Origin of the sequence: Aeromonas sp. QDB39 (genome assembly GCF_027707585.1) — a bacterium.
Taxonomy (GTDB): Bacteria; Pseudomonadota; Gammaproteobacteria; order Enterobacterales; family Aeromonadaceae; genus Aeromonas; species Aeromonas hydrophila.
In genome coordinates this window covers 1-54592 of sequence record NZ_JAPCIV010000036.1, presented here as the reverse complement: position 1 = coordinate 54592, position 54592 = coordinate 1, and the positions used below count along the sequence as shown (strand labels likewise).

Genomic DNA, 54592 nt, shown 5'->3' with positions numbered 1-54592 from the left:
AAGACGGGAAGTTTCGGCCCTTACGGATGCCCGGAAAACCTTAGCGTACGATTTTTTCCGAATTCTGCGGGCTCCCCTTGAAAAGCCTTGAGCCTTGTCTAAGCTTAAGGCTATCCGAACACCAGTTAGCGCACGGCTCTGCAAGGAGCCAATTCCCCTATGCCAGGTACAAGGAATTCGTACCTGGCTTTTTTTATGTTCGCCGTTCGCATCTAGCAATTAGGCATCATGCCGCCGATGCGTTTACGCGAGCACCTCTGCCGGTTCTGGCACTTCGACATGCGGCGCGGTTTGCTTCTGTTCCAGCTCATGTTGATAAAGCAGATCGATGGCCTGCTCGATGAGAGAGGCCTGGCTGTCTTCGAGCTGCAACCCCAGCATGGCCAACCGTTCGGCGTGGCGATTGCTGATCCAGCATTGCAATCGGCTGTGAGTTTCCTGTTTGCGTTTCACGTGCTGGCGCTGGCGCTCGGCGTTGTCTTGCGCACTGCTCACTTTCATTTCCTGGCTCATATTACCTTGCAACTTTGATTCTTATCGCCTGTTATCTCTCATCGAGTCTTCACAATTCGCTGACGAACGTGAGGAGCCTGACTCTCCCCCTCTTGATGGGGGTGAGTTCAGTGCGCTGCAAATATATCATTGGATCAACAAGATATCATTTAACATAAAAATGTGAGTGACGCGGTTAGCTTACAGCAAGCCATCCAGGGCGTGATCCGAGAACTTGTGGGCATCGTCGAAATACTCCTGCAAGGTGCGGATGTCCTTGTGACGGGTGACCTCGATGATTTTGTTCATCGGTTTGCCGGCAGTGACCGCCGAGGTGATAAAACCTCGGCGCAGACTGTGGCCACTGACCTGGAGATCGTCGATGGCTTGACCGGTACGCCGCTTGATCATCAGATTGATACCCTGCGGACCGAGCGGCTCCTGCATGAGCTGACCCCAGCGATTCATGCGGCGAAACAGGGCACCCTCGCTGATCCTGCTCTGTTTGAGCCAGCGCGCCAGAGCCGATACCGGACAATATTGTTTACCTGGCACCAGGGCGATCTCCGTTTCATGCAGCTGATGCTTGCTGGGTTTGAGCCGAAGACGGATCCCCTGCCCTACAAAGTCGAGATCATCCACTTCAATTCTTGCGGCCTCCGAGCGTCGCAAGGCGCCGCTGAACATCAGCAACAACAGGGTGTAATCCCGCAGCCCCGCCAGATTGCCGGTGTCGATCTCGTCGAGCACACAGGCCAGCGGTTTCAGGGTCAGCGCCCCCGTTTTGCGTTTGCGGTTGTCACCGAGCCGCACTATGCCCCGCATCAGCTCCTTTATTTCCGCGTGCTCGGTCGGCATGGGATGGATCCCCTTCTGCTTGAAAGCATAACGAATGCCGGCGAGCCGTCTTACCAAGGTGGCCGGCTTGCGGGGTTCACCGTTGCGCAGTTCCCCCTTCCCCTCTTCTTTGTCCAGCCAGACCCAGTCGGCCAGGATGCCATCGGCCTGATCTGCCAGGAAGTTCATGATGTCATGATGGGTGATCTGCAATGGATCGAGCCCATGCAGCTGACACCAGAACACGAAGATGCGGGTATCGGCCTGATAGGCATTGAGGGTGGAGTCGGCTTTGGCGCTGCGCAGGAAGCGTCTGGCCCGGCTGTTCAACTGAGGATCGAAGACACTCTGCAAAGCCTGTTGCGTTTGGGCCTGGATGTGTGGGTAGTTCACTTAACTCTATGATTTAATGCGGAGTTTCGTTGGATCTTACAGGATCTTGCAGATCTATCAAGTATCGATAATGATTATTATCGATATCTATGAAGTGTGCTTTTAACACATTTATCCTCCTCATTTATTCCTCAAGCTCCCTCTGATCCCTGCTCCGTTTTATCAGGGTTGGGGATTTGATCTCATCAGCATCCACCACACCAAGTGAGAGATAACGACTATCCATGATTGTTTTTGGATAGGTCATGATAGTGCTGACTGTCATAGTAAAACGCCCCGCATAGCGGGGCGTTGTTTGTTATCGCTTTGCCAACTTGAACAACTCAAAGAAGTTGTGACTGGTCGCTTGCGCCAATTCGGCCAGCGGTATTTGCCGCAGATCCGCGATGAACTGGGCCACGTCGCGCACAAAGGCCGGCTCGTTCTCCCTGCCCCGGTGCGGAACTGGCGCCAGATAAGGTGAGTCGGTTTCAACCAGCAGCCGCTCCAGCGGCAGCGCCTTGACCACCGCCTGCAGAGCTGCCGCATTCTTGAAAGTGGCGATGCCGGAGATGGAGATATAAAAACCCATCGCCATGGCCGCCTCGGCCATCTCGAGCGACTCGGTGAAGCAGTGCAACACCCCGCCGACCTGCTCGGCCCCCTCTTCGCGCATGATCTGCAGGGTGTCCTGCTGGGCATCACGGGTATGGATGATGAGGGGTTTGTTCAGAGCGCGGGCCACCCGGATATGCTCGCGGAAGGAGGCCTGCTGTACTTCCTTGTTCTCCGGCGAATAGAAGTAGTCGAGCCCGGTCTCGCCGATGGCCACCACCCTTTCATCTGCCGCCTGGGTCAGCAACAAGGCGGCATCGACGCCAGGTTCCTGGTTGAGAGGGTGCACACCACAGGAGGCAAATACCTGAGGATAAGGGGCGATCGCTTCCAGCATGGTCGGGAACTGCACCTGGGTGACGCTCACGCACAGAAAATATCCCACGTCCTGCTCGGCGGCCTTGGCCAGCACATCGGCCATATTGGTCTGCTTGCGGCCATAGCTCAGGCGATCGAGATGACAATGGGAATCAACGAGTAACATATAAAACCTTTGTAGCGAGATCTATAACCAGCGAGTGAGCCAGTTCATCAGATGGATGGTGGGATTGGAGAGCTGCCCCGGCTGACAGGCCATCTTCAGCTCGACCAGCTGTTGCTCCGCCTCCAGCAGCTTCTCGCTGGAATGAAGCTCGGCCAGTTGCTGGCTGAGTGCCGTCAGATCCGGCATCGCCAGCTGATGATGACCACAACCGGCCTGCGTCTTGAGAGCATCGCACAAGAACAGCTGCAACCAGTGCAGCCTGACCTGGGTATCGCTCGCCAGCAGACCGCACACGTGGTTGGCCCGGGTCGGCGTCTGTGCCAGCGCGAGAAAACTCTCCAGCAGATCCCGGCGGGCACTGTCTTGCTGCTCTTCGATATAGCGCAGCACCCGCAGCGGCGCCCCCTGGCAGATCCGTACCTGGGCCAGCGTGGCCTGATGACCCTGCTCGGCCAGCCAGCGCACCGTCTCACCCTCGGCAGGCAACTGGCAGACATGTTTGTGACAGCGACTGAGAATGGTCGGCAACAGGCGGGAAACCTGGGAGGCGATCAGCAGCAGCAAGCTGTCGCCGGCAGGCTCTTCCAGGGTTTTGAGCAGGGCGTTGGCGGCCGACTCCGTCATGCGCTCCGCATCCGGGATGATCACCACCTTGCCGCGGCCAAGCTGGGCCGAATTCTGCAGGCGCGAACAGATCTCGCGGATGGCCTCGACCCCGATGGTCTTGCTCTCCGTCGTCAGGGTGCCCAGATCCGGATGATGGCCCTTCTCAAACAGCTGGCAGGAGTGACATTGCCCACAGGGCTCACCCCGCTCGGGCCGATGACAGAGGTGCAAGCGCGCCAATTGTTCCGCAAGCTGCTCCTTGCCAAGACCGGGATCACCGAGCAACAACCAGGCGTGACCGAGTCGGCCGGCCGCGGCGGTCTGGCTTAAGGCATGCCAGTCCGGGATCAACCAGGGATACATGAGGGCTCATCTTTCAGATAGTGGGCCAATGCAGCCTCGATGGCCGCCTTGACCTGCGCCGGCGCTTGGCCGGCATCGATCACCTTGATTGACTCATCAGCGGCGGCCAATTCCAGATAGCGCTGGCGGGTACGTTCGAAGAAGCTGAGTTGCTCGAGCTCGATCCGGTCCAGTTCACCGCGGTGGCGAGCCCGTTGCAGACCGATGGCGGGATCGATGTCGAGATAAAGCGTCAGATCCGGTTTGAAGTCGCCGAGCACGGCCCGTTTGATGGCGCCGATGAGGTTGGCATCGATGCCGCGGCCACCGCCCTGATAGGCCTGGGACGAGAGATCGTGGCGATCGCCCACCACCCAGATGCCGTCGGCCAGCGCCGGCTTGATGCGGGTCTCGACCAGCTGGACCCGGGAGGCGTACATCAGCAACAGTTCGGCTTCGATGGTGAGGCGCTCGTCGTGCACTTCCTTGACGATGGCCCGCATCCGCTCGGCCAGCGGGGTGCCGCCCGGCTCACGGGTACACTCGATCCGCGCCACGCCGTGGCCATGCAGATAGTCGGTCACATAACGCACCGCGGAGCTCTTCCCTGCTCCTTCCAGTCCTTCAATCACGATAAATTTAGACATTAGGGTTTCTTCAATATGTATTCGCGGACCGCCCGATTGTGTTCATCGAGGGTCTTGGAGAAGTAGTGGGCACCTCCCCCTTTGGCGACAAAATAGAGGTAGTCGGTCGATTTGGGGTTGAGCGCCGCTTCGATGGAAGCCTTGCCCGGCATGGCGATGGGCGTGGGCGGCAAGCCGTCGATCACATAGGTGTTGTAGGGGTTCACATCCGTCAGGTCGCTGCGGCGGATGTTGCCATCATACCTGTCCTTCACCCCGTAGATGACGGTGGGATCAGTCTGCAGCTTCATGCCAAGGCGCAGGCGATTGACGAACACCGAGGCAATCTGGGCCCGCTCTTCCGGCTGCCCGGTCTCTTTCTCGATGATCGAGGCCATGATCAGCGCCTCGTAAGGGGTCTTGTAAGGCAAATTGGCCTGGCGCTTGTCCCAGCTCTGCTGCAGGAAGGCCCGCATGTCCTGATAGGCCCGGCGCAGGATGGAAATATCGCTGGCATGGGTGGTATAGGCGTAAGTCTCCGGCAGGAACCACCCCTCCAGCTTGCCATTGTCGATGCCAAGCTCCTGGGCCAGATCCGCCTCGCTCTGCTCCACCGTCAAGCGCTCCAGATAAGGGGCGCTGGCCAGCTGCTTCAGCCAATCCTCGAAACGGGATCCTTCGACGAAGGTCAGGCTGAAGTGAAACTCCTTGCCGGAGGCGAACAGGGAGAGGGTCTCCTTGAGCGGCGCCCCTTCCTTGATTTCATAGGTGCCGGATTTGATGGCAACCAGCTCGGGGTGACCGCGCAGCCAGAGCCGCACCGCCCAGGGACTGGTTTCCCCCTCCCCCAGTTCGGCGATCAGGCGCGCCGCATGGGCCCCCTTCTCGACGGTAAAGAGGCGGGTCGGCCCCTTGTTGGTGAGCGTCTCCACCTGCTGCCATTTGTAATGTACATAGCCCCCGGCCACGGCGACTGTCAGCGCCGCGCCCGCGAGCAGGGTGTAAAGCCGATTAAACTTCAATGACCAAACGCTCCTGTAAGCGGCGGATCAATACCGGACTGGCATATTGGGTCTCCCCGATGCCGGTCACCGGCACTATGCCCATCAGGGTATTGGTCAGCCATACCTCTTCGGCCTGCCACAGTGACTCCAGCGGAGCCTCCACGACACGCAGTTCAATGCTCATCTGTTTTAGCATCGCCATCACATGGCGCCGCATGATGCCGTCTATGCCGCAGTGGGTAAGATCCGGCGTAAACACCGTTCTGCCACGGCGCCAAAACAGATTGGCACTGACCCCTTCTACCAGAAATCCCCGGCTGTTCAAGACTATACCTTCGACTCCCGAACGCGCCGCAAGTTCGCTTTTCAGCAGCACCTGCTCCAGCCGGTTGAGGGTCTTGAGGCCCGCCAGCATGGGGGCATCGCCCAGTCGTTGCTGGCACACCAGCAGTGGAATACCGGTTTGCTGCCACGCCGGGTAGTGAGCCGGGTAAGCAGCCAGCGACAGGATCCGGGTCGGTGCATGGCAGGCGGTGCCATCATACCCCCGACCACCGCTGCCTCGGGTCAGCATCACCTTGATCACCGCCAGCGTCTGGTCGCGAGCCATCCCGGCGACCTCGTCACCAAGTTGTTGCCAGTCCAGCTCGGCAAGGCCGAGTCTGGCGCTCGCTTGCTGCAGCCGTGCCAGGTGAGCCGGCCACCAGACGGGGTGACCATCCTTGACCAGCAAGGTGGTGAAATGGCCATCGCCATAAGCCAGGCCACGATCCATGGCGGAAACGCTGTCTGTCGGTATTCCATTGATCAGCAAAAGGATCCCTCCGATAAAAAAGGCCCGATACTGTCGTATCGGGCCCATACTATCCGCCCAGGGCGAATTATACGCGTTTGAAGATCAGTGAGCCATTGGTGCCACCAAAACCGAAGGAATTGGAGAGGGCGTATTCGAAGTTGCCAGCCTTGGCAACATGAGGCACCAGGTCCAGATCGCACTCATCATCCGGGTTGTCCAGGTTGATGGTGGGCGGCGCCATCTGATCGCGCAGCGCCAGTACCGTGATGATCGCCTCGATGGCGCCGGCGGCACCCAGCAGGTGACCGGTCATCGACTTGGTGGAGCTGATCATCAGGGATTTGGCATGCTCGCCAAACACCGCTTTCATGCCGCGCAGTTCGGCCACGTCACCCAGGGGGGTGGAAGTGCCGTGGGCGTTGATGTAACCCACCTGCTCGGGGGCGATGCCGGCATCCTTGATGGCATTTTGCATGGCGCGGGCGCCACCGTTGCCGTCAGCGGGAGGCGCCGTCATGTGGTAGGCATCGCCACTCATGCCAAAACCGACCAGCTCGGCGTAGATCTTGGCGCCGCGGGCCTTGGCATGTTCGTACTCTTCCAGCACCAGCACCCCGGCGCCATCACCCAGCACGAAACCGTCGCGATCTTTATCCCACGGACGGCTGGCCTTGGTGGGCTCGTCGTTGCGGTTGGAGAGCGCCTTGGCCGCCGCAAAACCCCCCATCCCCATCGGGGTGGAAGCTTTCTCGGCGCCGCCGGCCACCATCACGTCCGCATCACCGTAGGCGATCATCCGGCCGGCCATGCCGATGGCATGGGTACCTGTGGTACAGGCGGTGGTCACGGCGATGTTCGGCCCTTGCAGACCCTTCATGATGGAGAGATGACCGGACACCATATTGATGATGGTGGACGGCACGAAGAAGGGGCTCAGCTTGCGGGGGCCACCGTTGACCAAGCTGCTGTGGTTCTGTTCAATCAGACCCAGGCCGCCGATACCGGAACCGATCGCCACACCGACGCGCTCGGCATTTGCCTCGTTGATGACGAGACCGGCATCATCCAGCGCCTGTATGCCTGCGGCGATACCGTACTGGATGAAGAGATCCATCTTGCGAGCTTCTTTGCGGTTGATACCGTACTGCTCGGGATCGAAATCCTTGACCTGGCCTGCGAAACGGGTCGCAAACTCGCTGGCATCAAAGTGTTCGATGGGAGAAATGCCGCTCTGCCCGTTGAGCAGGGCTTGCCAGCTGGATTCGGCAGTGTTGCCTACCGGGGAAAGCATCCCCAAGCCGGTCACCACGACTCTGCGTTTTGACACTGAGGTAGTCTCCGAGAGGTGTTTTGAAAAGGGGTAAACATAAAAGAAGCGGCCCTTGGGCCGCTTCTTTCAGAACAGGAACTTATTCCTGATTAGCGGTGATGTAGTCGATAGCCGCTTGAACAGTGGTGATCTTCTCGGCTTCTTCATCAGGAATTTCGGTATCGAATTCTTCTTCCAGCGCCATTACCAGTTCAACGGTATCCAAAGAGTCAGCGCCCAGGTCGTCGACGAAGGAGGCAGCGTTCTTAACGTCTTCTTCTTTAACACCCAGTTGTTCGATGATGATTTTCTTTACGCGTTCTTCGATGTTGCTCATGACCTGAATTTTCCTTTAAAAATACGCTATTGCGTCTGGTTGGGGTAGTTTATTCAATTGACGTGAGTTTGCAAGTGGCTTGCCGCTGGTCAAACCACGAAATTCGCCAAACTTCGGCGTACTATCGCAAATTTGAACAGATCTCACGACAAATTGATTACACCATGTACATCCCGCCATTAACATGCAGGGTTTCGCCAGTGATGTAGGCGGCATCATCCGATGCCAAGAATACCACAGCAGCGGCAATTTCTTTTGGATCGCCCAGACGAGCGGCAGGCACCTGGCTCATGATGCCGGCACGCTGCTCTTCATTGAGCGCCTTGGTCATATCGGTCTCGATGAAACCGGGGGCAACCGCGTTCACGGTAATGCCGCGGGAGGCCACTTCACGGGCCAGCGACTTGGTAAAACCAACCAGCCCCGCCTTGGCGGCCGCATAGTTGACCTGACCGGCGTTGCCCATGGTGCCCACCACGGAGCCGATGCTGATGATGCGACCATTGCGCTTCTTCATCATGGCGCGCAGCACCGGTTTGCTCAGTCGATACAGGGAGGTGAGGTTGGTGTCGATGATCTCGTTCCACTCATCGTCCTTCATCCGCATCAGCAGGTTGTCACGGGTGATACCGGCGTTGTTGATCAGGATGTCGATGTCACCAAAACGCGCCTTGATGGCGGCGAAGACGGCTTCGATGGATTCCTGGCTGGTCACGTTCAGCGCCATGCCGCAACCCTGTTCACCCAGATAGGCGCTGATCGCCTCGGCGCCGCTCTCGCTGGTTGCCGTGCCGACTACCTTGGCGCCACGGGCCGCAAAAGTTTCGGCAATTGCACGGCCGATGCCACGACTGGCACCGGTCACCAACACAACCTTATCGGTAAAGCTCATTACTTGCTCCTGTTTACTTGATCTGGGCCAGCGCCTGCTCGAAAGAGGCGGCGTCGTTGGCATGAATACCTTCCACGCGCTTGTCGATGCGCTTGGCGAGCCCGGTCAATACCTTGCCCGGTCCCATCTCGATCTCGAGGGTAACCCCCTCATTGGCCATCCGCTCGACAGTCTCGGTCCAACGAACCGGACTGAACAGCTGACGCACCAGAGCCTGTTTGATGGCGGCCGGATCCTGTTCACAGGATACATCGACATTATTGATGACAGCGATGGCAGGAACCTTGATCTCGATCCCGTCCAGCGCAGCTGCCAATTTTTCTGCGGCAGGTTTCATCAGGGCGCAGTGAGAAGGCACGGAGACCGGCAGCGGCAGTGCACGCTTGGCGCCGGACTCTTTCATCAGCACGTTGGCACGCTCGACGGCCTCTTTGTGGCCGGCGATGACCACCTGGCCCGGAGAGTTGAAGTTGACCGGGGAGACCACCTGTCCTTGCGCCGCTTTTTCGCAGTTGGCGGCGATGGCGTCATTGTCCAGCCCGATGATGGCGGCCATGGCACCGGTGCCTTCCGGCACGGCTTCCTGCATGGCCAGACCACGCAGCTCGACCAGTTTGACCGCATCGGTAAAGGCCAGTGCACCGCTGCACACCAGGGCGGAGTACTCACCCAGGCTGTGGCCAGCCATCACGGCGGGGGTTGCCCCACCCTGTTGTTGCCACAGGCGCCACAGCGCGACAGAGGCTGTCAGCAAGGCGGGCTGGGTGCGCCAGGTCTTGTTCAGATCGTCGGCCGGACCATCCATCACCAGGGCAAACAGGTCATAACCCAGCACCTGGCTCGCCTCGGCGAAGGTCTCCTTGATCACGGCATGTTGTTCGGCCAGCTCGGCCAGCATGCCGACGGTTTGGGAGCCCTGTCCCGGGAAGGCAATGGCAAATTGGGTCATCATTGATTCCTTTAGATAAGACAAAAATGAGAGCAGCAGGATGAGCCAGATTGCTCATCCCGACCACGATCAGAGGCGAACCAGCGCCGAGCCCCAGGCAAAACCACCGCCGAAGGCCTCCAGCAGTACCAGCTGGCCCGGTTTGATCCGGCCGTCACGCACCCCTTCATCGAAGGCAATGGGCACGGAGGCGGCAGAGGTGTTGCCGTGCTTGTCGAGGGTCAGCACCACCTTGTCCAGCCCCATGCCAAGCTTCTTGGCGGTGGCGCTGATGATGCGGAAGTTGGCCTGATGAGGCACCAGCCAGTCCAGCTCGCTCGGCGCGATGCCGGCGGCGGCCAGGGTCTCGGTGACGATCTCGCTCAAACGAGTGACCGCCACCTTGAACACATCGTTGCCCTTCATGTACATGTAGGCTTCAAGCTCGGCCCCCGGCATACCGCGGCGCGGCTGCGGCAGCTTGAGTAGATCGCCGTAACGGCCATCGGCATGCAGATGGGTGGAGAGAATGCCCGGTGTTTCGCTGGCGCCGATCACCACGGCCCCTGCCCCGTCACCAAAGAGGATGATAGTGCCGCGATCTTCCGGATCGCACATGCGTGACAGCACATCGGCCCCGACCACCAGGACGTGGCGGGCAGCACCGGATTTGACGAACTGATCGGCGATGGAGAGCGCGTAGGTAAAGCCGGCGCAGGCGGCGGCCACATCAAAAGCCGGGATCCCTTGCACCCCGAGCAGCCCCTGCAATTCACAGGCTGCGGCCGGGAAGGCGTTCTCGGCACTGGTGGTGGCCAGCACTATCATGTCGAGATCGGCAGCGGTCAGGCCCGCCGCGTCCAGGGCGCGCAGAGCAGCCTGGTGAGACAGGGTGGCGACGGTTTCATCGGCACCGGCAATGCGACGTTCACGGATCCCGGTACGCTCCACAATCCACTCGTCGCTGGTTTCCACCATCTGTTCGAGATCGGCATTGGTACGTACCGAGTTCGGCAGATAACTGCCAGTACCCAAAATTTTGCTATGCATAGAGTTCTTATAGATCCCTGTCGGAAAAGACAGATTCAAGGCGATCTGCTATTTGCAATGGAAGTTGATGCTTGGCCTCTTGCGCGGCCAGCAGGATCGCGTTACATAGGGCGCGCCGTTCGGCCCGCCCGTGGCTTTTTACCACAATGCCGCGCAATCCTAACAGACTTGCACCGTTATACTGGTCGGGGTTCAGGTAAGAAAAACGCCGTTTGAACATAAATCCGGCGATACGACCAAGAAAACTGCTTTTTTTGCGGGGATATCCGGCCAGTTGGGCCATCATCCGCACGACCCCTTCCGCCGTCTTGAGGGCCACGTTGCCAACAAAACCGTCGCAGACGATCACGTCGCACTCACCGCTGAAGATCCGGTCCCCTTCGACAAAACCGACGAAGTTGAGCGCCTGGCACTGGCGCAGCAACTCGGCACTGTGGCGCACCAGATCGTTGCCCTTGATCTCCTCCTCCCCCACGTTGAGCAGGGCCACCCTGGGAGTGGCAATGCCCTCCACCTTTTCAGCCACCACGGCGCCCATCACCGCAAATTGCAGCAGGGTATCGGCATCACAGCTGACGTTGGCGCCAAGATCCAGCATCACGGTACGTTTGCCGGAAAGAGTGGGCAGCGCCTTGATGAGGGCGGGTCGGTCGACCCCGGGCAGGGATTTGAGCACGCACTTGGCCATCGCCATCAGCGCACCGGTATTACCGGCGCTGACGCAGGCATCGGCCTCGCCGGCCTTCACCAGATTGAGGACGACCCGCATGGAGGAGTCTTTCAGGGTGCGCAGCGCCACGATCGGTTTGTCGCCCATGCCAACCACCTGGGATGCATGCACGAAACGAACGCGGGGGTGATTCAGCAAGCCATGTTGCTGCAAAAGAGGGGTGGTCTGGTGTTGGTCACCAACCAGGATCAGTTTTAACTGGGGTAAAAGAGACAGTGCCTGCACGGCGGCAGGCACTGTTTCCGAGGGGCCAATATCTCCCCCCATGATGTCTAGCGCGACAGTTTGCGTAGACAAAGGCAATCCTTAAGCGATTACCTTTTTACCGCGGTAGAAACCATCGGCAGTCACGTGGTGACGACGATGAATTTCGCCACTGGTCTGATCAACAGTCAGGGCAGCGGTGGTCAGCGCATCGTGGGAACGACGCATGCCACGCTTGGCACGGGTTTTACGGTTCTGTTGTACGGCCATTGTAGGCTAACTCCTAAATTCACTTACGTTTAAGCTCTTCAAGAACTGCAAAGGGATTCGGCCGCTCATCAGCAGGTTCGATTTCACCCCAGGTCATCTCCATGTTACCGCGCGGGCAAGCATCCATGGGATGCATGGCCACCTGCGGCAACGAGAGGATGAGTTCATCCTCCAGGATTTGATGAAGATCCATCTCGCCGTTTTCGTCCAACTCAATGGGCTCATAAGCTTCCGGCAGTTCTTCCTCGTTTGTTCTCTCGAACAGCGGAGTGTAGATAAATTCAGCTTCACAGAGATGCTCGAATGTTTCTCCACAACGCTGGCAAACCAGGTCAACCTTGGCATGGGCAGTGCCTTTCATAACGGTCAACTTCTGGACATCTTTGCCAAAGTGCAGCGATACATCGATATCACTCTGCAAGCCTGCGGTTGATTCCTCCAGCCTGGGCATCTGCGACTTTTCCACTATCCCGACATAATCGAGCAGCTTCGAGGCACTACGGACTGGATCAACCTTTACGGGCAACTTCACCTTTTGCATAGGGCGCGAATATTATAGGTCCAACAACTGATAGTCAAAGGAAAAAGTCCTTACCGCCGATGATTTTAACCTCACAACCCCCGCACATGGCGGAACTTGCGCTCACCGGTGGCTGATTATGCCATAAACCCACGGATCCGACACCGGATCCTGGCCGCATTTGCGTTGACGGCGGGGATCCGGCGCACTCCTTGACAGCAGCATTTCACAGCGCAGGTGGCTCAACCACTCCCCTGCCCCCACAGGGTTCATGGATGGCTGCCGCACAGCCCGACTAGGCGCCCCTGCCGCATGCGGGCGCAAGGGCAAGGCTCGGGCGGGATGGCCTCCATCAGGCGACGGATGGCCCGAAAACTGTCCAGCGCCGCCTGGGCGGCGATGGGATTGATAAGCCAGCCAGGCAGGTTGTCACCCGGGTTGGTATAAGTTTCGAGGCGTATCAGGGTGGTGCCGTTGAGTTGCGGCACCGCCTCCCAGCGTCCTTCACTTGCGCGGATCCGCACCCGACCGGGGTAAGGCGGCAGTGCATCAGGGGCGGCCCATACCGTCAGCACCAGGGCGCAATTTGGCAGGCGTTGCAGGCGGGAGTGGGTGATAAGCTCCCGCTCCTGTACCGGCCAGGGCGCAGAGAGCCGGGTATAGACCAGATCTTCATCGGGTGCCGGCTTGGCCAGCACCCTTACCTCCAGGCTCTGAGGCAGCCACTCCTGATGGCGGGAAGTATCGCGCAGTACGGCCAGCAGTGCCGACGGCGGCGCGGCCACGTTCATCTCCAGGCGCAAAGCCTGAAAAGCGCCAGGGGGATGAGCCCGGCTCCACAGCAATATGCCCGCCTCCCCCGCCTGCAGGTGCCAGCCCTGTGCCCAGGCCGGTATACAGAGCAACCATAACAGCCATATCCCGACTCTCATCATCCATGACCCCGTTTTGCCCATTCCTATGCTTATAGCCGTTTTTATGACCCTGCGAGGTAGAGGCCAGGGTTAACCTGCGCCGGTTGCCCCGATATGCTGGTGGTAGAGCCGTTTGATCTCGTCGCGCAGCCACAGCACCTTGGTGTTGTGGTTGTTGCGCTTGTGCCAGAGCAGGATGAAGGCGATGTCGAGTTGCCGATAGAGGGCTTCATCCAGCGGCAGCGGCAAGGAGATCAGATTGTCGTGGTGCTGACGGGCATAGCTGGCGCAATAGGAGGGCACCACCGCGATCAGTTCGTGGTCAGACTGGGCTGCGATATGCAGCGCCTGCTCGAAGCTGGAGACCCGGATCGGCACCTGCCGGCTGAGCCCCTCATCATCCAGCAGGCTGTCGAGCGCCCAGGCATCGCTCGCCTCCCACACCACGCTGACATGGGGATAGGCGAGGAAGTTGTCGAGGTTCCAGGTGCGGGCCAGCAGCGGGTGATCCTTGCGCAAAAACACCATGGGCCTGTCTTCGAACAACACCTCGTGATCGATGTAATAGGGCAGCCGGTTGACCCTGGCCAGCGAGCTGGGGTGGGTTTCCCTCGCACAGAAGCCGAGATCGGCATCACCATTGATGATGTCGTTGAGGGAGTGATGGTCCCAGTTCATGATCCGGATGGTCGATTTGCGATAGGTTTCATAAATCACCATGGGCAGGTCATTGAGAAAGCTGATGTAAAAGGGCGACTCCAGCACCAGCCTGAACGCGGCCCCCGCCGGAATGGCATTGCCGCAGAGAGAGGCGATGTTGCCCGATAGCTGGAACCACTCCTTGAGCTCTTCCTCCAGGGTGAGCGACAGATTGGTGGGCTCCAACCCCCGCTGAGTGCGAAGGAACAGCGGGTCGTCGAACCAGTCGCGCAGCCGCGCCAGCGCCTTGCTGACGGTGGGCGCCGTGACATTAAGTTTCTTGGCCGCCTTGGTGACACTGCGCTCTTGCAGCAACAGCCGAAATACCACCAACAAATTGAGATCGAGGTCGATCAGGGGACGCATGCTCAGGGATTCTCCATGACCGGGGCGCCATGGGCGGGGCTGTCGAAGGCCGGCCCCAGGGCGCGAAAGAGCAGATAGAGTAACACGGCGCCGAGCAGGGCACAGGCAAGCAGCGTGCTGGGTGCAAAGCCAAGCCACCCCATCAGCCAGATATAGCCGGCGCTCACGGTTATCTGGGCAAGACAGAGGGTGGCGCTGGCGAGCGCTATCTGATGACGGCAACTGGCCAGCGCCTCGCCCATGGCGATGCCGAAGCTCGCAGAAAAACCGATGCAGGTGAAGGCAAAGCCCGCCAGCAGCAGCCACAGGCCCCAGGAGCTCTCAAGATGAGAGGCCAGGATCAGCAGCAGTGCCAACCCCAACCCACCGTGGGCCAGCTCGAGCAGGCTGTGCTTGTGGAGCCGACGCAGCAACAAGGGGGCGAAGAAGGAGGTGATCATGCTGATCATCGCCATGATCATCATGATGCGGGCATACTCTGCGGTTGCCAGCCCCCTCTGGGTCATCAGGATCATGGGTGAAGTGCTGACGTAGGTCAGAATGCAGGTCATGCCGGCACTGCTCAACGCGCACATCCAGAGGAACTGCGGCACTCGCAAGAAGGCAAAGCGGGCTACTGACGCACGCGAGGATGGCTCAGAGTGCAGCGGCAGACTCTCTTTCAGCCCCAGCAGGTTGATCAGCAGCACCACGCCACCGAGCAGCGCCATGGCCTGAAAGATGGCAGGCCATGGGAAGCCGGTCAGGATGAGATAGCCGAGCAGTGGCGCCAGCACGGGGATCACGCAGATGACCCCATTGATGGCCGACAGCACGGCCGCCAGCCGGGCCGGTGGCAACACGTCTCGCAGCACGGTAAAGGTCATGATGTAGAGTGCGCCGGCCCCTGCCCCCTGACCCACCCGTGCCAGCAGAAACTGCGCTGTGTCGTCGGCGCTGCCGGCCAGTAGCGACGCCAGCATAAACAAGCCGGCCCCGCTCAGGATCACCGGCCTGCGGCCGTGGCGATCCGCCAGCAAGCCGGCCAGCGGGACGGTCGCGGCCATGCCGAGCAGATAGAGGGAAAACGCGGTGTGCAGCTGAGCCTCGCTGGCCTGAAGGCTGGCGCCTATGTTGGGCAACGCCACCAGATAGAGATCGATCCCCACCGGGTAGAGCTTGATCATCAAAAAACAGCAGAGTATGTAACGGCCCATGGTGACTCCTCAGCGAATGGGTAGCATCGACGGGGCACTATAACGTCAGGCCGGATGAATAAGCCGATAGCGGTGTTTTCCAATCTCGACATGCTGGAAAAGAGAATGGCGGCGACATTTGCCCTCGCCGCACGGTGGCGATACCATCCACGCCTGCCCGTTTCTGAACCTGGATACCTGATTGCCATGTCACGTCCCCTGATCCTCGCTTCCACCTCCCGTTACCGCAAAGCCCTGCTGGAAAAGCTGGGCCTCCCCTTTGAGTGCGCCGCGCCAAATGTTGATGAATCTGTGCAGCCTGGTGAGGATGCACTGACGCTGGTGGCACGGCTGGCCCATGCCAAGGCCCGTGCCATCGCCGACCAGCATGATCAGGGGCTGATCATCGGCTCGGATCAGGTGTGCGTCTGCGATGGCCGGATCCTGGGCAAGCCGGGAACGGTCGAGCGAGCGGTGGCCCAGCTGATGGCGGCCCAGGGGCGCAGCGCCACCTTTTATACCGGCCTGTGCGTGCTGGACACCGCGTCTGGCCGCGCCGAACAGCTGATAGAACCCTTCACCGTTCACTTTCGCCAGCTGGGTGAGGCGGCCATTCGCCGCTATGTAGAAGCTGAACAGCCCCTCGACTGTGCCGGCAGCTTCAAGTGTGAAGGCATGGGGATCGTGCTGTTCAAGGCCTTGGAAGGCCGCGATCCCAATGCGCTGATCGGCCTGCCGCTGATCGGCCTGATCGAGCTGCTGGCCCGCCACGGTATTGCCCTGCCCTGATGGGAGCGGCATGCCAGCCACGAAAAACGGGAGCCAAGGCTCCCGTTTTTCGTTTATTCATCTGTCATATCGCAAGGCTAATCCAGCAACCGCTGGAGCTCCGCCATGGTATCGACCACCGCCAGCGGATGGTGGGCCAGCAAGCGCGCACGGTCGTGCACGCCCCAGCTAACCCCGATCCGCGGCATGGCCAGCGCCTCGGCCATCGCCATGTCGTGGATGGAATCGCCGATCATCACCGCCTGGTGCGGGGCAATGCCCAGCTCATCCAGAATTTGCGTCAGCATCAGGGGATCGGGCTTTGAGTTGGCCTCGTCCGCCCCGCGCGTGGCAACAAAGAGCGGCCGCAACCCGGTTTCATCCAGTACCCTGTCCAATCCACGCCGGGACTTGCCGGTGGCGACCGCCAGGGCCACGCCTTGTTCATGCCAATGCTGCAACAGCTCCCTTGTACCGGCAAACAACGGGCTGGGTGTGCTGTCATGCACGTAATGGTGGCGATAACGGGCGATCAGGGCGTTGGCTCGTTCACTCCCCTGCTCCAGGGAAAACAGCCGGGGGATACCGACCTCCAGACTGAGACCGATGATCTGGTGCGTCTCGACGGCGGTGGGCACGGGCTCACCACAGTCGCACGCCGCGTGCGCCACACAGGCAACAATCCGGCCCACCGAGTCCATCAGGGTACCGTCCCAGTCGAAGATGGCGAGCCGGATGGTCTGCATCAGCGGGCCAACTTGTTCAGGAAGTCGTCGAGTTCGGGGGCCAGCGGTGCTTCCACCTGCATCTCGCGACCATCGGCCGGATGGATGAAGCTCAGCTTCCAGGCATGCAAAAACAGTCGTTTCAGCCCCTGACTGCGCATTTTATCGTCAAATGCGGCTTCTCCATACTTGTCATCACAGGCGATGGGGTGACCCGCATGCTGGGTATGCACCCGGATCTGATGGGTACGACCGGTGATCGGGCTGCACTCCACCAGGGTGGCCTCGGCAAACTGACGGGCAATCCGGAAACGCGTTTCCGAGGGCTTGCCATCGCTACTGACCCGCACTACCCGCTCGCCGGATTGCAGGTCATTTTTACGCAGCGGTGCATTGACCACCTTGACGTGAGGCTGCCACTGGCCACGCACCAGCGCCAGGTACTGCTTGCGCATGGTTTTGACCCGCAGCTGTTCATGCAGGCTGCGCAGGGCGCTGCGCTTCTTGGCAACCAGCAGTACGCCGGAGGTGTCGCGATCGAGCCGATGCACCAGTTCGAGGAAACGGGCTTCCGGGCGCAGGGCGCGCAGCCCTTCAATCACGCCAAAGCTAAGGCCGCTGCCGCCGTGTACCGCCATGCCGGACGGCTTGTTCAGCACTATCATGGCGTCATCTTCAAACAGGATCTGGCTCTCCAGACGCTGGATGCTGCCAAGATTGGCCGAGGGCAGTTCGTTCTTTTCGGCAACCCGCACGGGGGGGACCCGTACCTCGTCGCCAGTGCAGAGTTTGTATTCCGGTTTGATGCGCTTTTTGTTGACGCGCACTTCCCCTTTGCGAAGGATGCGATAGATCAGGCTCTTGGGGACGCCCTTTAGCTGAGTCTTGAGAAAATTGTCGATGCGCTGCCCTTCATGCTCAGCTTCGATGGTGAGCAGCTGCACTTGTTGATGTATCTGTGTCATGGCGCGGATTTTAACACTGCCGGCGGCCCTTGGCTGCATGCTTTGTTGAAAAATGGCGCCTTGCTATAAAAGTGGTTTAAATGGGATAATAAACAAGGTTTTGTCATTGTGTTCAAGCCTTGTACTAAGTGGCCAAAATTTATGCCACCCAATCCCGAAACACCGTGTATACAAGAACATGACGGTTCCCGGGTGCGAGGTACAGCGCATGGAGAACGCAAACAGAACCGCTAATTTGTCTCCACACCGGTATCCTTTTCATGCCTTCTTGAGAAGGCTGGACCAGAGTGCCCTTAGTTTGCGCCTCATGCATACCCCAACCGGGAGGTTGCCCCAGTATGCTGAAGACCCGAGGCCGGCGCCGGCAGGATCCTGTGGAGGAAATCAAAATGACAAAATAACGAGAACTCAATGAAAAGAATGCTAATCAACGCGACTCAGGAAGAAGAGTTGCGCGTAGCGCTGGTTGACGGACAACAGCTCTACGATCTGGATATTGAAAGTCCGGGACACGAGCAGAAAAAAGCGAACATTTACAAGGGCAAAATCACCCGCGTAGAACCCAGTCTTGAAGCTGCTTTTGTCGACTATGGCGCCGAGCGCCACGGTTTCCTGCCGTTAAAGGAAATCGCCCGCAATTACTTCCCCTCCGGTTACTCCTATCAGGGTCGTCCCAACATCAAAGAAGTGGTCCGCGAAGGCCAGGAAGTGATCGTCCAGATCGACAAGGAAGAGCGTGGCACCAAGGGTGCAGCCCTCACTACCTTTATCAGTCTGGCCGGCAGCTACCTGGTACTGATGCCGAACAATCCTCGCGCCGGCGGTATCTCCCGCCGTATCGAAGGTGATGAACGGACTGAACTGAAAGAAGCCCTGAGCGGCCTGACCGTGCCGGACGGCATGGGTCTCATCGTGCGTACCGCCGGTGTGGGCAAATCCCCGGAAGAGCTGGAGTGGGATCTGAACGTTCTGCTCAACCACTGGGATTCCATCCACAAGGCGTCACAGAGCCGCTCTGCACCAGTGCTGATCCATCAGGAAAGCAACGTCATCGTGCGTGCAATCCGTGACTACCTGCGTCGCGATGTCGGCGAGATCCTGATCGACAACCCGGTCATCTTCGAGCGTGCCAAAGCGCATATCGAGCTGGTTCGTCCCGATTTCCTCAATCGCGTGAAGCTGTACAAGGGTGAAGTTGCCCTGTTCAACCACTTCCAGATCGAGAGCCAGATCGAGTCGGCCTTCCAGCGTGAAGTGCGTCTGCCCTCCGGCGGCAGCATCGTCATCGATCCGACCGAAGCACTGACCTCCATCGATATCAACTCCTCCCGCGCCACCAAGGGCGGCGATATCGAAGAGACTGCGCTGCAAACCAACCTGGAAGCGGCCGACGAAATTGCCCGTCAATTGCGCCTGCGCGACCTGGGTGGTCTGATCGTCATCGACTTCATCGACATGACCCCGGTTCGTCATCAGCGCGAAGTGGAAAACCGTCTGCGTGAAGCGGTGCATCAGGATCGTGCCCGCATCCAGCTGGGCCGGATCTCCCGTTTCGGTCTGCTGGAGATGTCTCGCCAGCGTCTGCGTCCCTCCCTCAACGAGTCCAGCAGCCATATCTGCCCTCGTTGCCAGGGCCAGGGGGTGATCCGTGACAACGAATCACTGGCGCTGTCCATCCTGCGTCTCATCGAAGAAGAGGCCATGAAGGACAACACCGAGCAGGTTCACGGTCAGGTGCCGGTCGATGTTGCCGCCTATCTGCTCAACGAGAAGCGTGCCTCCATCGCCAGCCTGGAACAGCGCAATGATGTGCGTGTCTACATCATTCCGAACCAGCATCTGGAAACCCCGCACTACGAAGTGACCCGCATCCGTCAGAACGAGATCCCGGAAGCGGCCAGCTACGAGCTGAAAACCGAGATTGCCAAGCCGGTCTACCAGCCGAAGCAGGCTCAGGTGATCGAGCGCGAACAACCGCTGCTGCAAGGTTTTGTCCAGGCGCCCCAGCCGGCTCCCGCCGCGCCGGCCCCGGTCGTGGCTCCTGCTGCACCGGCCGCGCCCGAAGCTGGTCTGTTTGGCAAACTGTTCAAGGCCATCTCCGGCTTATTCGGTTCCGACACCGCCCCTGCCGACGTGAAGGCTCCTGCCGACAAACCGGCAGCCCAGCGCGAAGCACGCAAGGATGAGGGTCATCGTCATCAACGCGATGAAACCCGCAGCCGTGGTCAGCGTGGTCGTCGTGATGACAACCGTGGTAACCGCAGCCCTGCCGATACCGCAGAGAAGCGGGAAGCGGGTGCCAACCGTGAAGGTGGTGAAAGCCGCAACCGTCGTCCCCGCAAAGAGCGTGAGCCGCGTCAGGAGCGTGAAGCCCGTGGCGAAGTGCGTGAACAGCGCATGGAACGTGAACCTCGCGAGGCTCGTGAGCCACGTCAGGAACGCGAACCCCGCGCACCGCGCCCGGCTCGTGAACCCCGCGCTCCGCGTGAACCTCGCGCCGAAGTGGTCGTTGACGCGGTAGAAACCGTCGATACCACCATGGTCAACGACGAGCCGCGTTTGGAAAAAGAGCAGAAAGTGGCTGAGCGTCGCGAACGTCGTCAACTGCGCAAGCAGATCCGGGTCGATGCCCCGGTCAGCGACGTTGCCGCCCTGCCCGCCGATGCTCCGGTTGTTGCCGAAGAGACCACCGACGCAGTAGAGCAACACGATGAGCAGGCCGAAGGCCAGCGTCGTTCCCGTCGTACGCCGCGCAATCAGCGTATCGAAGGCCAACGTCGCAAGCGCATCAATGAAGATGCCCGCAGCCAGCGTGAAGATGAAGAACAGTCTGCCGAAGGCGCTACCCCTACCCTGACTGCAGCTGCCCAGGCAGATGCCGCCCAGGTGAAAGTGGAAGAGCCGGCAGTTCCTGTCATCACCATCCCCAGTGCTGAAGCGGTTGCCGCCGCCCTGCAGGCCTCTGCTGCGCTGACTGAGCATGTCGTGCCTGAAGCAGTTGTGGCCGAGGCTCACGAGCAGGCTGAAGTCGTGGCCACAGAGCCAGTGGTAACCGAAGCGGTAGTTGCTGAAGAAGCCCAGGTAGCGGTTGTCAACGAGCCAGTGGTTGCAGAAGTTGCTGCCCCGGTCATTGCGGAAGCCGTTGCTGTCGAGGCTCCGGCCATCGAGACTGCCGTGGTTGAAGCGGCACCTGCTGCACCAGCAGTTGAAGAAGCGGCTCCGGCAGTGGTTGTAGCCGAGGTTGCCCCTCTGGTAGTTGAACAGCCAGCTCCGGTCGCTGAGCCTGTCATCGCTGACGAAGCTCCGGTAGCAGCTGCCGTAGCAGCCCCTGTGACCAAGCAAGTCAAACGTGGTGGTGGCCTGCTGGCCGGTGCCCGCAAGGCCTCTGCGCCAATGGCAACTCCGGCTGCTGCCCCTGCCCTGCCGGTACGCGAGCCGGTTGATCATGCGCCGCTGGTGCGCAGTGAAGTGGCAAGCTCAGGTCGCCATGGCGGCAGCACCGCTGCCGTGAACGTTGCAACCAGCCCGGCCGGTCGTCCTTGATGACTCGCTAGTCTGACAAAAAGAGCCACACATTGTGTGGCTCTTTTTTTATGTGCGTGCGGCATAGCACCGTCAGCTCGTCTCGGTTACCAGTCCTTTTACTACTCCGCTACCTACTAGCACTTAGAGCCACAAGCTTCTCCCATCATATTGAATAACCACAGCCATTGACTCGCTGCGGTTCAATCCACACTCCTTGTTTTGTCTTCCTGCTGCTGCGACTGTATAGCTCCTTGCTTTGGCAGAGTGGATAAGATAAGAGCCGGCACAGATACAAATATCGAGCTGTATAGACATCCTTCACGACACTGGCGCGCATGAACTGAATGGCCACAAGCCTGCCACCCATCTCGAAGTCAGCTTGGTGTGCGTATGCTTCTATCAATCGACACCGGTTGTCCATTCGACCATCCATCCTCTCGGCACTCCAGACGTACTGCTGACCAATGCAGGCAAAGACCTCTCCTCCACCGCCGCCAACACAGCTAATCCCATCTGCTAATTTAGGCCGTCATGTGCCATGAGATGACAGGCACCGACCTTAGCCGAACAACTCCATGGCCCTCGCATCTCCCTAGCAGGGGCAGAACCGCAAAAGACGCCCAATCGGCCACTGCCCTCTATTTTGAATACATGTGATGGGTGGGGATGATCTTAGTGGGTGAGAGAAGTAATTGATTGGATTGAAAAAATAGTTTGATGGCATATAGGAGATGGTCAAATTGGAAAAACGGCTGGCGGGAGCTTGGCATCACATATCCGTTTTGAGGCCATGAAAAAAGGGCCACAAGGGCCCTTTCTCAATATGCTTTGGTATCTGCTATTAGCTGAACAGATGATGGCTGATCAGGAACAGACCACCAGAGAGCAGCATGGTCAGCGGCAGGGTCAGCACCCAGGCCATCAGGATGGTCTTGATGGTCTGGCTCTGCAGGCCCGACTTGTTGGCCACCATGGTCCCCGCTACTGCAGAGGAGAGGATATGAGTGGTCGATACCGGCATCCCGGTCAAGCTGGCCACGCCGATGGAGGCGGCAGCGGTGATCTGGGCGGCAATCCCCTGGCTGTAGGTCATGCCGGAGGAGCCAATCTTCTCGCCTACGGTGTAGACGATACGACGCCAGCCCACCATGGTGCCACAGCCCAGCGCCAGCGCGATGGAGACGATGACCCAGGTCGGTGCATATTCGGCAGTGGCCGTCAGATCCTTGCGCCATTTGGCAAGGTCGGTCAGCTCTTTGGCCGGCAGCGGCAGCTTGGACACCTTGCGAGCGGTATCGTCGATACACAGCAGCAGACGGCGCACTTCACGGCGGTCGGTCAGGTCCATCTCTTCATAGGTCCGCACCTGGGCAAGACGATTGTCCAGCGTGGCCATGGCCTGCAGAGCACCATCGGCAGCACAGTGGGTCATCAACTCTTCCTGGGCCTGGGCAGGCACACTGAAGTTCACTACTTTGGAAACCTGCTCATGGTTGCGCTGATAGATCTCCATGATGCGCTGATTGGCATCTTGGGTGCGATCCAGATCATAGGAGCGGCTGTTCATGTCCAGTGCGAAATAGGCAGGAGCCATGCAGATCAGCACCAGCATCACCAGACCGATGCCCTTCTGGCCATCGTTGGAACCGTGCACAAAGCTCACGCCCATGGCAGATGCCACCAGAGTGAGACGCGCCCAGAACGGCGGATGCTTCTTGCCGTCCACCAGCAGACGCTCTTCCGGGGTCTTGTGGATCTTGCTGCCCTGCCATACGCGTTTCATGGCGAACAGCAGCAATGCGGCGATGATGAAACCGACGGTGGGAGAGATGATGAGGGAAAGCATGATGTCGATGGCTTTCGCGACGTTGATGCCTTCCTGCAGCGGTTGATGGCTGATCCAGGCATAGGCGCCGCCTACCCCCAGAATGGAGCCGATCAGCGTGTGTGAGCTGGAGGCCGGGATCCCGAAGAACCAGGTACCCAAATTCCACACGATAGCGGAGAACAGCAGGGAGAACACCATGATCAGACCCTGAGTGGAGTCCATCCCCAGCAGCAGATCGATGGGCAGCAGGTGGACAATGGCATAAGCCACCCCCAGACCACCCATCATGACCCCGGCAAAGTTGAACAGACCGGAGGCCACTACTGCCATGTGTGCCGGCATCGCCTTGGTATAGATAACCGTTGCTACCGCGTTGGCGGTATCGTGAAAGCCGTTGATGAATTCATAGGCCAACACAAAAAAAACGGCCAATACCAAACCGATTGACCACCACAAACCCAAACCACTAAACATTTCAAACATAAAAAACGAACCTGTTTATGAGTTGCGGCGGATTATGCCAGAAGGCTGGTAACGCCATACCCGTTGTTGAAATATTTCAGTAAGAAAAAAAAAGAGCATTCCGTCAGCAAATAGCTTAGAGCCAGTCACCATGCGGCTTGTCCTTGATTAATTAAACAGACCTTGCCTGACAAAAACAGTTCCCAAATGGGAACAATTCATCATCAGTATGCCGCAAAAATCACTCTCACCGACTTAGGCTCCGTCAATTTTCGACCGACCGCATCGCCCTGTTTGTACAAATGGCAGGCAAGATCACTCCCTCGCCCTGCCCTCTTCGCCACATCAATCTGCCGAAGCAAATGGAGAAGGGCGCCACCGGCGCCCTCTTTTAACACATTGCCGACGGCTCGACTGTCGATCCGATCTCAGTCCTGATTGATGCGACTGGCCACCGCACCCTGCTGGCTCTTGTACTTGGCGTTTTCCCGTTTGTTGTAGGGACGCGCCGCCACACCGGAGAGCATCTCGAAGTTCAGCGCACCGATCTTCATCTTGGGGCGCAGCGCCAACGGCAGCTTGCCGCCGTTGTAGAACTCCAGCACGATGCGGCCGGACCAGCCCGGATCGATGCGGTGCGCGGTCACGTGCACCATCAGCCCAAGGCGGGCCAGGGACGAGCGGCCATCCAGCCAGCCCACGATGTCGGCCGGCAGGGTGACCGATTCATAGGTCACCGCCAGGGCCAGCTGGCCAGGGTGCAGATAGAAGGCTTCGCCATCCGGCACATGGATTTCATCGCTCATCACCCGATCGATGGCGTCGGCCATTTCGCTGCTGGGGCCGCTCAGATCGATATAGGGGGCGGTGTGATCGCGAAACACCCGAAACTCGTTGCCCAGCAGCACGTCGACGCTGACGCCGCTGATCCGTTCAATACCGGGTCTGGGCTCAATGACGATCTTGCCTTCATCCAGATGACGTTCGATATCGGTATCACAAAGACGCATTGGGCGACTCTCCTGACAAATTGTTCATTTAAAAAAGCCGGGCATCACCCGGCTTGATATATCTCAACCAATCAACATGTGGCGAATACGCGCCTTGAGCATGTCAATGGCGATGCGGTTCTTGCCGCCACGGGGGACGATCACGTCCGCATACTGCTTGGAAGGCTCGATAAACTGCAGGAACATGGGACGCACCGTCTTCTGGTACTGCTTGAGCACGGAATCCATGGTCCGGCCACGCTCCTGCACGTCGCGCACCAGGCGGCGCAGCAGGCAGATGTCGAGCGGGGTATCCATGAAGATGGAGGCATCCATCAGATCCCGCAAGCGGCTGTCGGTCAGCAGCAAGATCCCTTCCAGAATGATCACCCGGCGCGGTGCGAACGGGGTCACTTCACTCATGCGGGTATGTTCGGTATAGGAGTATTGGGGAATATTGACCGCATCACCTTGCACCAGCTGGCTCAGATGCTGGACCAGCAGATCGTGATCCAGCGCGTTGGGGTGGTCATAGTTGGTTTTGACCCGCTCTTCCATGGTCAGGTGGGTCTGATCGCGGTAGTAGCAATCTTCGGTGATCACGCCAATCTGACCGGCTCCCAGCTCGGCCACCAGCTCTTCATAGATGGTTTGGGCTATAAGACTCTTGCCGGAAGCGGATGCACCAGCAATACCGATGATCACACACGAATGTTGAGTATCAGACATTGAAAATACCTAAAGAGAAGAGCAGTGGGGATGGTTTAAACCGATCCATTATATAAAAAAGGGTGAGCCATGCCCACCCTCAAATCCACCCCAGGCGGTCGACCGCCGATTATTCATCCAGCGCCATGGCATAGAGGGGGGTCGCAATCGGTTTACCGCTGAAATAGAGTTCAGCCCCCACCCGACGGGCCAGTTTCAGATAGGCCTCTGCCAGCTCCCCGGTCGGGGCGCCGAACACGGTCGGACAGCCATCGTCCATGTGCTGGCGGATGTCGATGTGCAGCGGCAGCTGGCCAAGCAGCGCCACTTGGTACTGCTCAGCCATCTTCTGGCCGCCACCAGTACCGAATAGCGGCTCATGATGACCACAGGCGCTGCAGACGTGGTAACTCATGTTCTCGATGATGCCGAGCACCGGTACGCTGACCTTGTTGAACATGGCCAGTCCCTTGCGGGCATCTGCCAGCGCCACGTCCTGCGGCGTGGTGACGATCACCGCCGCCGTGGTCGGCACCTGCTGGGCCAGGGTCAGCTGGATGTCGCCGGTACCCGGCGGCATGTCCACCACCAGATAGTCCACTTCACCCCAGCGGGTCTCGTGGAGGATCTGGGCCAGCGCCTTGCTCGCCATGGGCCCACGCCAGATGGTGGCATCCTGCTCGGCCACCAGATAGCCGATGCTGTTGCTCTTGAGGCCGCAGGCCATCACCGGCTCCATCAGCTTGCCGTCATGGCTGACGGGGCGCTCCTTCAAGGTCCCGGTCATGGTCGGAATGGAGGGGCCATAGATGTCCGCATCCAGAATGGCGACCCGCGCCCCCTCCTTTTGCAGCGCCAGCGCCAGGTTGACGGCAGTGGTGGACTTGCCCACCCCGCCCTTGCCGGAGGCGACCACGATGATGTTGCGAATGCCCTGCACCGCCGCCAGCCCTTGCGCTCGCGGCAGGCTGGCGACCTCGACTTCGCCCACCCAGTCGATACGGGTGGCGCCGGTGGCGCTGCACAGACGAGCATCGAACTCCTGCTTGATCTGCTCAAACAGGGAGTGGCCTGCAAAGGGCAGCACCAGCTTGATGGTCAGCGTCGAGCCCTGTTTGTCGATGCTGCGCACGAAGCCGGCAGCCACCAGATCCTTGCCCCAGCCAGTTGGCTTAAATTCGGCGAGGATCTGTTTTACTGAATCAATCACCATTAACTCCTCATTATCTTGTCTTTATCTTGAGGTGAACGGTTACCGCACACAAATCAGTGGCTTGCCTGCTGGTCGGCCAGCGTGCGCCGGCAGAGCGGACGAGCCACAACCCTAGGCAGGCTACCCCCAATTCGGGTAACATGCACGGCACTCTATCATCCCAACAAGCACATCAAGAACGACTATATGGCAACTGATCCTCGTACAATGCTGGTAACCTGCGCCCTTCCCTATGCCAATGGCTCCATCCATCTTGGCCACATGCTGGAACACATCCAGGCCGATATCTGGGTTCGTTATCAGCGAATGCGCGGTCACCAGGTGCACTTTGTCTGTGCCGACGATGCCCACGGCACCCCGATCATGCTCAAGGCCCAACAGCTGGGGATCACCCCGGAAGAGATGATCGCGGCCGTCTCCAAGGAGCACCAGGCCGACTTCGCCGGGTTCAACATCAGTTTTGACAACTATCACTCCACCCACAGCGACGAGAACCGCGAGCTGGCGGAGCTGATCTACGCCCGTCTGCAAGCCGGCGGCAAGATCAAGAGCCGCACCATCTCCCAGCTGTTCGATCCGGAAAAGTCCATGTTCCTGCCGGACCGCTTCGTCAAAGGCACCTGTCCCAAGTGCAAGTCCCCGGAGCAGTATGGCGACAACTGTGACAGCTGCGGCGCGACCTACAGCCCGACCGAGCTGATTGATCCGAAATCCGCCGTCTCCGGCGCCACCCCGGTGATGAAGGACTCCGAACACTTCTTCTTCGATCTGCCGCAGTTTGAAAAATGGCTGGCAGAGTGGGTACGCGGCTCCGGCGCCATCCAGGAAGAGATGGCCAACAAGATGCAGGAGTGGTTCGAAAGCGGCCTGCAGCAGTGGGACATCACCCGTGACGCCCCCTACTTCGGGTTCGAAATTCCCGGCGCCCCGGGCAAGTACTTCTACGTCTGGCTGGATGCCCCCATCGGCTACATGGCGTCGTTCAAGAACCTGTGCAACAAGCGCGGCGACATCGATTTCGACAGCTACTGGAAAGCGGACTCCGAGGCCGAGCTCTATCACTTCATCGGCAAGGACATCGCCTACTTCCACTGCCTGTTCTGGCCGTCCATGCTGGAAGGCGCCGGTTTCCGCAAGCCGACCAAGGTCAATGTGCACGGCTACGTGACCGTCAACGGTGCCAAGATGTCCAAGTCCAAGGGCACCTTCATCAAGGCTTCCACCTATCTCAATCACCTGGATCCGGAGTGCCTGCGTTACTACTACGCCGCCAAGCTCAACAGCCGCATCGACGATCTGGACTTGAACCTCGATGACTTCGTCGCCCGCGTCAACGCCGACGTGGTCAACAAGCTGGTCAACCTGGCGTCGCGCAACGCCGGTTTCATCGCCAAGCGTTTCGACGGCAAGCTGGCCGCCACCTGCGCCGAGCCCGAGCTCTACGCCGAGTTCGCCAACGCCCGCACAGCCATCGCCGAGGCCTACGAGAGCCGCGAGTTCAGCCGCGCCATCCGCGAGATAATGGCGCTGGCCGACAAGGCCAACCGCTACGTGGATGACAAGGCTCCCTGGGTCATCGCCAAGCAGGAAGGCGCTGATGCCGAGCTGCAGGCGGTCTGCTCCGTCGGCATCAACCTGTTCCGGGTGCTGATGGCCTACCTCAAGCCGGTGATGCCGCTCTTGGCCGAGCGCGCCGAAGCCTTCCTGGGGGAAACCCTCAGCTGGGACGGTGTCGCCCAGCCGCTAACCAACCATCAGCTGGCCCCGTTCAAGGCGCTGTTCTCCCGTATCGAACCGGCCAAAATCGAAGCCATGATCGACGCGTCCAAGGAAGATCTGGCCAAAGAGCAGGCACCGAAAGCGAGCGGCCCGCTGGTAGACGATCCCATCAGCGAAACCATCAGCTACGACGACTTCGCCAAGATTGACCTGCGCGTTGCGCTGATCAAGAAGGCCGAAGCAGTACCGGAAGCGGACAAACTGCTCAAGCTGCAGCTGGATATCGGCGGTGAGACCCGCCAGGTGTTTGCCGGCATCAAGTCCGCCTACAACCCGGAAGATCTGGAAGGCAAGCTGACCGTGATGGTGGCCAACCTGGCCCCGCGCAAGATGCGCTTCGGCATGTCCGAAGGCATGGTGCTGGCGGCAGGCCCGGGCGGCAAGGATCTCTGGATCCTGGAGCCGCAGGACGGCGCCCAGCCCGGCATGCGCGTCAAGTAAGCGCAGCCCGGTCATCAAGCAATCAAGGGAGGCCTGCGGCCTCCCTTTTATTTTTCCCTCTTCGCCCCCTTCCCTCTCTCCTCTCCCCACTAAACGCCCTGGGTTGTGGACGCGCTCCCCCTTTCGGTGCTTGTTGCACCTGGGTAATTTGCCTAGACTGGCGATTCACTTCGGGCCCATGGCCCCCTTCATCAGGCAAGGAGCAAGCATGATCACCTTATATGGCACCCCCGTCAGCCGGGCCCTGCGCGTATCCTGGTTACTGGAAGAGCTGGACGTGGCATGGCAGTTCCAGTTTCTCGACTTCGCCAAGGGCGAGAACCGCAGCGACTGGTTTCTGACCCTCAACCCGAGCGGCAAGATGCCGGTGCTCAAGGACGGGGAGTTCGTGCTGACCGAATCCGCCGCCATCATGCAGTACCTGGCCGAGGTGTATGGCCCGAACTGGCTGCCGGCCAGAGGGACCCAGGCCTCGGCGCTGCACGCCCAGTGGGTCAGTTTCATCACCTGCGAGCTGGAGCAGCCGCTGTGGACCATCGGCAAGCACCGCTTCGCTCTGCCCGAGGCCCAGCGCCTGCCGGCCATCTTCCCCACCGCCAAGTGGGAGTTCGACAAGGCGGCGGCCATCGCCGAATCCTGGGTACCCGAGCAGGGTTACCTACTGGGTGAGCAGGTAACCATCGCCGATCTGCTGCTGGCCCATACCCTGATGTGGGCCACCCGCTTCGAGCAGACCATTCCCCCCAAGCTGGCGGCCTATCGGGATCGTCTGGCCAAACGCCCCGCTCTGCAGGCGGTGCTGGCCAAGACCCAGGCCATCGCCGATGCCGCCCAGGCTGGCTGACTCAAGAGTGCCATCGATGCAAACGGGAGCCTGTGTGGCTCCCGTTTTTCATGGCTGTTCGGCGTCATTGGCGTGGCAAGGCGCTCAATTGGTATGAAAGCCGTTCCCCTTGGGCGGTGGCGCCGCTTCATACTCCATCCGGGTCACCTCGGCGGTGCGCGGCCCGCGCTCCAGCCAACCCAGCATCATTTGCACGCTCTGCTCCGGCCCGCAGATGAGGATCTCCACCGAGCCATCTTCCAGGTTGTAGGCGTGGCCCCGCAGCCCCAGTTGCAGCGCCCGCTCCCGGGTGAAGTAACGAAACCCCACCCCCTGAACCAGACCCCACACTCGCACGACAAACGATTGCTCTCCCATTTCTCACACCTTCCCCTTAAGAAATTTCCCCCCAAGGCGATAATGAGCGCGACACTCTCATCCCCTTGCAGGACGCAATACCATTATGAAAGAAGTAAAGTTTCGGTGGGTTGACCGTTATCTCATTCACCTCACGATCAGCGAAAAATTTCTCATCACCTTCTGGTGCCCGCTGCTGTTCATTGCCTTTCTCAGCTGGTATCTGCTGGCCGACGGCCATCAGCAACAGATGCAGCTGCGCCTGGATCAGCTCAAGCAGCGGGTCGAACTCAGCGCCCAGCTCTCAAGCCAGCACGCCGGTCTCACCCTGCCGGCAGAGCTCACCTTGAGTCCGACCGGCAGCACAGGGTTAACCCGGCAGGGCGACATCTATCGATACGGTGCCAGCGCCGGTCAGGCCGGGATCGTCACCGGCACCCTGGATGCCTCCCGCTACTCCATGTGGGATGGTCAGGGCACCACGCTCACCATCATCGCCGTGCTGGCTGCCCTGCTGGCCCTGGTCACCCACTACCTGATGACCTTTGTCTCCGGTGCGCTCTACTCCACCAACAAGGCATTGCAGACCGTGGCGGATGGCGATCTCACCTTCCGCCTCAACTTCTTCCCGGTACGGGACGAGTTCTCCATTCTGGCGGGCAGCATCGACAGGTTTACCGACCGCCAGCACAAGATAGTGCAACTGGTGGAAGAGTCCGCCGAGGCGCTCACCCTGGCCGCCGACGAGTTTCGCGATCACGCCAGCGAGGGTGAGAGCATGGCCCGCTCCCAGCGCCAGCACATGGACTCCCTGGCCGCCGCCATGGAGCAGATGTCTGCCGCCATCCGTGAAGTGGCCCGCAACGCCAACGACACCCTGCAGCAGACCCGCCAGTCGAGCGAAGAGGCGGCCAACGGCGCCGCCCGGGTATCTCGCACCATCGCCGCCATCCGCACCCTGGCCGACGAGATCGGCAACGCCTCCGGCGCGGTGGAACGGCTGACCCACAACGCCAATCGCATCAACGAAGTGGTCAACGTCATCAATGCCATCTCCCAGCAGACCAACCTGCTGGCCCTCAATGCCGCCATCGAGGCAGCCCGCGCCGGCGAGCAGGGCCGCGGCTTCGCGGTGGTGGCCGACGAGGTACGCACCCTCGCCAGCCGTACCCAGCAGGCCACGGTGGAGATCCAGCAGATGATCGAAGAGCTGCAGGCCGGCACCGGCGCGCTGAACGACATCATGGAGAAAACCGTAGGTCGCGCCGCCAGCAGCCAGGCCTTGATCAGCGAAGTGGGGCTTGATATCGACAAACTCAGCAACCACAGCGATGCGGTGCTGGAGATGAGCACCCAGATCGCCACCTCCAGCGAGCAGCAGAGTTCGGTGGCCGAGGAGATCACCCGCAATCTGGATCAGGTGCGCCACGAAGCGGGCCAGGTGGAAGAGTCCGCCAGCGCCTCGGTGGCCGGCACCGCCGGCCTCAAGGCCACCGCCACCGAGCTGGCGCAGGCATTGAAAGGGCTAAAAATCTAACGTACCGCCCAAACAGCAGAGGCCATCCATGGGACGGCCTCCGTTGTTTCAGCATCAATTCACAATCTGAATATCATGACTTCACAATCATCTGCCAAGGGAGAAATCCCTTTGTTGAACTCATGGCACTGCAGAGTGCCATGAGTTCAACTTGTTGCTCATGACTGCAGCAGACTAAGTGCCATATTGGGCCGACTATTGGCCTGACTTAATATGGATGAGCTAGCCTGCTGCAAGATCTGGGTACGAACCAGACGCGCCGACTCACTCGCCATATCGGCATCACGGATCCGTGAACGGGCAGCACTGAGGTTCTCATTGGCATTGGCAAGATTGCGCACCCGTGCATCCAGCGCATTGGCCTGCGCGCCCAGTCTCGCACGCTGCACTCCCAGCTGTTTCATTCCCACATCCAGCGTCTTGATCGCTCTGCTGGCATTGTCATTATTCAGAACATCAATGTTATCAACGGTGTATTTCTTCTTGTCCGCTTGATAGAAGCCCAGCGCATTCAAGCTAGCCCCTTGCATATCGATGTTAGAGTACTTGTCGCCTGATGAATGCAGCTCCATCTGACCGATATACGTCGTGGGGGTAACATCAGGCAACAGAGCGCTCAAAGAGGAGTTGCTGCTCACTGGAGGCGCCGGTGGAGCGGGCTGCGGTGGGGCTGTTGTGCCATTGGCCAGCGCCAGGCTGTTGCCCTGAGCGCTATGCATGGTCAAAGCATTGCTGGCGGGATTGCTGTTGTTGGAGGCACTCACATAAAAACCCAGACCTGCCGCTTGAGCAGTACTGTTGATGCGTTGAACCACGGTTGCCATGATGGCACTATTTTTCGCTGTCGGATTGACCGGATCCCATCCAGTCATGTCAATGCCGGTGGTCAAGTCCACAGAGTGGCCCGCCACATCGATATAGGATGGCAATGCGGATAAATCGACTGCAGAAGCGACTGAAAAAGGCAGTTGTTGTGCTTTTACCGGCCCCTCATTATTGGGGAAAGTGGTGCCATTGATATCTGCCACGAATGCTTCCAGGGTGGAATAATCTTTGTCAAAGGTCACGCCATTGAGAGTCACTGGTTGAGATGAAAGTTTGAGATCAGCAATGTCATATGCCCCCGGCTTGATGCCTGCCGGACTGCGCGCTTGCCACTCCATCTCTCCCAAATTTTTGGTCTGGGCATTGAGATCGGTAATGACGGTATTCTGTCCTGCATAAGCACCAACCGAAAAAATGCCTTTGTAGCTCCCCACCAGCAGATCCTGTCCGGCAAACCGGGTGCCTGTGGCAATCCGGTCCATCTCCAACTGCAGTTGCTTGAATTCAGCATTCAAGGCCGCGCGATCCTCTGCCGTATTGGCACCGCTTCCCGACTGAAGAGCCAAGGTGCGCATGCGCTGCATCAGGTTTACCGACTCATCGAGTGCACCATCGGCCACATTGATGACCGAGATCCCATCATTGGCATTGCGGATCGCCGTGTTGGTTCCGTTCACTTCACTGGTAAGACGATTGCTGATCTGCAAGCCGGCTGCATCATCGGCGGCACTGTTGATACGCAGTCCGGATGACAGTCGTCGATATACAGAGTCCAGCGTATTTGCTGACTGACCAAGATGGCGAGACGCATTGAGGGCAGAAACATTGGTGGCAATAGAAAGTGACATGGACAGCTCGATGCAAGGAAAGATTCAAAATAGCCCCCACTCTATCGACATCACCAAATGGCTCTTTAGAGGAAATCTCACAAAATAAAGATAAAAATACCAATATGGATATATTTTGCGCATCAAGAAACGATTATTGAACATAAATTAAGCACCTCAAACCACAGCCACTGAAATAAGCAGTCTGCAACACCAACAAGAAATCTCCTCAAACTGCGCATATCCTGCATCCAACCATTGTCCAACGGCAAAGATGAGTCATTCGTCATATACCAGCAAAGACTGGCTTAGCCGCCCTATTGCCCTTAGAATGTGGCCCCTTTTCTTTTGACCATCTGGCAACCCCCATGAGCGCTTCCATCTATCTCGTCAAAGGCCGCGAAAAATCCCTGCTGCGTCGCCACCCCTGGATCTTCTCCAAGGGGATCGAGCGGGTACAGGGCAACCCCATCGATGGCGATACCGTCGAGATCTACACCCAGGATGGCAAGTGGCTCGCCCGCGGTGCCTGGTCCGGCAGCTCCCAGATCCGTGCCCGGGTCTGGACCTTCGACAAAGAGGAAACCGTCGATCTCGACTTCTTCATCCGTCGCCTCAAATACGCCCAGGAGTCCCGCGACGGGCTCATCAAGCGTCAGGGCCTCACCGGCTATCGCCTCTGCGCCGCCGAATCCGACGGCCTGCCGGGTCTGACCATCGACCGCTACGCCGACTTTCTGGTGTGCCAAATTCTCTCCGCCGGTGCCGAGTTCCAGCGCGAGTTGATCACCCAAGCACTGCGTACCCTCTACCCCGAGTGCAGCATCTATGAGCGCTCCGACGTGGCGGTACGCAAGAAGGAAGGGCTGAAAGAGCGTACCGGCGTCATCTATGGCGAAACCCCGACCGAGCCGGTGGTGATCGAGGAGAATGGCGGCGTCAAGATCCTGGTAGACATCCGCAACGGCCACAAGACCGGTTTCTATCTGGATCAACGGGACAACCGCCAGGCTGCCGCCAAGTACACCGAAGGCAAGCGGGTGCTCAACTGCTTCTGCTACACCGGTGGTTTTGGCGTCTACGCCCTCAAGGGCGGCGCCAAGGAAGTGGTCAACGTCGATCTCTCCCAGAACGCGCTGGATATCGCCCGCCAGAACGCCGAACTGAACGGGCTGGATACCAGCAACACCCAGTTCGTCCGTCACGACGTGTTCAAGCTGCTGCGTGAATACCGCGAGAAGGGCGAAAAGTTCGACGTCATCGTGCTGGATCCGCCCAAGTTTGCCGAGAGCAAGGCCCAGCTGCTGGGCGCCTGCCGCGGCTACAAGGACATCAACATGCTGGCGTTCCAGCTGCTGGCGCCGGGTGGCGTGCTCTTGACCTACTCCTGCTCCGGCCTGATGGAGCAGAGCCTGTTCCAGAAAATCGTCGCCGATGCGGCGCTCGATGCTGGCCGCGACGCCCAGATCCTGGAGCTCCTGTCCCAGGCATCCGATCACCCCATAGGTACCGCCTATCCGGAAGGCTTCTACCTCAAGGGGCTGGTGGTGCGCGCCCGCTAAGCCGGGCAGACCAGCGCTGCCCCCCTGTCCCCGGCTCCAGATCCGGGCCAGGACTGGGTTCGGCAAGCCATCAAAAAGCCCGCGCTCAAAGCGGGCTTTTTTTATGCGGCCGCCAAAGAGATAACCTCGCCCTCACCCTGACTCTGACTCTGCCACCAGCAGCGATGGGTGCCCCCAACAATCCTCTTCGACTGACTGCAGCCATCCTCAACCTGGAATTGCCGCATCGTTAGCCAGATTCTCATCTCTCTTTCACCCCAGACATGGCATACACAGCCCACCAGCACGGACATTCCCGGTATTTTTATGCAAAAACATGAAGTATTACGCATCAATATTCAAAATTTCTCGGGGAAATATCGGCCATAAATGCATACTCACTCAATCGAATGAATACTGCTGTTTTTCCCCTGCGGTTGATCCCGTCATGCCCCTGTCCGCCTCGCACATTACCCGCGGCGGCAATATTCCGCCCGGCACAAACCATCCCGCTCAGTCACGCGCCGGCGCACCCAGCGGGAAGTAGTGTCGAAATGGCCTGGCCTCCTCCACTACCCGCACGATGGAGGGATGGCTGAGCAGCCGGGCGCGATAGGCACGCAGGCGACCATAGCCAGCGGGGATCTCGTGGGCCCAGTCGGCGTAGAAGAGCGAGGGGGCGGCGGCGCAATCGGCCAGCGTGAAGTCTGCACCGGCAATCCAGTGGCGTCCTTCGAGCCGCTGATCGAGCCAGGGGTAGATCTGATCGAGCAGCTCGCGGGCCTCCGCTACGCCATAACGGTCGCGATCCGCGACCGGGCGCAGCGCATCCAGCACCACTTTTTGCATCGGCGTCATTACATAATTATCGAAGACGCGATCCAGCATATGCACCTCCAGACCCGCATCACCAGGCGGGATCAGGCAGACGGGGCCCGGGTGGTGCGCCTGCAGATGGGCGACGATGGTGCTGCTCTCGAGAATGCAGCGACCGTCATCCAGCAACACGGGGAAGCGCTTGAGTGGCCAGAGGGCGGCAAGTTCGGCGTTGGCCGTCGGCTCTTCGAGATTCAGGTACTCGAACGGGGTGGCATTCTCGTAGAGGGCGATCAGCACCTTCTGGCTGTAGGATGAGAAAGGATGGGCATAGAGTTTCATTAGGACAATCCTCGCACGCTGATGGATGACTTCCCTAGTCTAGATCCCCTCTTCACCTTCGCTGCAGCGCTGATCCCTTGCTGGTTTTTGGATGATAAATGCGCATTCATGACGAAAATCACACCCGTATGGCTCTCTTTTAGGTAGGGTGATCCCGCCTGTGGCCGCCAAGCCAGGGCAGCCGACTCATCAGGGTTGATGAGCGGCACCACAACAAAAATCGATGTCAGGCCAAGCTGAACATCACAAGGATCCCGTCATGAATCAATCATTGCCGCTGTTGACGCCGCTGCGGGGCATCGCTGCCCTGATGGTGGTACTGTTCCACGCCCGCTTGCTGCTCTTTCCCCAGTGGATGGAGTCGATCGCCGGCCACACCCAACTCATCGAGAACGGCTACCTCTGGGTCGATCTGTTCTTTATTTTGAGCGGGCTGGTGCTGGCCCATGTCTACGGGGAAGCCTTCGCCCGCTCGCCCCGCACCATAAGTTATGGCCGCTTCCTCTGGCTGCGGCTGACCCGGGTTTATCCCCTCTATCTGGCGACCCTGCTGCTGCTGCTGGGCTGGGAGCTCTACAAGGCCCACCATGAGATTGGCTTCTACGCCGGCCCCCTGTTCAAGATGTGGGAGTGGGAAGGGATGCCTCCTTTCGGCTCGCCCTTTACCCCGGCCGAGGCGCTGCCAAGCAGCCTGTTGCTGCTGCAGGTGGTGACCGATCACGGGTTGACCTGGAACTTCGCCGCCTGGTCGCTCAGCGTGGAGTGGATTAGCTATCTGCTGTTTCCGCTGCTCATTCCGCTCGCCGTCACCCGCAGCCGCTGGAGCAACCTCGCCCCCTTGCTGGCCCTGACGGTGCTGGCCTTTATCGTGCACAGTCGCGGTACCCTGGATGTCACCAGCGGGGCGCTGGCCATCGGGCGCGGGGTGGGTGAATTCGTGCTCGGCCTCTGGCTGCTGCCGAAGGTCAAGGCCGCCCAGCAGTGGCCCATGATGCAGCGGGATCTGCCGCTGCTGCTCGCCTTTCTGCTCCCCTTCGCGCTGATGCAGTTCACCATGACGCCGCAGCTGACCCTGCTGCTGATCAGCGCCTACGTGTTGCTGATCTGGATTGCCGCCTGCCAGGGCGATCGCCAGAGCCCGCTGCTGCGCCTCCTGGATAACCGCTTCACCAACTGGCTGGGGGATCTCTCCTACTCCATCTACCTGCTGCACGCGCTGGTGCTGCTCACCGGCTGCGAGCTTGTCCACTATCTGGCGCCAGGGCTCACCGCGTGGTGGTACGCCCAGACCAACCCCTTGCTGGGTGTGCTGGCCACGTTGTTGATGCTGGCGGTGCTGATCGGGCTCTCGTCCCTCAGCTACACCCTGCTGGAGCGGCCGCTGCAACGGCGCCTGCGCCGGCTCGGCAAGGCTCGCCAGCCGGTGATGGAGCAAGCCGGCTAAGTTCCCCACCAAAAGATGGCCCCGATGGCAGCATGGCTCGCCTTTGGGGCTACGCCGGGGGAGAGCCTTGTCAGCGTCATGGCGAGGGCGGCTCCCCTCATCTAAACCCGCCAATTCCCTGCGCTTTGTGTGAATTCCAGTTCGAACCAGAGTGGCCATTTGTGGCATAATGGCCCGTCCTGTGGCCCTTGGCGGGGCTGCGCCGGCGCATCTGTCGCCTCTCCTCCCCCGTCCTGCCAGACTGCCTTGCACGGCTGCCTGACATCGCTGCGCTCAAAGCCAGCCAAGGCCACCCGAATTTCGCGCGCATACGCGCACATTTGACGGCTCCACAGAGCCGCTGCACTTATTTGTACACACAAGTTTGCACACACAAGGGGAAAGTATGTCTTCCATTCGTCTGACCCAATACAGCCACGGCGCTGGCTGCGGCTGCAAAATCTCTCCCAAGGTGCTCGACACCATTCTCAAGAGCCAGATCCCGGGCTTTGACGACCCGACGCTGGTGGTCGGCAACAGCAGCAAGGATGACGCGGCCGTGGTCGATATCGGCAACGGTCAGGGTATCGTCTCCACCACCGACTTCTTCATGCCCATCGTCGATGATCCCTTCACCTTCGGCCGCATCGCCGCCACCAACGCCATCAGCGACATCTACGCCATGGGCGGCAAACCCATCGTCGCCATCGCCATCCTCGGCTGGCCCATCAACACCCTGGCGCCGGAAGTGGCCCAGCAGGTGATCGACGGTGGCCGTCAGGTGTGTCACGAAGCGGGTATTTCTCTGGCCGGCGGCCACAGCATCGATGCCCCCGAGCCCATCTTCGGCCTCGCAGTGACCGGTATCGTGCCGCTCAATGCCATCAAGCAGAACGACACCGCCAAGGTGGGTGACACCCTCTATCTGACCAAGCCGCTTGGCATCGGCATCCTCACCACCGCCCAGAAGAAGGGCAAACTCAAACCAGAACACGAGCAGCTGGCCCCCAACGCCATGTGCACCCTCAACAAGATTGGCCAGCGCTTTGCCGAGCTGCCCGGCGTACACGCCATGACCGACGTGACCGGCTTTGGTCTGGCCGGCCATCTGCTGGAGATGTGCGAAGGTTCCGGCGTCAGTGCCCGCCTGAACTTCAAGGCGCTGCCGCTGCTGGACGAGGTGGATTACTACCTGAGCGAGGGCTGCGTACCGGGCGGTACCCTGCGCAACTTCGACTCCTATGGTGACAAGCTGGACGCCATGGATGATCGCACCCGCAACATCCTGTGCGACCCGCAGACCAGCGGCGGCTTGCTGGTAGCCGTCGGTAAAGAAAGTGAAGCCGAGCTCCTCGCCATTGCCGCACAGGCAGGGCTGACCCTCTCCCCCATCGGCCAGCTGCAGGCCCGCACCAGCAACCAGTTCATCGAGGTTGTCCAATGAGTGCACTGCCACTGGCCACGGATTACGCCCGAATCTTTCTGGATGACGTTCCGCTCATCGACCTGCGCGCCCCCATCGAGTTCAAGGAGGGGGCCTTCCCCTGCTCGACCAATCTGCCATTGATGACGGATGATGAGCGGGCCCAGGTCGGTACCTGCTTCAAGCAGCAGGGGCAGGCGGCCGCCATTGCACTGGGCCATCAACTGGTCGGTGGCGCCGTGCGCGCCGAACGCCTCGAGGGCTGGCTGGCCCAGCTGCGCCGGCAGCCGGATGCCGTGCTCTACTGCTTTCGCGGCGGCCTGCGCTCGCAAACGGTGCAGCAGTGGCTGCATGAAGCTGGGGTCACCCGCCCGCGGATCGCCGGCGGCTACAAGGATCTGCGCCGCTTCCTCATCGACACCCTCGATGGGGCGGCAGCAGAGTGCCAGTGGACCGTGCTGACCGGCATGACCGGCTCCGGCAAGACCCACATGCTAACCGAGGTGGCCCAGGCGCTGGATCTGGAAGGCCATGCCCATCACAGGGGGTCGTCGTTTGGCCAGCTGCCCGGCGGCCAGCCCAGCAACATCAGCTTTGAGAACAACTTGGCCATCGAGCTGCTCAAGCGCCGCCAGCAGGGCGAGCAGACGTTCGTGGTGGAGGACGAGAGCCGTCTCATCGGCCGCTGCTGCCTGCCCAATCCACTGTTCGATGCCATGAGCCAGGCGCCGCTGGTGGTGGTCGAGGTGCCGCAAGAAGAGCGCGCCGAACAGATCCGCCAGGACTATGTACACGATCTCTGGCTGCGCTATCAGGCGATGTTTGGCGCCGAAGAGGGCTGGCCACTGTTTGCCACCTACCTCACCGATGCACTGGCCAGACTCAAGCGCCGGCTTGGCGATCAGGCCCATCGCGAGCTGGACGCCCTGATGCAGAGCGCGCTCGCCGAGCAAGCCAGCAGCGGTGATACCTCGCTGCACCTGGCCTGGATCACCCTGTTGCTGACCCGCTATTACGATCCCATGTACCTTTACCAGCTTGGCAACAAGCGCGAGCGCATCATCTTCCAGGGTGACAAGCAGGCTTGCCTCGACTTCTTTGCCGAGCAGCACGCCTGAATCAGCGGCCCATCAAGAGGACCCCATATGTTGAAATTCGAGGTGATCCCGGTCACCCAGTTTGCCCAGAACTGCTCCCTCATCTGGTGTGACGAGACCCATCAGGCCGCCCTCATCGATCCGGGCGGCGAAGCAGACAAGCTGCTGACCGCCATCGCCAAACGCGGGCTGACCCTGACCCATATCCTGCTGACTCACGGTCATCTGGATCACGTGGGTGCCGCTGCCGAGTTGCGGGAGAAAACCGGGGTGGCCATCACCGGCCCCCACAAAGAGGATGCGTTCTGGCTCGACATGCTGCCCCAGCAGAGCCAGATGTTTGGCTTCGCCCATACCCCCGCGTTCACGCCGGATCACTGGCTTGAGCAAGGTGACAAGGTAAAGGTGGGTCAATGCGAGCTGGAGGTGTACTTCTGCCCTGGCCACACCCCGGGTCATGTGGTGCTGCTCTCGCAAACCGAGCGGCTCGCCTGGGTGGGTGACGTGCTGTTTGCCGGCAGTATAGGCCGGACCGACTTTCCCCGTGGCGATCACGGGACGCTCATCAAGTCGATCACCGAAACCCTGCTGCCCCTTGGCGATGACATCGTCTTCATCCCCGGCCACGGTCCCAGCTCGACATTCGGCCGCGAGCAGGCAAGCAATCCCTACCTGACCCAACCTATCTGGTGATCCCCCGCTCCTCGCGGGTGTCCCACTGGGCCTTGAGGCGCAAGATCTCCGGCATGATCTCGAGAAAACAGGCGAGCAGCCGGGGATCGAAGTGCTGGCCGGCACCGTCACGCATCGTCGCCAGCACCTGCTCCAACGGCCAGGGTTCCTTGTAAGGGCGACGCACACTCAGGGCGTCAAACACATCGGCGATGGCCACGATCCGCGACGCCTCGGGGATCCCTTCGCCGGTTTCTCCTGCAGGGTAACCCGAGCCGTCCCACTTCTCGTGGTGATGCAGGGCAATCTCCGCCGCCATGCGGAAGATGAGCCCGTCTGAGCGCTTCAAGATTTCGTAACCGATGCGCGGATGGGTGCGCATGATGGCCCACTCCTCTTCGGTGAGGGGACCGGGCTTTTTGAGGATATGATCGGGGATCCCAATCTTGCCCATGTCGTGCATGGGGGCCGCCAGCTCCAGTAACTCGGACTGATCCGCACTCCAGCCTGCCGCGTCGGCCAGGGCTCGGGCATAGGCGGCCATGCGCCAGATATGTACCCCTGTGTCGGTGTCGTTGTAGTGACCCGCCTCGCTCAACATCACGATGGCAGTGCGGTAGCTGCGTTCGAGCTGATCGAGACGCACCAGCGAGAGGTGAGTGCGCACCCGGGCGCGCACCGTGCTTGGGCAGACCGGCTTGTAAATGTAATCCACCCCGCCCGCTTCGAACCCCTGGCTCTCGCTGTCCGGGTTGTCGCTCGCCGTGATGAACAGCACCGGGATCCCGGTGTGGGCCGGATCGGCCTTGAGCCGGCGGCACACCTCGTAGCCGTCCATGTCAGGCATGCGCACGTCAAGCAGGATCAGGGCCGGTTCGTGGCGCGCCACGGCGGCCAGCCCCTCCTCGCCGCCTTTGGCAAAAAAGAGGCTGTACTCCTCCTTGAGGATTTGCCGCAACAGCCCGAGGTTGCTCGGCTCGTCGTCGATGATCAACACGCGCGGTCGATTCATGATCCAGCTGCCTCCCGATTATCCAGATACCCCTCCAGCTTGCAGGTCGCGAGCTGGATGTCGAACAGCTCCAGGGCCGCACCGATCTCGCTCACCAGCTCAGCAGGCAAGTAACTCTTGGCCTGGCCCAGCGCCGGTTCAATCAGTTCCAGATCCTCGCTCACAAGGGCCTCACGCAGAGCGTGCAGGCACACCTCCTGCGCCTCACTCTGAGCCAGCGGGGAGCTGACGGCTCCCGGCTCTCGTCCGGCATAGAGGTCGATGGCCTGCTGCGCCCGTTCCAGCGCCTCCAGGAAGGGAGCCATCAGCTGACTGGTGTCTCCCCCCTGCTCGATGGCCTCATTCAGTTCTGCACTGATGCGCGCCACATCGGTGAGCGACAGGCTGCCTGCCACCCCCTTGAGCTTGTGTGTCAGGCTCGCGGCCGCATCAGTCTCGTGCTGGGCGATGTAGTCCGGCAGCACGGTACCGACCGTCATGTAGTCATCGCGGAATCGGCGCAGGTATTTGAGATAGACGGAGGCCTCGCCCCAGTTGCGAAGCCCGGTATCGATGTCAATGCCGGCCACCGGCTCCACGGCAGGTGGCACGTCGTTGATCGTGAGCGGCACCACGCTGTCGGGCAGGTAACGCAACAGGGTCGCGATGAGCTGCTCCACGTCAAGCGGCTTGGCGATGAAATCGTTCATGCCACAGGCCAGCGCCGCCTCGCGTTGGTCCTTGAACACCCCGGCGGTGAGTGCCAGCACGGGCGTCTCCTTGTGTCCCGGCAGCTGACGCAGGCGACGGGTCGCCTCGTAGCCATCCATCACCGGCATCTGCACGTCCATGAGCACCAGATCGATACGCTGCGCCGGGTCGGCAAGACAGGCCAGGGCCCGCTCCCCGTCGATGGCGGTGATCACCTCGGCCCCCTCCCGCTGCAACAGGCGGGTTGCCACCTCCAGGTTGATGTCGCTGTCATCGACCAGCAGTATGTGAACGCCAGGCAGGCGCAGACGGCGCTGACCGCTCTCCAGCAGATCCACATGCTCGCGCTTCTCATGAATGAGGCGTGCCACCGCGTTGTAGAGGCTGGAACCGGTGACCGGCTTGTGCAGCACCAGATCCACCTGCTCCGAGCCGGGGCGGCGCATCAGCTCTTCTTGGGAATAGGCCGTTGCCATGATGATGATGGGCGAGCGATCCTGCTGCTCGAAGGCTTGGCGAATGGCCACGCAGGTCTCGAGACCGTCCATGCCCGGCATGATCCAGTCGAGCAGGATCACGTCGAAACGCTCCCCCTGCCGCAACAGATGGTGCAAGGCCTTCTCGCCCGACTCCACCACCCGTGACTGCCAGCCGAGGGAGCCCACCGTCATTGACAGGGTGTCACGGGTCACCTGGTTGTCGTCGGCGATAAGCAGCGAGACGTGCTGCAACCGCTCGTGGAAGGCCTCAGGCCGCTCTACCTGCTCCAGCCGGACGCGGAACCAGAACTCGCTCCCCTTGCCCAGTTCGCTGGTGACACCGATGTCGCCCCCCATCAGGTTCACCAGACGGCGACTGATGGTCAGACCGAGCCCGGTTCCCCCAAAACGGCGGCTGGTAGAGGAGTCGGCCTGGGAGAAGGCATTGAAGATGTTGGCCTGCTGCTCGGGCGGAATGCCGATCCCGGTATCACGCACCCGAAACAGCAAGGTGGCCATGCCGTCTTGCTCGGCTTCCAGCTCGACCTTGACTTCCACCTCCCCGCGCTCGGTGAACTTGATGGCGTTGCCGGTCAGGTTGAGCAATACCTGCTCGAGGCGCAGGGCGTCCCCAACCAGGTGGGCGGCCTGCTCGGGGGCGCTGCTCACCACCAGCTCGAGGTGCTTGTTGCCAACGCAGGTGGACATGATGGCCGCCACATGATCGAGCACCTCTTCCAGGCTGAATGGCACCTGCTCGAGCTCGAGCCGGCCCGATTCAATCTTGGAGAAATCGAGGATGTCGTTGATGATCCCGAGCAGAGCCTGCCCGGCCTGATGGATCTTGCGCACCAGGGCGCGCTGGCCATCGTCGAGCCCCCCCTGTTCGAGCAGGTAGGCCAGCCCCATGATGGCGTTCATGGGGGTACGGATCTCGTGGCTCATGTTGGCGATGAAATCCCCTTTGACCCGCGCCAGTCTGGCCGCCTCCTGCTGCGCCAGCTGCTCCCGATGCCGGCTGAGCACCAACGAGGCCACTGCGGCGCCGAACAGCAACAGCAAGATGGCGCAAGTGGCCGAGATGATCCCCCAGATATGGGTTCGAATGGCCAGCAGCTCGCTGCGTGGCACCATGGAGGCAGCCTTCCAGGCCAGCTGATCGTGATTCAGTGCCGGGTACAGCGTGGTCCAGCTCCACAGACCGTCGGCGAGTTCAACCTGGCCACTCGAAGCACCCAAGAATGCCTGCCAGGCCTGGGGAGAAAACTGCTTCAAGGTGAGGTCCGGACGTTCGAGCATGAAGCCCCACTCTTGTGCCGGATCCGGGCTGCGCAACCAATAGCCATCCTGATTGAGCAGCATGGTGTGATCGGCGGCCCTGCCACTGCTGTTGGCGAATACCTTGAGCATACGGCCGGCCTGCACGTTGATGAGCAGCAAGCCCAGATCGCGATCTCCCAGGCGCAGACGCTTGGCAATACGGATCATGGGATTGAAGGGGCGATCGATCACCCCCTGCTCGACGTTGAGATCGAGCGGCGAGACGTAGATCCGCTCCCAGGGCAGCGCCATGGCATCGCGGAAATAGTAACGATCCTTTTTGTTTTGCAGCTGGTCATCGGGCACACGCTGCAGATGCTGGCCCTGACGATTGAAGCGCACCAACTCCATGCCATCCGGCGCCAGCCAGCGCACCTGGGCATAGTCAGGATTGCGGTTCATCAGCACGGTAAACTGGGCGGCAATGTTGTCACGTTCGTTGCGACCCGCCGCCTCGAGCAGGATGGGCTCTTCAGACATGCTGCGCACATGGCGCAGCGGCACCGCCAGTTCGTCGTCGAGACGACCGCTGGCGAGCGACAGGAAGGTGCTCTCATCACTGCGTACACGGTAGAGCTCGCGCTCGATCAGTGCGTCACCCAGCAGATACCCACCCACCAAAACCAGTACCAGAATGGGTGTGAACAGCAGGAAATATCCCCGTATGATTCCCTTCATCACGGTCAACATTACCCCGTATTTGGACTTGTTCGAATACTTTGTAGATGCCAGAGCATCACAATTGGTGTGTTGCTGTCAATCATGCCTACAAGTAAAGACTAACAGTACTATTTGAGTATTTTATTTTTATCGGGGAAAAACGCTGTAAAAACAAAGAGGCCACCCGTTTGGGTGGCCTCTTTACTGGAACGTTCGTTGTCGATTAGACGCGAACGAAGTCCAGGTGAACCAGCTTGTAACGTACCGGGTGACGCTGGATAGCCTTCACTTTCACGTTAACTTCTTCGCCGTTGATAACCAGAGTCAGTACAGACTCGTAGAATTCCGGCTTTTCTTGGGCCAGGATGAATTTCTTGTGGTCAACAGTGATGGACTGGGCTTCTTTGCCTGCACCGTAAACGATGGCAGGAACTTGGTCAGCATGACGCAGGCGGCGGCTCGCACCTTTCCCCAGGTCAGAACGGACTTCAGCTTGGAATACGAAAGACATAATGTTTATCTCATATGGATGAATGTATGGTGTTGACTGCGACCGGTCAGCACCTCGCAAAACGAGGGCGCATACTATCACGGGCCCCTAACAGTGACAAGAGACCTTAACGCCCCTGCTCCAACCGGGCAAAGCGCTGCTGCCGCTGGGCCGGGCTCAGGGCATCGAAGCGGGCCAGGGTCTGCGGCGCCGGACAATACAGGGTGTCTCCGGCCTTGACCCGAATGCCGTTGCCCATCAGCGCCCGATTGTCATCGACGATGGCCAGCAGATAGCTGTAGGTATCCCCTGCCGCCCCCGTCACGGTACCGCTCTGGGCCAGCATGGCGGCGATACGCCAGAGCGTCTCCCCCGCCGCAACCTGATGACATACCCGTTTGCCACCCGCCGCTGGTGCCGCCAGCGTGAGGGTACTGCCGGTCGGCTCGCTCGCCAGTGACACCAGCGCGGGATCCTGCCCCTCACCAGCTTGAGCAAGCAGTATCGCAGGCGCTTGCCAGTCCTCTGCTCGCAGATTCAGAACGGCCAGCAGGGGCTCGGCACCCTCTGTACTATTGCTACGGGGCTGACCTGGTCGCTGCGGCGCGGCAAACTCGGCCATGAAGGGGACGCCAAGGCTGACCACCTCTTGCTGCGCATGGTGCTGGTAAGGGGGAACCACAACGGGTGCCAGCCCGTAGGCTGCCTCGTCAATGCGCCTTAACCTGGCCAGATAGGCCTTGGAAAGCTCGGCCTCCCCTTCGAACAGATCGAACGGTGGCACCAGCCTGGCCGGAAACAGCACCTGCCAGCGCCCCTTCTTCTTCTTGAGTTCCAGGGTGGGAAATTGATTGCCCCGCCAGGCCACGAACATGGCGGGCGGGGTACGTTGCAGCGGGTAGTATTCCGGGTTCAGTTGCACCCAGGTTTGCTCGGCAATGGGTTGATAGCCACTGATGTTGACCATCGCCATCCCTAACCAGATTCCAAGCATCCTTGCTCCTCCGTCAGCGTCCAACCGGCCGGTAATACGGCACCGGCTCCTCTCCTTTACAGCAGATTAGCACTGAGCGATAGCGTTCAGCACCCGTTTATCGGAGACCGGATAGGGGGTTCCCAGATTCTGGGCAAAAAACGACACCCGCAGCTCCTCGATCATCCAGCGAATATTGGCCACCTCGGTGGGAATAAGCTGGGACTTGGGGATCTTGGCAAGCAGCGCCTTGTACTCCAACTCCACGCTGTGCACCTTGAGCATGTAGACCCGATCCCGGTTGGGATCGATGGCAAGCTTCTCCAGGCGCCGCTCGATGGCCCGCAGGTAGCGCAGCAAGTCAGGCAGCCGCTGCCAGCCGGTCTCGGTGACAAAACCCTTGTGGATGAGGTTGCCGAGCTGCTGCTGGATGTCGGACATGGCAAAGGCGGTGTCGAGCTGCATCTTGCCCTTGAGCCGTTTCTTGATCTCATGGGACAGCGTCAGTACGGCTTCCACCTGCTTGGCCACCTCTACCACCGCATCGTTGAGCTCGGCGCGGACATACTCCTTGAGTGCCTCGAAACCGGCCTCGTCCCACGCCATGCCGCCGTGCTGCTCAATCAGCTTGTCACAGCCGCAGGCGATGCAATCATCGATAAGCTCCGCCACCTTGCCAAACGGGTTGAAATAGAGCCCCAGCTTGGCCTTGTTGGGCAGCTTTTCCTGCAGATACTTGATGGGCGATGGCACGTTGAGCAGCACCAGCCGGCGCTGGCCCGCCCACATCAGCTGCTGCTGCACCACCGGGCTCTCCACCAGCTGGATGGCGACCGAATCCTTCTCGTCTACCAACGCCGGATAGGCCTTCACCTCGAACCCGCCGCGCTTCTGGCTGTACTCCTGGGGTAGCTCGCCAAAGCTCCACAGAGTGAGACCGGACTGCTCGATGTCATCGTCCGCCACTTGTGACAGGGTCTCCTGCACCTTGCCGCGCAGCGACTCTTTCAATGCCTCCAGATCTTTGCCTTCCGCCACCTTCTTGTGCTTGTCGTCCACCACCCGGAAGGTGAGTTTCAGGTGATCGGGCACCGCAGCCCAGTCCCAGGATTCACGGGGCACGGTCACACCCGTCATACGGCGCAGCTGGCGCTCCATCTCGTCCAGCAGCGGCCCCTGTTCAGGGTTGATACTGGCGAGCAGTGCATCGGCATAGTTGGGCGCCGGCACGAAGTTCTTGCGCATCGGCTTTGGCATCGACTTGATGAGAGCCACCAACAGCTCGTGACGCTGCCCCGGGATCAACCACTCGAACCCCTTTACCTCCACCTGATTCAGGAGCGGCAGCGGAATATGCAGGGTCACGCCGTCCGCCGCCTCCCCCGGCTCGAACTGATAGGTCAGCTTGAGCTTGAGACGCCCCTGCTGCCAGAAGTTGGGGTAGTCGAGATCACTGATGTGGGCCGCATCCCCCTTCATCAACATCTCTTTCTCGAAGTTGAGCCGCTCGGCGTCCTGCTTTTGCGCCTCTTTCCACCACTTGTCGAAATGGCGGCTTGATATCACCTCCTCCGGCAAGCGGGCATCGTAGAAGCGGAACAGATCCTCGTCATCCACCAGGATGTCGCGCCGACGAGACTTGTGCTCCAGCGCCTCCACCTCGGCCAGCAGCTTGCGGTTATCGCTGAAGAAGCGGTGGCGAGTCTCGAAATCCCCCTCCACCAGGGCGCGACGGATAAACAGCTCGCGGCACAGCGCCGGGTCGATGCGGCTGAAGTTGATGGTGCGCTCATTGACCAGCGTCAGGCCATAAAGCGTCACCTTCTCCTTGGCCATTACGGCGCCGTTTTTCTTCGACCAGTGAGGGTCGCTGTGGTGCAGCTTGATGAGGTGTCCTGCCAGCGGCTCCACCCATTCGGGTTCAATCTTGGCGTTGATGCGGGCGTAGAGGCGCGAGGTTTCCACCAATTCTGCGGCCATCACCCACTTGGGCGGCTTCTTGAACAGACCCGAGGCCGGGAACAGGTGGAAGCGGCCGTTGCGGGCGCCGAGGAATTCAGGTTTTTCCAGATCCTTGTTGCCGATGTGGCTCAAGAGGCCGGTCAACAGGGCGCAGTGCACCGTCTTGAAATCTGCCGGTTCATGGTTGGCTTTAAAACCAAGCTCCTTGACCGTCTGGCGCAGCTGGAAATGGATGTCCTGCCATTCGCGCACCCGCAGGTAGGAGAGAAACTCCTTCTGGCACATGCGACGGAACGGGTTGCTGCCGAGCAGATCCTGCTGCTCTTTCAGGTAGTTCCACAGATTGACGAAGGCGAGGAAGTCGGAATCCTTGTCCTCAAAGCGTCTGTGCTGCTCGTCGGCGGCCTGTTTCTTCTCCATGGGCCGCTCGCGGGGATCCTGAATGCTGAGGGCAGCAGTGATCACCATCACCTCGCTCAGACAGCCGGTCTGCGCCGCGCTGATCACCATCTTCGCCAGACGCGGATCAAGGGGGATGCGCGAGAGCTGGCGACCGGTCTCGGTCAACTGCAGTTTGGCTTCGCGATCGCCGGTGGCGGGCAGCTCGCGCACCGCCTCCAGCTCTTTGAGCAGGGTCAGGCCATCCTTGATATGGCGCGACTCGGGTGGCTCGACAAAGGGGAACGCCTCCATGTTGCCAAGGCCGAGCGCCAGCATCTGCAGGATGACGGAGGCCAGGTTGGTGCGCAGGATCTCGGGATCGGTAAAGGCCGGGCGGCCATTGAAATCCTCCTCGGAGTAGAGACGGATACAGATACCGTCCGCCACCCGGCCACAGCGACCTTTACGCTGGTTGGCGCTGGCCTGGGAGACCGGCTCGATGGGCAGGCGCTGCACCTTGGTACGCCAGGAATAGCGGCTGATGCGGGCGGTGCCCGGATCGATCACATAACGAATGCCCGGCACCGTCAGCGAGGTCTCCGCCACGTTGGTGGCGAGCACGATGCGCCGTCCGGCGTGTTGCTGGAACACCTTGTTCTGCTCGGCGTTGGAGAGACGGGCGTAGAGCGGCAGTACCTCGGTATCGCGCAGGTTCAGCTTGCGCAGGGCATCGGCAGTATCACGGATCTCCCGCTCACCGTTCATGAAGATGAGGATGTCCCCCAACCCCTCGCGGGCCAGCTCTTCCACCGCATCGAAGATCCCCTGCAGCTCATCGCGCTCCTCCAGCCCTTCACTTTTATCACTGCTTTTTTTATCAACAAATAGCGGACGGTAGCGCACCTCCACCGGATAGGTGCGACCGGAGACCTCGATCACCGGCGCCTTGTTGAAATGGCGGGAGAAACGCTGCGGGTCTATGGTGGCCGAGGTGATGATCACCTTGAGGTCCGGGCGCTTTGGCAACAGCTGCTTGAGATAACCCAGAATGAAGTCGATGTTGAGGCTGCGTTCGTGAGCCTCGTCGATGATGATGGTGTCGTACTGGGTGAGCATCCGGTCGTTCTGGATCTCGGCCAGCAGAATACCGTCGGTCATCAGCTTGATGTGAGTCTGCTCACTCACCTGATCGGTAAAGCGCACCTTGTAGCCCACGTAGTGGCCGAGTTCGGACTCCATCTCTTCGGCAATACGGGCCGCCACGGTGCGGGCCGCCAGACGTCTTGGCTGGGTGTGACCGATGAAGCCCTTCACCCCGCGCCCGAGCGCCAAACAAATCTTGGGGATCTGGGTGGTTTTGCCCGAGCCGGTTTCACCGGCGATGATCACCACTTGGTGCTCTTCAATGGCTTTGGCGATCTCCGCCTGCTTCTGGCTGACCGGCAGGTTGTCCGGATAGGTCACCTTGGGTACGCCCGCCAAACGGGATTGGTAGCGCGCCTGTGCCGCATCCAGATCGGCGGCGATGGTCTCAAGCACGGCGGCCTGTTTGCCCTCGGGCAGCTTCTTGGCTCCGTGCAGACGGCTGGAGAGACGGCGGGCGTCGAGATTCATGCAGGCTGGGAGACGGCGGCGCAGCGCCTCGATAGAGAGAGACAAGGTACGAATTCCTTAAAAGAGTGCCCGGCAAGAGGGCCATATCGATAGCTTCGAGCGATCCTAAAGAGCGAGGCCGGAGGGCGCAAGCCTTAAAGCGGCCGCGAGGGCGATGAAAGAGACGTTATCCGGGTAGCAAGCCCTTCATTACGGACTCACCATAAGAAAGAGCAGGCCAGATGCCTGCTCTTGGGATGACAACAGTGCCCCCATCAACCGGGTTCAGGCCCGCGCCTTGCGCACGAAGCAGGCTCCCAGCTGGGCGTGGATGGCCTGCATCACGTCGTGGCGGCTGATGACCCCGAGCAGATGCCCCTCCTCCACCACCGGGTAGATCTTGGGTTTTTGCCCCATCATCATCTCGGCCAGCTCCAGGATGCTGGTATCGGGGCCGACGGCCAGCACCTCCTTGCGCATCACGTCCCGTACCTGGGCCACCTGTTCACAGTGATAGGCCTCTTTCAACATGACGGCAATGCAGTCTTGCTCGGAGACCCAGCCCACCAAGTGACCCCGCCCATCCACCACGGGGCCACCAAGCTGACGGCTGTTGAGAAATTTTTCCACCGCCGCCTGCACCATCATCTCCGCGCTGAAGGTGATGGGCCGAGTCTGCATGTAATCCTTTGCTTTGAGTGATTCCATCGTGCATTCCCCCAACCGGCCTCCCGGCCGGGAGGCGCGAGCCGGGCACTATGTCCGGCTCACTCCAAGCATAGCTTGCATGGATCAGGAGATGGATTGCAGCAACAGCAAGAGCTCGTTCTGGCTGTGGCAGTCGGTCTTCTTGAAGACCCCTTTCAGGGTCGAGCGCACGGTTTCCACCTTGACGCCGCGCAGCTCGGCGATGTCGTTGCTGCTATAGCCCTTGCTCATCAGCACCAGCAACTCTTTCTCGCCGATGGTGAGCGGATAGAGGCTGGCCAGTGCTTCGATGTCGGGGTTGAAGGAGTGTTCGGGATCCCGCAGCACCACTTCCACATACCGCTCGAAGCGGTTGAGACCGCTCATCAGGGTGCACTGGATCAGCAATGGCCGCAGATTGGGCTGACGGGGAATGGACATATAAGCGCTGGCACCGGGCAGCAGATAGGCAAAACCATTCAATATCTCTTTGAACTGGCGTTGCTGCTCCTTATTTTGCAGCGAGAAAATACCATTGCCTGCCCGCAACTCCACGTTCTCGTCGGCAATACGATTGAAGGCCACATTGGAATAATGAATATGCCCTTTGTCATCGACGATGGCGCTGGGCTTATTGTGGTTTTTCACCAGCTGTTGCAGCTGATAATTCTGGGTTTCCAGGGCCAGCAGGTTCCAATAATGGTGGCTCCAGGCCGCGAGGCCAGAATAAACTTCGCCAAGGGAAGAAATTTCCTGGGCACTGAAATCATCCTGGGTAGCCGCCCGATAGGTACACAGGCTGCTCAGTCCCCGCCCCTTCACCCGGCAGACACCACCGGCCGCGAACTGGGCGCCGAAGCTGGCCAGCAGACCCGCCGAGTTGGACAGCGTGTTGGCGCTGACGATCCCCTGGCAGCCCTTGTCCAGATAGTGATTGAACCACACATCCTGGCGATGATGCTGGACGTAGAACTGCTGCTGGGCCTCGGTCAAGCCGCTCGCGAAGAGCTTGATGCCGTCGCTCTTGTCATCATCGCGCAACAGGAACAGCGACGAGCTGCCCGACACGTCGGAGCGGAACTGATCCACCACCAACTTAATGTCAGAATCATTAATACCGCACTCATATAACTGGCTTATATAGGGCGATACCCTTTCTTTTACTAATGCCTTCACACCCGAACTCCTAATTCTTATTTTTATTGAAGTGGCATCTTACTCTGCAATGAGAAATGCGAAAAGTAGTCAAATGAACAAAGGTTTTATAACTGATCCATAAATAGTAATGATGAAACGACATAAGCGTCTTCGAAAGCGAAAATCTTAAATCCAAGTTAATGTTTTATATGATTTTTGTCGTTGATGTTGGGTTTGTCTGCAACAAGGCAACAGGCCGGTACCACGGTCGATTGCGCGCAAAAGCACTCCTCTTGCACCATTTGTCGCGACAAGTTGCACTGCAACGACAAAATCATCCCGCCAACCGGGTCGTTGCCCCAGTTATTCTGGGCCTGCCGCCGGCGCAACGCACTCCGCCATTCGCACGCATCGGCTGCAACTTGTCCAAAGATCTGCGGGCAACCAGCAAGGTTCTCTCGGCAACTCGAAGCGCTTCATCTCGACCTTCGTCCCCAGCATCCTCCTCATCGTCTTGGTCAACATGGATCAGCTGATGGTGATCTGGCTGCAGAATGAGCACACCCAAAAGACGCGATCACCTCACTTGCTGTTGACGTCTCCAGTCAAGCGAAGATCCCAACGCAACGCATCTGCTTTGCCTAACTTCGAGATTGCCTCGATACTTGGTGCACCTTCCATCAGGAGGTCGCACATATCGAGCTCCAGAAAACCGATATGAAAAATAAAAACATAGAAGCGGCCAGCGGTATCAATATATGGCCGGCATGTTTATCCATGGCTCGTCAAGCATCTTAGCGATGACCAAACCAAAAGTGTCAATGAGCCAATAAATGTATTTATTTGACAAATGGCAGAGCAAGACAAAATGTCTCCCCACAATAATGGTTAACGTCTTAAGTAATATTTGGTAACAACTTGTTCATTAGCATCCATCAGAATATGTGATACTAGATTGAGCATCGCTATTTTAGTGTGGTGAGCCTTTATCAATATGGATATTGCCACGACCCATTCTCAGACCACGGATGTCAGTCTGTTCGTTATCAAAGCGCAGCTTTACCTGCCGAGAGGACCTCATGCAGCCCACTAGCACAGCCCCGAATACGCATCTGTACGGATTATTGCTGATGGTGCTGGCCATCACTCTGATGGGCCAGTTTGGCCACCAGTTGTGGACCCCCGACGAGCCTCGTGAGGCGGCCATCGCCTGGGAGATGTTCACCAGCCGTGAACTGGCCATCCCGACACTGGGCGGCAGCAGCTTCATCGAAAAACCGCCCCTCTATTACATCCTCACCATTCCCTTTCTTGCCCTTCTCCACAACAACCTCGGCGTCACGGTGGCGCTGCGTCTGGTGGGAGCGCTGTGGGCCATGGCAACCCTGCTGTTCACCGGCCTGTTGGCCAGACGGGTACTGGGCTCCAGCACTGCCGCACTCTGGTCGGTGATCGCCCTGGGCACCATGGAGGGCTTCATCATGAACAGCCACTGGATCCGGGTCGATACCAGCCTCGCCTTTTTCGTCGCTTTCACCATGTGGGCATTTGCCGAATGGTATCTGGCGGATCGCCAGCACATGCTCTGGTGTGCAGGGCTTGGGCTCTCCCTCTGCTTTCTGGTCAAGGGCCCCATCGGTCCCATCACCCTCTTCTTCGGCTGGCTGGCGCTGTTTCTGCCGGCACTCAAACGCCAACTTGCACACCAGGAGGGAGGCCGCTTCGTGATACAGCACCTCGGCATGACCCTTCTGTTTGTCGCCCCCATCGCCGGCTGGCTGCTGGCCCTGTGGCAGCATCCTGAGGGAGAGTCGCTCTGGCAGCAGTGGTTCTGGCAAAATCAGGTGGGCAGGTTGACGGGCAGCTCGGCCGAGCTCGGTCACATCAAGCCCGGTGAATACCTCTTTTACCTTGGCGGGCTGGCCGAATACACCCTGCCCTGGCTGCCCCTGGTGCTGCTCTGGTGCTGGCAGACCCTCAGGCAGAAGCAGTGGAGCGCCTCCCGCCTGTTTCTGCTGAGCTGGGCGCTGGGCACCCTGCTGCTGCTCAGCATTGCCTCCACCAAGCGGACTCTCTACCTCTTTCCACTGATGCCGGTCTTTGCCCTGATGATCGGGCAACTGAGCGTCTGCTGGCCTCGCTGGCTCAATGGTTATGGCCGTGGCTGGACCTTGTTCATGTTCCTGTTTGCACTGGCGCTACTGACGGCCCCCTTTTATCTGCCGCTGTTGCCGCTGGAAATACCCGATAACGTGCTCAGGGTCATCAGTACGCTGGGCTGGCGGCATGTATTTGCGGCCATATTACTTATCTTTGCAGTAGAACAGTTGTGGCGCTGGCGCGAAATACACAGTGCAACCTTGCTGGCCAGCGCAGCCGGCATTATGTTTATGCTGACGTTTATTCTGGCCTACCCCGCCATTGATGCTGCCAAGAATATGAAAGATGACACCCAACACTTCTTGGTTAAAATACCGCTAGGGAAGGTGCGAATAAGCGGGGAAATTCTTCTCGGCTGACTCAGTCATTTCATTTCTTCATGTTTGAGCCGATT

45 protein-coding genes are annotated in these 54592 nt (G+C 59.7%); 11 read left to right on the top strand and 34 right to left on the bottom strand.

All coding sequences use genetic code 11. From position 1 onward, the window contains the following. Positions 1–243 precede the first annotated feature (243 nt). The 18 genes from PG899_RS19060 to PG899_RS18975 form a co-directional block, all read right to left on the bottom strand. Positions 244–513: a RepB family protein gene (locus PG899_RS19060; protein ID WP_077097002.1), complete on the bottom strand. Its 270-nt coding sequence runs from the start codon at positions 511–513 to the stop codon at positions 244–246. A gap of 180 nt (positions 514–693) precedes the next feature. Further along, on the bottom strand, positions 694–1635 hold the full coding sequence (locus PG899_RS19055) for a site-specific integrase (protein ID WP_289710413.1): 942 nt from the start codon (positions 1633–1635) through the stop codon (positions 694–696). Positions 1636–2020: 385 nt separating this feature from the next. Continuing rightward, entirely contained in the window at positions 2021–2800 is a 780-nt protein-coding gene (locus PG899_RS19050) for a TatD family hydrolase (RefSeq protein ID WP_077097005.1), read from the bottom strand. A 21-nt stretch (positions 2801–2821) separates the two neighbouring features. Further along, entirely contained in the window at positions 2822–3769 is a 948-nt protein-coding gene (holB, locus tag PG899_RS19045; protein ID WP_077097007.1) for a DNA polymerase III subunit delta', read from the bottom strand. Beyond that, positions 3754–4395 (bottom strand): dTMP kinase, encoded by a 642-nt coding sequence (gene tmk / locus PG899_RS19040; RefSeq protein WP_077097009.1) that lies wholly within the window; start codon positions 4393–4395, stop codon positions 3754–3756. Before tmk ends, holB begins: the two co-directional genes overlap by 16 nt. Next, a complete protein-coding gene (gene mltG, locus PG899_RS19035; RefSeq protein WP_016350715.1) occupies positions 4395–5396 on the bottom strand; it encodes an endolytic transglycosylase MltG in 1002 nt (333 codons plus the stop codon). Before mltG ends, tmk begins: the two co-directional genes overlap by 1 nt. Continuing rightward, a complete protein-coding gene (gene pabC / locus PG899_RS19030; RefSeq protein ID WP_077097011.1) occupies positions 5386–6240 on the bottom strand; it encodes an aminodeoxychorismate lyase in 855 nt (284 codons plus the stop codon). Before pabC ends, mltG begins: the two co-directional genes overlap by 11 nt. Positions 6241–6259: 19 nt before the next feature. After that, positions 6260–7501 (bottom strand): beta-ketoacyl-ACP synthase II, encoded by a 1242-nt coding sequence (gene fabF, locus PG899_RS19025; RefSeq protein WP_017408413.1) that lies wholly within the window; start codon positions 7499–7501, stop codon positions 6260–6262. An 82-nt stretch (positions 7502–7583) separates the two neighbouring features. Beyond that, the gene (gene acpP / locus PG899_RS19020; RefSeq protein WP_005300909.1) at positions 7584–7820 is read right to left on the bottom strand and encodes an acyl carrier protein; all 237 of its coding nucleotides are present in this window, start codon (positions 7818–7820) and stop codon (positions 7584–7586) included. 157 nt (positions 7821–7977) lie between these two features. Beyond that, the gene (gene fabG / locus PG899_RS19015) at positions 7978–8712 is read right to left on the bottom strand and encodes a 3-oxoacyl-ACP reductase FabG (RefSeq protein ID WP_005300916.1); all 735 of its coding nucleotides are present in this window, start codon (positions 8710–8712) and stop codon (positions 7978–7980) included. A gap of 13 nt (positions 8713–8725) precedes the next feature. After that, positions 8726–9661 (bottom strand): ACP S-malonyltransferase, encoded by a 936-nt coding sequence (fabD, locus tag PG899_RS19010; protein ID WP_024944762.1) that lies wholly within the window; start codon positions 9659–9661, stop codon positions 8726–8728. A gap of 69 nt (positions 9662–9730) precedes the next feature. Beyond that, positions 9731–10690: a beta-ketoacyl-ACP synthase III gene (locus tag PG899_RS19005; protein WP_017408410.1), complete on the bottom strand. Its 960-nt coding sequence runs from the start codon at positions 10688–10690 to the stop codon at positions 9731–9733. Positions 10691–10697: 7 nt separating this feature from the next. After that, positions 10698–11717 (bottom strand): phosphate acyltransferase PlsX, encoded by a 1020-nt coding sequence (gene plsX / locus PG899_RS19000; RefSeq protein WP_077097013.1) that lies wholly within the window; start codon positions 11715–11717, stop codon positions 10698–10700. A 9-nt stretch (positions 11718–11726) separates the two neighbouring features. Further along, entirely contained in the window at positions 11727–11894 is a 168-nt protein-coding gene (gene rpmF / locus PG899_RS18995; protein ID WP_005300935.1) for a 50S ribosomal protein L32, read from the bottom strand. Positions 11895–11913: 19 nt separating this feature from the next. Further along, on the bottom strand, positions 11914–12435 hold the full coding sequence (yceD, locus tag PG899_RS18990; RefSeq protein ID WP_011706102.1) for a 23S rRNA accumulation protein YceD: 522 nt from the start codon (positions 12433–12435) through the stop codon (positions 11914–11916). Between the two features lie 248 nt (positions 12436–12683). After that, entirely contained in the window at positions 12684–13349 is a 666-nt protein-coding gene (locus PG899_RS18985; protein ID WP_077097015.1) for an START domain-containing protein, read from the bottom strand. Between the two features lie 69 nt (positions 13350–13418). Beyond that, positions 13419–14393: an HTH-type transcriptional regulator YidZ gene (gene yidZ, locus PG899_RS18980; protein WP_017764484.1), complete on the bottom strand. Its 975-nt coding sequence runs from the start codon at positions 14391–14393 to the stop codon at positions 13419–13421. Between the two features lie 2 nt (positions 14394–14395). Then, positions 14396–15589 carry an MdtL family multidrug efflux MFS transporter gene (locus PG899_RS18975; RefSeq protein WP_077097017.1) on the bottom strand — a complete coding sequence of 398 codons (1194 nt, stop codon included), beginning with the start codon at positions 15587–15589 and terminating at the stop codon, positions 14396–14398. 186 nt (positions 15590–15775) lie between these two features. Between PG899_RS18975 and PG899_RS18970 the strand changes: the two genes are divergently transcribed. Next, positions 15776–16357 (top strand): Maf family protein, encoded by a 582-nt coding sequence (locus PG899_RS18970; RefSeq protein ID WP_179101470.1) that lies wholly within the window; start codon positions 15776–15778, stop codon positions 16355–16357. 77 nt (positions 16358–16434) lie between these two features. Here the strand turns inward: PG899_RS18970 and PG899_RS18965 are convergent, their stop codons facing one another. Together PG899_RS18965 and rluC are read right to left on the bottom strand one after the other, a co-directional pair. Then, complete coding sequence (locus tag PG899_RS18965) at positions 16435–17082, bottom strand: HAD family hydrolase (protein ID WP_077097021.1); 648 nt, start codon at positions 17080–17082, stop codon at positions 16435–16437. Continuing rightward, a complete protein-coding gene (gene rluC / locus PG899_RS18960; RefSeq protein ID WP_201356046.1) occupies positions 17082–18026 on the bottom strand; it encodes a 23S rRNA pseudouridine(955/2504/2580) synthase RluC in 945 nt (314 codons plus the stop codon). Before rluC ends, PG899_RS18965 begins: the two co-directional genes overlap by 1 nt. Positions 18027–18437: 411 nt before the next feature. Here rluC and rne point away from each other — a divergent pair, with 411 nt between their 5' ends. Continuing rightward, positions 18438–21569 (top strand): ribonuclease E, encoded by a 3132-nt coding sequence (gene rne / locus PG899_RS18955; RefSeq protein WP_077097023.1) that lies wholly within the window; start codon positions 18438–18440, stop codon positions 21567–21569. 823 nt (positions 21570–22392) lie between these two features. Here the strand turns inward: rne and PG899_RS18950 are convergent. The 4 genes from PG899_RS18950 to apbC all read right to left on the bottom strand — a co-directional run bounded on the left by PG899_RS18950 (position 22393) and on the right by apbC (position 26751). Then, a complete protein-coding gene (locus PG899_RS18950) occupies positions 22393–23862 on the bottom strand; it encodes an inorganic phosphate transporter (RefSeq protein WP_011706094.1) in 1470 nt (489 codons plus the stop codon). A gap of 407 nt (positions 23863–24269) precedes the next feature. Beyond that, positions 24270–24851, bottom strand: a complete 582-nt coding sequence (gene dcd, locus PG899_RS18945) for a dCTP deaminase (protein ID WP_011706092.1) — start codon at positions 24849–24851, stop codon at positions 24270–24272. A 63-nt stretch (positions 24852–24914) separates the two neighbouring features. Next, a complete protein-coding gene (gene udk / locus PG899_RS18940) occupies positions 24915–25559 on the bottom strand; it encodes a uridine kinase (protein ID WP_011706091.1) in 645 nt (214 codons plus the stop codon). Positions 25560–25668: 109 nt separating this feature from the next. Continuing rightward, complete coding sequence (gene apbC / locus PG899_RS18935; protein WP_190284302.1) at positions 25669–26751, bottom strand: iron-sulfur cluster carrier protein ApbC; 1083 nt, start codon at positions 26749–26751, stop codon at positions 25669–25671. A gap of 186 nt (positions 26752–26937) precedes the next feature. On the opposite strand from apbC, the gene metG reads away from it, so the two are divergent. Further along, entirely contained in the window at positions 26938–28971 is a 2034-nt protein-coding gene (metG, locus tag PG899_RS18930; RefSeq protein ID WP_077097027.1) for a methionine--tRNA ligase, read from the top strand. A gap of 208 nt (positions 28972–29179) precedes the next feature. Next, the gene (locus tag PG899_RS18925; protein WP_010633965.1) at positions 29180–29815 is read left to right on the top strand and encodes a glutathione S-transferase family protein; all 636 of its coding nucleotides are present in this window, start codon (positions 29180–29182) and stop codon (positions 29813–29815) included. 84 nt (positions 29816–29899) lie between these two features. Here PG899_RS18925 and PG899_RS18920 read toward each other — a convergent pair whose 3' ends face one another. Then, entirely contained in the window at positions 29900–30172 is a 273-nt protein-coding gene (locus PG899_RS18920) for an acylphosphatase (protein ID WP_043162739.1), read from the bottom strand. Positions 30173–30257: 85 nt separating this feature from the next. Here PG899_RS18920 and PG899_RS18915 point away from each other — a divergent pair, with 85 nt between their 5' ends. Then, entirely contained in the window at positions 30258–31688 is a 1431-nt protein-coding gene (locus PG899_RS18915) for a methyl-accepting chemotaxis protein (protein WP_077097029.1), read from the top strand. A 158-nt stretch (positions 31689–31846) separates the two neighbouring features. Here PG899_RS18915 and PG899_RS18910 read toward each other — a convergent pair whose 3' ends face one another. Beyond that, positions 31847–33361 carry a flagellin N-terminal helical domain-containing protein gene (locus PG899_RS18910; protein WP_077097030.1) on the bottom strand — a complete coding sequence of 505 codons (1515 nt, stop codon included), beginning with the start codon at positions 33359–33361 and terminating at the stop codon, positions 31847–31849. Positions 33362–33708: 347 nt separating this feature from the next. Between PG899_RS18910 and PG899_RS18905 the strand changes: the two genes are divergently transcribed. Beyond that, complete coding sequence (locus PG899_RS18905; RefSeq protein ID WP_049049566.1) at positions 33709–34902, top strand: class I SAM-dependent methyltransferase; 1194 nt, start codon at positions 33709–33711, stop codon at positions 34900–34902. A 492-nt stretch (positions 34903–35394) separates the two neighbouring features. Here PG899_RS18905 and PG899_RS18900 read toward each other — a convergent pair whose 3' ends face one another. Continuing rightward, a complete protein-coding gene (locus PG899_RS18900) occupies positions 35395–36039 on the bottom strand; it encodes a glutathione S-transferase family protein (RefSeq protein WP_077095442.1) in 645 nt (214 codons plus the stop codon). A gap of 259 nt (positions 36040–36298) precedes the next feature. Between PG899_RS18900 and PG899_RS18895 the strand changes: the two genes are divergently transcribed. From PG899_RS18895 to PG899_RS18880, 4 genes are all read left to right on the top strand, one after another. Further along, positions 36299–37483 (top strand): acyltransferase family protein, encoded by a 1185-nt coding sequence (locus tag PG899_RS18895; protein WP_077095443.1) that lies wholly within the window; start codon positions 36299–36301, stop codon positions 37481–37483. Positions 37484–37868: 385 nt separating this feature from the next. Next, positions 37869–38906, top strand: a complete 1038-nt coding sequence (selD, locus tag PG899_RS18890) for a selenide, water dikinase SelD (RefSeq protein WP_077095444.1) — start codon at positions 37869–37871, stop codon at positions 38904–38906. Beyond that, positions 38903–40003 (top strand): tRNA 2-selenouridine(34) synthase MnmH, encoded by a 1101-nt coding sequence (gene mnmH / locus PG899_RS18885; protein WP_077095445.1) that lies wholly within the window; start codon positions 38903–38905, stop codon positions 40001–40003. The genes selD and mnmH overlap by 4 nt, the downstream gene beginning before the upstream one ends. Positions 40004–40030: 27 nt before the next feature. Further along, a complete protein-coding gene (locus tag PG899_RS18880; protein WP_024945381.1) occupies positions 40031–40675 on the top strand; it encodes an MBL fold metallo-hydrolase in 645 nt (214 codons plus the stop codon). Here PG899_RS18880 and PG899_RS18875 read toward each other — a convergent pair. The 7 genes from PG899_RS18875 to PG899_RS18845 all read right to left on the bottom strand — a co-directional run bounded on the left by PG899_RS18875 (position 40665) and on the right by PG899_RS18845 (position 52077). Further along, positions 40665–41666 (bottom strand): response regulator, encoded by a 1002-nt coding sequence (locus PG899_RS18875; protein WP_077095446.1) that lies wholly within the window; start codon positions 41664–41666, stop codon positions 40665–40667. The two genes, PG899_RS18880 and PG899_RS18875, sit on opposite strands and share 11 nt — an antisense overlap. Next, complete coding sequence (locus tag PG899_RS18870) at positions 41663–44833, bottom strand: hybrid sensor histidine kinase/response regulator (protein ID WP_179101320.1); 3171 nt, start codon at positions 44831–44833, stop codon at positions 41663–41665. Before PG899_RS18870 ends, PG899_RS18875 begins: the two co-directional genes overlap by 4 nt. Before the next feature lie 205 nt (positions 44834–45038). Then, the gene (rplY, locus tag PG899_RS18865; protein ID WP_024945378.1) at positions 45039–45326 is read right to left on the bottom strand and encodes a 50S ribosomal protein L25; all 288 of its coding nucleotides are present in this window, start codon (positions 45324–45326) and stop codon (positions 45039–45041) included. 106 nt (positions 45327–45432) lie between these two features. Then, on the bottom strand, positions 45433–46299 hold the full coding sequence (locus tag PG899_RS18860) for a hypothetical protein (protein WP_077095449.1): 867 nt from the start codon (positions 46297–46299) through the stop codon (positions 45433–45435). 66 nt (positions 46300–46365) lie between these two features. Then, on the bottom strand, positions 46366–50280 hold the full coding sequence (gene hrpA, locus PG899_RS18855; RefSeq protein ID WP_077095450.1) for an ATP-dependent RNA helicase HrpA: 3915 nt from the start codon (positions 50278–50280) through the stop codon (positions 46366–46368). Between the two features lie 219 nt (positions 50281–50499). Further along, the gene (locus PG899_RS18850) at positions 50500–50922 is read right to left on the bottom strand and encodes a CBS domain-containing protein (protein ID WP_016350742.1); all 423 of its coding nucleotides are present in this window, start codon (positions 50920–50922) and stop codon (positions 50500–50502) included. 84 nt (positions 50923–51006) lie between these two features. Further along, positions 51007–52077 carry a helix-turn-helix transcriptional regulator gene (locus tag PG899_RS18845; protein WP_017408386.1) on the bottom strand — a complete coding sequence of 357 codons (1071 nt, stop codon included), beginning with the start codon at positions 52075–52077 and terminating at the stop codon, positions 51007–51009. A gap of 1040 nt (positions 52078–53117) precedes the next feature. Between PG899_RS18845 and PG899_RS18840 the strand changes: the two genes are divergently transcribed. Next, on the top strand, positions 53118–54557 hold the full coding sequence (locus tag PG899_RS18840; protein WP_333563654.1) for an ArnT family glycosyltransferase: 1440 nt from the start codon (positions 53118–53120) through the stop codon (positions 54555–54557). Positions 54558–54592: the final 35 nt, after the last annotated feature.

Bases quoted from the DNA above. Each gene is read 5' to 3' on its own strand.
- fabD (WP_024944762.1), bottom strand. From the start codon at position 9,661: ATGACCCAATTTGCCATTGCCTTCCCGGGACAGGGCTCCCAAACCGTC.
- tmk (WP_077097009.1), bottom strand. From the start codon at position 4,395: ATGTCTAAATTTATCGTGATTGAAGGACTGGAAGGAGCAGGGAAGAGC.
- PG899_RS19005 (WP_017408410.1), bottom strand. From the start codon at position 10,690: ATGCATAGCAAAATTTTGGGTACTGGCAGTTATCTGCCGAACTCGGTA.
- PG899_RS18950 (WP_011706094.1), bottom strand. From the start codon at position 23,862: ATGTTTGAAATGTTTAGTGGTTTGGGTTTGTGGTGGTCAATCGGTTTG.
- holB (WP_077097007.1), bottom strand. From the start codon at position 3,769: ATGTATCCCTGGTTGATCCCGGACTGGCATGCCTTAAGCCAGACCGCC.
- PG899_RS18875 (WP_077095446.1), bottom strand. From the start codon at position 41,666: ATGAATCGACCGCGCGTGTTGATCATCGACGACGAGCCGAGCAACCTC.
- PG899_RS18910 (WP_077097030.1), bottom strand. From the start codon at position 33,361: ATGTCACTTTCTATTGCCACCAATGTTTCTGCCCTCAATGCGTCTCGC.
- PG899_RS18850 (WP_016350742.1), bottom strand. From the start codon at position 50,922: ATGGAATCACTCAAAGCAAAGGATTACATGCAGACTCGGCCCATCACC.
- PG899_RS18880 (WP_024945381.1), top strand. From the start codon at position 40,031: ATGTTGAAATTCGAGGTGATCCCGGTCACCCAGTTTGCCCAGAACTGC.
- udk (WP_011706091.1), bottom strand. From the start codon at position 25,559: ATGTCTGATACTCAACATTCGTGTGTGATCATCGGTATTGCTGGTGCA.
- rluC (WP_201356046.1), bottom strand. From the start codon at position 18,026: ATGACACAGATACATCAACAAGTGCAGCTGCTCACCATCGAAGCTGAG.
- rne (WP_077097023.1), top strand. From the start codon at position 18,438: ATGAAAAGAATGCTAATCAACGCGACTCAGGAAGAAGAGTTGCGCGTA.
- PG899_RS19050 (WP_077097005.1), bottom strand. From the start codon at position 2,800: ATGTTACTCGTTGATTCCCATTGTCATCTCGATCGCCTGAGCTATGGC.
- fabG (WP_005300916.1), bottom strand. From the start codon at position 8,712: ATGAGCTTTACCGATAAGGTTGTGTTGGTGACCGGTGCCAGTCGTGGC.
- PG899_RS18985 (WP_077097015.1), bottom strand. From the start codon at position 13,349: ATGATGAGAGTCGGGATATGGCTGTTATGGTTGCTCTGTATACCGGCC.
- metG (WP_077097027.1), top strand. From the start codon at position 26,938: ATGGCAACTGATCCTCGTACAATGCTGGTAACCTGCGCCCTTCCCTAT.
- PG899_RS18905 (WP_049049566.1), top strand. From the start codon at position 33,709: ATGAGCGCTTCCATCTATCTCGTCAAAGGCCGCGAAAAATCCCTGCTG.
- acpP (WP_005300909.1), bottom strand. From the start codon at position 7,820: ATGAGCAACATCGAAGAACGCGTAAAGAAAATCATCATCGAACAACTG.
- yidZ (WP_017764484.1), bottom strand. From the start codon at position 14,393: ATGCGTCCCCTGATCGACCTCGATCTCAATTTGTTGGTGGTATTTCGG.
- mnmH (WP_077095445.1), top strand. From the start codon at position 38,903: ATGAGTGCACTGCCACTGGCCACGGATTACGCCCGAATCTTTCTGGAT.
- PG899_RS18920 (WP_043162739.1), bottom strand. From the start codon at position 30,172: ATGGGAGAGCAATCGTTTGTCGTGCGAGTGTGGGGTCTGGTTCAGGGG.
- PG899_RS18870 (WP_179101320.1), bottom strand. From the start codon at position 44,833: ATGAAGGGAATCATACGGGGATATTTCCTGCTGTTCACACCCATTCTG.
- PG899_RS19060 (WP_077097002.1), bottom strand. From the start codon at position 513: ATGAGCCAGGAAATGAAAGTGAGCAGTGCGCAAGACAACGCCGAGCGC.
- PG899_RS18970 (WP_179101470.1), top strand. From the start codon at position 15,776: ATGTCACGTCCCCTGATCCTCGCTTCCACCTCCCGTTACCGCAAAGCC.
- PG899_RS18900 (WP_077095442.1), bottom strand. From the start codon at position 36,039: ATGAAACTCTATGCCCATCCTTTCTCATCCTACAGCCAGAAGGTGCTG.
- dcd (WP_011706092.1), bottom strand. From the start codon at position 24,851: ATGCGTCTTTGTGATACCGATATCGAACGTCATCTGGATGAAGGCAAG.
- apbC (WP_190284302.1), bottom strand. From the start codon at position 26,751: ATGGTGATTGATTCAGTAAAACAGATCCTCGCCGAATTTAAGCCAACT.
- selD (WP_077095444.1), top strand. From the start codon at position 37,869: ATGTCTTCCATTCGTCTGACCCAATACAGCCACGGCGCTGGCTGCGGC.
- yceD (WP_011706102.1), bottom strand. From the start codon at position 12,435: ATGCAAAAGGTGAAGTTGCCCGTAAAGGTTGATCCAGTCCGTAGTGCC.
- PG899_RS18895 (WP_077095443.1), top strand. From the start codon at position 36,299: ATGAATCAATCATTGCCGCTGTTGACGCCGCTGCGGGGCATCGCTGCC.
- PG899_RS18840 (WP_333563654.1), top strand. From the start codon at position 53,118: ATGCAGCCCACTAGCACAGCCCCGAATACGCATCTGTACGGATTATTG.
- PG899_RS18975 (WP_077097017.1), bottom strand. From the start codon at position 15,589: ATGGGCCGTTACATACTCTGCTGTTTTTTGATGATCAAGCTCTACCCG.
- PG899_RS18915 (WP_077097029.1), top strand. From the start codon at position 30,258: ATGAAAGAAGTAAAGTTTCGGTGGGTTGACCGTTATCTCATTCACCTC.
- rplY (WP_024945378.1), bottom strand. From the start codon at position 45,326: ATGTCTTTCGTATTCCAAGCTGAAGTCCGTTCTGACCTGGGGAAAGGT.
- rpmF (WP_005300935.1), bottom strand. From the start codon at position 11,894: ATGGCCGTACAACAGAACCGTAAAACCCGTGCCAAGCGTGGCATGCGT.
- PG899_RS18965 (WP_077097021.1), bottom strand. From the start codon at position 17,082: ATGCAGACCATCCGGCTCGCCATCTTCGACTGGGACGGTACCCTGATG.
- PG899_RS18925 (WP_010633965.1), top strand. From the start codon at position 29,180: ATGATCACCTTATATGGCACCCCCGTCAGCCGGGCCCTGCGCGTATCC.
- pabC (WP_077097011.1), bottom strand. From the start codon at position 6,240: ATGGGCCCGATACGACAGTATCGGGCCTTTTTTATCGGAGGGATCCTT.
- PG899_RS18860 (WP_077095449.1), bottom strand. From the start codon at position 46,299: ATGCTTGGAATCTGGTTAGGGATGGCGATGGTCAACATCAGTGGCTAT.